The organism is Microbacterium oxydans (assembly GCF_900095745.1).
GTDB lineage: Bacteria > Actinomycetota > Actinomycetes > Actinomycetales > Microbacteriaceae > Microbacterium > Microbacterium oxydans_B.
Genome location: NZ_FMIR01000018.1, coordinates 452638 through 509306 on the forward strand (window position 1 = coordinate 452638; position 56669 = coordinate 509306).

Annotated in this window: 52 protein-coding genes and 2 tRNA genes (2 of these 54 only partly in view); 21 read left to right on the forward strand and 33 right to left on the reverse strand. The window is 68.9% G+C overall.

All coding sequences use genetic code 11. The features are described 5' to 3' along the window. The 4 genes in view from mmsA to BQ2383_RS14950 are tightly spaced (at most 37 nt apart) and all read left to right on the forward strand, a layout consistent with a single transcriptional unit that may run on beyond the window. A protein-coding gene (mmsA, locus tag BQ2383_RS14935) for a multiple monosaccharide ABC transporter ATP-binding protein (RefSeq protein WP_091035643.1) crosses the window boundary here: on the forward strand, positions 1–1209 show its 3' portion. It extends 333 nt beyond the left edge of the window; 1209 of the gene's 1542 nt are visible here — the last part of the coding sequence; its start codon lies beyond the left edge, outside the window; it ends in the stop codon at positions 1207–1209. Next, positions 1206–2384: a multiple monosaccharide ABC transporter permease gene (gene mmsB / locus BQ2383_RS14940; RefSeq protein ID WP_029263765.1), complete on the forward strand. Its 1179-nt coding sequence runs from the start codon at positions 1206–1208 to the stop codon at positions 2382–2384. The genes mmsA and mmsB overlap by 4 nt, the downstream gene beginning before the upstream one ends. A gap of 37 nt (positions 2385–2421) precedes the next feature. Next, entirely contained in the window at positions 2422–3600 is a 1179-nt protein-coding gene (locus BQ2383_RS14945) for an ROK family transcriptional regulator (protein WP_091035646.1), read from the forward strand. After that, the gene (locus BQ2383_RS14950) at positions 3597–4376 is read left to right on the forward strand and encodes an ATP-binding cassette domain-containing protein (protein WP_029263763.1); all 780 of its coding nucleotides are present in this window, start codon (positions 3597–3599) and stop codon (positions 4374–4376) included. The genes BQ2383_RS14945 and BQ2383_RS14950 overlap by 4 nt, the downstream gene beginning before the upstream one ends. A gap of 28 nt (positions 4377–4404) precedes the next feature. Here BQ2383_RS14950 and BQ2383_RS14955 read toward each other — a convergent pair whose 3' ends face one another. The 3 genes from BQ2383_RS14955 to BQ2383_RS14965 form a co-directional block, all read right to left on the reverse strand. Beyond that, the gene (locus BQ2383_RS14955) at positions 4405–5268 is read right to left on the reverse strand and encodes an AraC family transcriptional regulator (protein ID WP_091035649.1); all 864 of its coding nucleotides are present in this window, start codon (positions 5266–5268) and stop codon (positions 4405–4407) included. An 82-nt stretch (positions 5269–5350) separates the two neighbouring features. Beyond that, positions 5351–5485: a methionine/alanine import family NSS transporter small subunit gene (locus tag BQ2383_RS14960; RefSeq protein ID WP_081859865.1), complete on the reverse strand. Its 135-nt coding sequence runs from the start codon at positions 5483–5485 to the stop codon at positions 5351–5353. Next, positions 5482–7104, reverse strand: coding sequence for a sodium-dependent transporter (locus tag BQ2383_RS14965; RefSeq protein WP_091035651.1), 1623 nt, complete (start codon positions 7102–7104; stop codon positions 5482–5484). The genes BQ2383_RS14960 and BQ2383_RS14965 overlap by 4 nt, the downstream gene beginning before the upstream one ends. 155 nt (positions 7105–7259) lie before the next feature. Between BQ2383_RS14965 and BQ2383_RS14970 the strand changes: the two genes are divergently transcribed. Next, on the forward strand, positions 7260–7772 hold the full coding sequence (locus BQ2383_RS14970; RefSeq protein ID WP_091035654.1) for a hypothetical protein: 513 nt from the start codon (positions 7260–7262) through the stop codon (positions 7770–7772). Between the two features lie 25 nt (positions 7773–7797). On the opposite strand, the gene BQ2383_RS14975 is transcribed toward BQ2383_RS14970, so the two are convergent. Next, a complete protein-coding gene (locus BQ2383_RS14975) occupies positions 7798–8472 on the reverse strand; it encodes a haloacid dehalogenase type II (RefSeq protein WP_091035656.1) in 675 nt (224 codons plus the stop codon). A gap of 58 nt (positions 8473–8530) precedes the next feature. After that, positions 8531–8619, reverse strand: a tRNA-Ser gene (locus tag BQ2383_RS14980). Positions 8620–8805: 186 nt separating this feature from the next. Between BQ2383_RS14980 and BQ2383_RS14985 the strand changes: the two genes are divergently transcribed. From BQ2383_RS14985 to BQ2383_RS15005, 5 genes are all read left to right on the forward strand, one after another. Further along, complete coding sequence (locus BQ2383_RS14985; protein WP_091035658.1) at positions 8806–9516, forward strand: potassium channel family protein; 711 nt, start codon at positions 8806–8808, stop codon at positions 9514–9516. Between the two features lie 170 nt (positions 9517–9686). After that, a complete protein-coding gene (locus BQ2383_RS14990) occupies positions 9687–11156 on the forward strand; it encodes a DUF2252 domain-containing protein (protein WP_091035661.1) in 1470 nt (489 codons plus the stop codon). Beyond that, complete coding sequence (locus BQ2383_RS14995; RefSeq protein ID WP_091035663.1) at positions 11153–11878, forward strand: ion channel; 726 nt, start codon at positions 11153–11155, stop codon at positions 11876–11878. The genes BQ2383_RS14990 and BQ2383_RS14995 overlap by 4 nt, the downstream gene beginning before the upstream one ends. Then, positions 11875–13488, forward strand: a complete 1614-nt coding sequence (locus tag BQ2383_RS15000; protein WP_091035666.1) for an MFS transporter — start codon at positions 11875–11877, stop codon at positions 13486–13488. Before BQ2383_RS14995 ends, BQ2383_RS15000 begins: the two co-directional genes overlap by 4 nt. A 45-nt stretch (positions 13489–13533) precedes the next feature. Then, positions 13534–16128, forward strand: a complete 2595-nt coding sequence (locus tag BQ2383_RS15005) for an alpha-L-rhamnosidase (RefSeq protein WP_091035923.1) — start codon at positions 13534–13536, stop codon at positions 16126–16128. 21 nt (positions 16129–16149) lie between these two features. On the opposite strand, the gene BQ2383_RS15010 is transcribed toward BQ2383_RS15005, so the two are convergent. Beyond that, entirely contained in the window at positions 16150–17157 is a 1008-nt protein-coding gene (locus BQ2383_RS15010) for a LacI family DNA-binding transcriptional regulator (protein WP_208617676.1), read from the reverse strand. Positions 17158–17300: 143 nt separating this feature from the next. On the opposite strand from BQ2383_RS15010, the gene BQ2383_RS15015 reads away from it, so the two are divergent. The 6 genes from BQ2383_RS15015 to BQ2383_RS15040 all read left to right on the forward strand — a co-directional run bounded on the left by BQ2383_RS15015 (position 17301) and on the right by BQ2383_RS15040 (position 24747). Then, the gene (locus BQ2383_RS15015; protein ID WP_091035669.1) at positions 17301–17699 is read left to right on the forward strand and encodes an L-rhamnose mutarotase; all 399 of its coding nucleotides are present in this window, start codon (positions 17301–17303) and stop codon (positions 17697–17699) included. After that, positions 17696–18862 (forward strand): L-rhamnose isomerase, encoded by a 1167-nt coding sequence (rhaI, locus tag BQ2383_RS15020; protein ID WP_091035671.1) that lies wholly within the window; start codon positions 17696–17698, stop codon positions 18860–18862. Before BQ2383_RS15015 ends, rhaI begins: the two co-directional genes overlap by 4 nt. A 44-nt stretch (positions 18863–18906) precedes the next feature. Beyond that, entirely contained in the window at positions 18907–20316 is a 1410-nt protein-coding gene (locus tag BQ2383_RS15025; protein ID WP_091035674.1) for a hypothetical protein, read from the forward strand. Between the two features lie 34 nt (positions 20317–20350). Continuing rightward, positions 20351–21112, forward strand: coding sequence for a DeoR/GlpR family DNA-binding transcription regulator (locus BQ2383_RS15030; protein ID WP_091035676.1), 762 nt, complete (start codon positions 20351–20353; stop codon positions 21110–21112). Positions 21113–21206: 94 nt separating this feature from the next. After that, positions 21207–23243 (forward strand): bifunctional aldolase/short-chain dehydrogenase, encoded by a 2037-nt coding sequence (locus BQ2383_RS15035; protein ID WP_091035679.1) that lies wholly within the window; start codon positions 21207–21209, stop codon positions 23241–23243. 106 nt (positions 23244–23349) lie between these two features. Then, entirely contained in the window at positions 23350–24747 is a 1398-nt protein-coding gene (locus tag BQ2383_RS15040; RefSeq protein WP_091035682.1) for a rhamnulokinase, read from the forward strand. A gap of 219 nt (positions 24748–24966) precedes the next feature. Here BQ2383_RS15040 and rhaS read toward each other — a convergent pair whose 3' ends face one another. The 4 genes from rhaS to BQ2383_RS15060 are packed head-to-tail and all read right to left on the reverse strand — an operon-like array spanning position 24967 to position 29666. After that, on the reverse strand, positions 24967–26010 hold the full coding sequence (gene rhaS, locus BQ2383_RS15045; protein WP_091035684.1) for a rhamnose ABC transporter substrate-binding protein: 1044 nt from the start codon (positions 26008–26010) through the stop codon (positions 24967–24969). Positions 26011–26065: 55 nt separating this feature from the next. After that, positions 26066–27115, reverse strand: a complete 1050-nt coding sequence (locus BQ2383_RS15050) for an ABC transporter permease (protein ID WP_167381639.1) — start codon at positions 27113–27115, stop codon at positions 26066–26068. Continuing rightward, complete coding sequence (locus BQ2383_RS15055; protein ID WP_091035687.1) at positions 27112–28140, reverse strand: ABC transporter permease; 1029 nt, start codon at positions 28138–28140, stop codon at positions 27112–27114. The genes BQ2383_RS15050 and BQ2383_RS15055 overlap by 4 nt, the downstream gene beginning before the upstream one ends. Next, positions 28137–29666: a sugar ABC transporter ATP-binding protein gene (locus BQ2383_RS15060; RefSeq protein WP_091035689.1), complete on the reverse strand. Its 1530-nt coding sequence runs from the start codon at positions 29664–29666 to the stop codon at positions 28137–28139. The genes BQ2383_RS15055 and BQ2383_RS15060 overlap by 4 nt, the downstream gene beginning before the upstream one ends. 149 nt (positions 29667–29815) lie before the next feature. On the opposite strand from BQ2383_RS15060, the gene BQ2383_RS15065 reads away from it, so the two are divergent. Then, the gene (locus BQ2383_RS15065; RefSeq protein ID WP_091035692.1) at positions 29816–30823 is read left to right on the forward strand and encodes a LacI family DNA-binding transcriptional regulator; all 1008 of its coding nucleotides are present in this window, start codon (positions 29816–29818) and stop codon (positions 30821–30823) included. A gap of 5 nt (positions 30824–30828) precedes the next feature. Here the strand turns inward: BQ2383_RS15065 and BQ2383_RS15070 are convergent, their stop codons facing one another. The 9 genes from BQ2383_RS15070 to serS form a co-directional block, all read right to left on the reverse strand. Further along, a complete protein-coding gene (locus BQ2383_RS15070; protein WP_091035694.1) occupies positions 30829–31776 on the reverse strand; it encodes a carbohydrate ABC transporter permease in 948 nt (315 codons plus the stop codon). Continuing rightward, complete coding sequence (locus BQ2383_RS15075; protein ID WP_208617677.1) at positions 31773–32738, reverse strand: carbohydrate ABC transporter permease; 966 nt, start codon at positions 32736–32738, stop codon at positions 31773–31775. Before BQ2383_RS15075 ends, BQ2383_RS15070 begins: the two co-directional genes overlap by 4 nt. A gap of 6 nt (positions 32739–32744) precedes the next feature. After that, entirely contained in the window at positions 32745–34112 is a 1368-nt protein-coding gene (locus BQ2383_RS15080) for an ABC transporter substrate-binding protein (RefSeq protein WP_091035697.1), read from the reverse strand. 42 nt (positions 34113–34154) lie between these two features. Further along, positions 34155–35795, reverse strand: a complete 1641-nt coding sequence (locus tag BQ2383_RS15085) for a glycoside hydrolase family 13 protein (RefSeq protein ID WP_208617682.1) — start codon at positions 35793–35795, stop codon at positions 34155–34157. A 179-nt stretch (positions 35796–35974) separates the two neighbouring features. Beyond that, positions 35975–36979 carry a LacI family DNA-binding transcriptional regulator gene (locus BQ2383_RS15090; protein ID WP_091035703.1) on the reverse strand — a complete coding sequence of 335 codons (1005 nt, stop codon included), beginning with the start codon at positions 36977–36979 and terminating at the stop codon, positions 35975–35977. 63 nt (positions 36980–37042) lie between these two features. Beyond that, the gene (locus tag BQ2383_RS15095) at positions 37043–38278 is read right to left on the reverse strand and encodes an LCP family protein (RefSeq protein WP_091035706.1); all 1236 of its coding nucleotides are present in this window, start codon (positions 38276–38278) and stop codon (positions 37043–37045) included. Positions 38279–38328: 50 nt separating this feature from the next. Continuing rightward, positions 38329–38413 (reverse strand) — tRNA-Ser (locus tag BQ2383_RS15100). Between the two features lie 43 nt (positions 38414–38456). Then, positions 38457–39278: an HAD family hydrolase gene (locus BQ2383_RS15105; protein ID WP_091035708.1), complete on the reverse strand. Its 822-nt coding sequence runs from the start codon at positions 39276–39278 to the stop codon at positions 38457–38459. Beyond that, entirely contained in the window at positions 39275–40591 is a 1317-nt protein-coding gene (gene serS / locus BQ2383_RS15110) for a serine--tRNA ligase (RefSeq protein ID WP_091035711.1), read from the reverse strand. Before serS ends, BQ2383_RS15105 begins: the two co-directional genes overlap by 4 nt. Before the next feature lie 111 nt (positions 40592–40702). Here serS and BQ2383_RS15115 point away from each other — a divergent pair, with 111 nt between their 5' ends. Further along, positions 40703–41083, forward strand: coding sequence for a YybH family protein (locus BQ2383_RS15115; protein WP_091035714.1), 381 nt, complete (start codon positions 40703–40705; stop codon positions 41081–41083). 33 nt (positions 41084–41116) lie between these two features. Here BQ2383_RS15115 and BQ2383_RS15120 read toward each other — a convergent pair whose 3' ends face one another. Further along, entirely contained in the window at positions 41117–41647 is a 531-nt protein-coding gene (locus BQ2383_RS15120) for an RNA polymerase sigma factor (RefSeq protein WP_091035716.1), read from the reverse strand. An 84-nt stretch (positions 41648–41731) separates the two neighbouring features. On the opposite strand from BQ2383_RS15120, the gene BQ2383_RS15125 reads away from it, so the two are divergent. Then, positions 41732–42730 (forward strand): diacylglycerol/lipid kinase family protein, encoded by a 999-nt coding sequence (locus BQ2383_RS15125; RefSeq protein ID WP_091035719.1) that lies wholly within the window; start codon positions 41732–41734, stop codon positions 42728–42730. A gap of 108 nt (positions 42731–42838) precedes the next feature. On the opposite strand, the gene BQ2383_RS15130 is transcribed toward BQ2383_RS15125, so the two are convergent. The 3 genes from BQ2383_RS15130 to BQ2383_RS19405 all read right to left on the reverse strand — a co-directional run bounded on the left by BQ2383_RS15130 (position 42839) and on the right by BQ2383_RS19405 (position 45344). Further along, positions 42839–43567 (reverse strand): hypothetical protein, encoded by a 729-nt coding sequence (locus BQ2383_RS15130; RefSeq protein ID WP_091035721.1) that lies wholly within the window; start codon positions 43565–43567, stop codon positions 42839–42841. Positions 43568–43623: 56 nt separating this feature from the next. Beyond that, positions 43624–45084 (reverse strand): cardiolipin synthase, encoded by a 1461-nt coding sequence (gene cls / locus BQ2383_RS15135; protein ID WP_091035725.1) that lies wholly within the window; start codon positions 45082–45084, stop codon positions 43624–43626. Between the two features lie 86 nt (positions 45085–45170). Beyond that, on the reverse strand, positions 45171–45344 hold the full coding sequence (locus BQ2383_RS19405) for a hypothetical protein (RefSeq protein WP_167381640.1): 174 nt from the start codon (positions 45342–45344) through the stop codon (positions 45171–45173). Positions 45345–45456: 112 nt separating this feature from the next. Between BQ2383_RS19405 and BQ2383_RS15140 the strand changes: the two genes are divergently transcribed. Continuing rightward, complete coding sequence (locus BQ2383_RS15140) at positions 45457–46587, forward strand: DUF4192 family protein (protein WP_091035728.1); 1131 nt, start codon at positions 45457–45459, stop codon at positions 46585–46587. Positions 46588–46603: 16 nt separating this feature from the next. Here the strand turns inward: BQ2383_RS15140 and lysS are convergent, their stop codons facing one another. Continuing rightward, the gene (gene lysS, locus BQ2383_RS15145) at positions 46604–48136 is read right to left on the reverse strand and encodes a lysine--tRNA ligase (protein ID WP_091035731.1); all 1533 of its coding nucleotides are present in this window, start codon (positions 48134–48136) and stop codon (positions 46604–46606) included. A 79-nt stretch (positions 48137–48215) separates the two neighbouring features. Between lysS and BQ2383_RS15150 the strand changes: the two genes are divergently transcribed. Continuing rightward, positions 48216–50093 (forward strand): DUF2207 domain-containing protein, encoded by a 1878-nt coding sequence (locus BQ2383_RS15150; RefSeq protein WP_091035733.1) that lies wholly within the window; start codon positions 48216–48218, stop codon positions 50091–50093. 13 nt (positions 50094–50106) lie between these two features. Here BQ2383_RS15150 and BQ2383_RS15155 read toward each other — a convergent pair whose 3' ends face one another. The 9 genes in view from BQ2383_RS15155 to ftsH are tightly spaced (at most 43 nt apart) and all read right to left on the reverse strand, a layout consistent with a single transcriptional unit that may run on beyond the window. Continuing rightward, positions 50107–50799, reverse strand: coding sequence for a DUF2520 domain-containing protein (locus BQ2383_RS15155; RefSeq protein ID WP_091035736.1), 693 nt, complete (start codon positions 50797–50799; stop codon positions 50107–50109). Positions 50800–50801: 2 nt separating this feature from the next. Beyond that, entirely contained in the window at positions 50802–52823 is a 2022-nt protein-coding gene (locus BQ2383_RS15160) for a PH domain-containing protein (RefSeq protein WP_091035739.1), read from the reverse strand. Then, entirely contained in the window at positions 52820–53401 is a 582-nt protein-coding gene (locus BQ2383_RS15165; protein WP_091035741.1) for a PH domain-containing protein, read from the reverse strand. Before BQ2383_RS15165 ends, BQ2383_RS15160 begins: the two co-directional genes overlap by 4 nt. Continuing rightward, positions 53352–53834, reverse strand: a complete 483-nt coding sequence (locus tag BQ2383_RS15170; protein ID WP_091035744.1) for a DUF3180 domain-containing protein — start codon at positions 53832–53834, stop codon at positions 53352–53354. The genes BQ2383_RS15165 and BQ2383_RS15170 overlap by 50 nt, the downstream gene beginning before the upstream one ends. After that, positions 53831–54370 (reverse strand): 2-amino-4-hydroxy-6-hydroxymethyldihydropteridine diphosphokinase, encoded by a 540-nt coding sequence (gene folK / locus BQ2383_RS15175; protein ID WP_091035746.1) that lies wholly within the window; start codon positions 54368–54370, stop codon positions 53831–53833. The genes BQ2383_RS15170 and folK overlap by 4 nt, the downstream gene beginning before the upstream one ends. Continuing rightward, complete coding sequence (gene folB, locus BQ2383_RS15180) at positions 54367–54762, reverse strand: dihydroneopterin aldolase (protein ID WP_091035749.1); 396 nt, start codon at positions 54760–54762, stop codon at positions 54367–54369. The genes folK and folB overlap by 4 nt, the downstream gene beginning before the upstream one ends. Positions 54763–54805: 43 nt before the next feature. Continuing rightward, on the reverse strand, positions 54806–55615 hold the full coding sequence (gene folP, locus BQ2383_RS15185; RefSeq protein WP_091035751.1) for a dihydropteroate synthase: 810 nt from the start codon (positions 55613–55615) through the stop codon (positions 54806–54808). Beyond that, positions 55615–56220: a GTP cyclohydrolase I gene (folE, locus tag BQ2383_RS15190; protein ID WP_091035754.1), complete on the reverse strand. Its 606-nt coding sequence runs from the start codon at positions 56218–56220 to the stop codon at positions 55615–55617. The genes folP and folE overlap by 1 nt, the downstream gene beginning before the upstream one ends. A 1-nt stretch (position 56221) precedes the next feature. After that, positions 56222–56669, reverse strand: partial view of an ATP-dependent zinc metalloprotease FtsH gene (gene ftsH / locus BQ2383_RS15195; RefSeq protein ID WP_091035756.1) — the end only. The gene runs 1553 nt beyond the window's last position; only the last 448 of its 2001 coding nucleotides appear in the window; its start codon lies off the right edge, out of view; it ends in the stop codon at positions 56222–56224.

Consider the following 56669-nt stretch of genomic DNA (forward strand, 5'->3'; position numbering starts at 1 on the left):
GCGGGCGGACTCATCGACTGGGACCGCGCGAACTCCGAGGCCTCGCAGCTGCTCGCCCAGGTCGGCCTCGACGAGAACCCCGCCACGCCGGTCGGTCAGCTCGGCGTGGGCAAGCAGCAGCTCGTCGAGATCGCGAAGGCACTGTCGAAGAACGTGCGCCTGCTCATCCTCGACGAGCCGACCGCCGCGCTCAACGACACCGACTCGGCGCACCTGCTCGACCTGCTCCGGCGGCTGCGCGACGGCGGGATGACGTCGATCATCATCTCGCACAAGCTCAACGAGATCGACGCGATCGCCGACCGCACGACGATCCTCCGCGACGGCCGGTCCATCGAGACGCTCGACATGAGCGATCCGGCCTCGACGCAGGACCGGATCATCCGCGGCATGGTCGGGCGCGACCTCGCCCACCGCTTCCCGGAGCGGGTGCCGGAACTCGGCGAGGAGGTGCTGCGGATCGAGAACTGGACCGTGCATCACCCGACCCAGCCGGGACGGATCATGGTCGACGACGCCTCCCTCACGGTGCGCGCGGGAGAGGTCGTCGGCATCGCCGGGCTGATGGGCGCCGGACGCACGGAACTCGCCATGAGCGTCTTCGGCCGCACCTACGGGCGGAACGCGAAGGGACGAGTGCTCGTCCGCGGCAAAGAGGTCGACACGTCGACCACGAGCGCCGCCATCCGCTCCGGGATCGCCTACGCGACCGAGGATCGCAAGAAGTTCGGGCTGAACCTCATCGACGACATCCGCCACAACATCACCCTCGCGTCGCTGCGGATGATCAGCCCCGGCGGCTGGATCGACGCGAACCGGGAACTCCGGATCGCGGAGCAGTACCGCGCCGAGATGAATATCAAGACGCCCAGTGTGCTCCAGCTCGTGGGCAACCTCTCCGGCGGCAACCAGCAGAAGGTCGTGCTGAGCAAGTGGATCCAGACGGAGCCCGACGTGCTGATCCTCGATGAGCCCACGCGCGGCATCGACATCGGCGCCAAGTACGAGATCTACACGATCATCAACCGCCTGGTCGCGGCCGGGAAGGGCGTGCTCGTCATCTCGTCCGAGCTGCCCGAGCTGCTGGGCATCTGCGACCGCATCTACACCCTGGCCTTCGGCAGGATCACCGGCGAGCTGCCGGCCGCCGAGGCCACCCAGGAGAACCTCATGCAACTCATGACTGTCGAAAGGACGGCCGAACGATGACCGGCGTCACCAACCTGTTGAGCCTCGCCACGCGCAACCTGCGCCAGAGCGGCATCCTCGTCGCCTTCATCGCGATCGTGGCCTTCTTCGCCATCCTGAACCCGACGTTCCTCTCCCCGGGGAACCTCACGAACATCGTTTTGCAGTACTCCTACATCCTGATCCTCGCGATCGGCATGGTGATCGTCATCATCGCCGGTCACATCGACCTCTCGGTCGGCTCGGTCGTCGCCCTCACGGGTGCCACCGCCGCGGTCCTCGTGATCCGGATGCAGCTGCCCTGGTGGGTCGGCGTCATCGCCGCGCTGGTGGTCGGCCTCCTGGTCGGGGCATGGCAGGGCTTCTGGGTGGCGTTCGTCGGCATCCCGGCGTTCATCGTGACGCTCGCCGGCATGCTGCTCTTCCGCGGTCTGACCTTCATCGTGCTGGGCAACGTCTCGCTGTCGCCCTTCGGCGGCACCTATTACTCGATAGCCAACGGATTCTTCAACGGACTCTTCGGCGGCTACGGGGTCGACGTGTTCACCCTCGTGATCTTCGCCATCGGCGTGGGCGGCTATGCGGTGTGGCAGGTACGCAGCCGACGCTCGAAGGTCGCGCACCAGCAGTCGGTCGAGGCGCTGGGCTGGTTCATCCTGAAGATCGCCCTGATCGCCGCCGTCGTGATGTGGTTCGGCTACCAGCTGTCCACCAGCCGCGGTCTCCCCTTCGTGCTGATCCTCCTCGCCGTGCTGATCATCGCCTACTCGGTCATCACGCAGAAGAGCGTGTTCGGGCGTCACGTCTACGCGATCGGCGGCAACCTTCACGCCGCCCTGCTGAGCGGCGTCAACGTGCGCCGGGTCAACTTCTGGATCTTCGTGAACATGGGACTGCTCGCCGGTGTCGCCGGAGTCGTCTTCTCCTCACGCACGAACGGCGCACAGCCGGGAGCCGGGAACATGTTCGAGCTCGACGCGATCGCTGCCTGCTTCATCGGCGGCGCCGCCGTCACCGGTGGCGTGGGGCGCGTCGGCGGAGCGATCGTCGGCGGTCTGATCATGGCGGTGATGAGCAACGGCATGCAGCTCATGGGACTCGACCAGGCGACGCAGCAGGTCGTGAAGGGCCTGGTGCTCCTGATCGCCGTCGCGTTCGACGTCTGGAACAAGCGTCGGGCGGGTGCCGCACGCTGACCCCGGCCGTGCCGATCCCACGCGATATGCTCCCGCTATGAGCAGATGGTCGAGCGGTTCCCAATCGGGATTGCGCGAGGCCAACACGGCCAAGATCGTCGACGCGGTCAAGCGCTTCGGCGGGCTCACCCAGGTCGAGCTCGCCGAAGCGACCACCCTGTCGACGGCGACGGTGTCGGCGATCGTGAAGGAGCTCTCGCTCTCGGGCCTGGTGGAGACCCACCCCACCTCGCGGAGTGGCCGTCGCGCACAGCTCGTCACCATCGCCCGGCGTGCCGGGCTGGTGGCCGCCGTGCACATCGGAAGCCGCAGCATGCGGGTGCGTCTCAACGACGTCGGGCAGTCGGTTCTCGCCGACCGGTCGATGCCGCTGCCCGCCGACCACGCCGAGGACACGGTGCTCGATCGCATCACGCTCCTCATCATCGAGATGCTCGACATGATCGCGGCGCAAGCCGATGAGCTGATCGGCCTCTGCATCGCGATTCCGGCGCCCATCGACCCCGACACCGGTCTGGTCGCCTATCCCGGCGTCATGCGGCGGTGGGAATCGCAGCCCATCGCCGCGGTCGTCGAGCAGCGCCTCGGATGCCCGGTGCTGGTGGAGAAGGACGCCAACCTCGCCGCGCTCGCCGAGGCGACGCTCGGCACGGCTCGGGACGTCTCGGACAGTCTGTTCGTCAACGCCTCGTACACGACGAGCGCCGGCGTGATCATCGATTCGAAGCTCTACCGCGGACGCGGCGGCACGGCGGGTGAGATCGGGCACGTGCAGGTCGACCCCGCCGGGTCCATCTGCCCCTGCGGGCAGCGCGGCTGCCTCGAGACCGTCGTCGGAGCTGAGGCGGTCACGGCACCGCTGCGGGCCGCCTACGGCCAGGTCACCTTCAAGGACGTCATCGCCCGCGCCGCCGCCGGCGACCCTGGCTGCGCGCGAGTCGTGTCCGATGCGGGTACGACGCTCGGCCGCGTGGTCGCGGGTGTCTGTCAGACGCTCGACCCCGAGATCATCACGATCGGCGGTGAGCTGACCGACGCCGGCCCGGTCTTCCTGCTGCCGTTCGCCGCGGCGCTGCGCGAGCATGCGCCACAGCGGCGCGCTCCTCGCCGCGAACCGATCCCCGCGTCGTTCGGCAAGGACACGGTGCTCGTCGGCGCGACCATCCACATCCTGCAGTCGACCGACCCCTCCCAGCTTCTCGAGGGACGCCCATGACTCTCTCGGCGTCGCAGGCGGAGCCGCTGCTCACCCTGCGCGGCATCACGAAGCGCTTCGGTGCCGTCGAAGCGCTCACCGACGTCGACTTCACGGTGAACGCCCGCGAAGTGGTCGGTCTCGTGGGCGACAACGCCGCGGGCAAGTCGACGCTGGCCAAGGTCATCGCCGGCGCGCTCACACCGACCTCCGGCGAGATCCGCATCAACGGCGAGCGCGTCGACATCTCCTCCCCCGCCGAGGCGAATCGACTCGGCATCGCGACGGTCTTCCAGGACCTCGCCGTCTGCGAGAACCTCGACGTCACGGCCAACGTCTTCCTCGGACGCGAGCTGCGCACCTCCAAGGGCATGCTGCGCGAAGGCGAGATGGAGAATGCGACCCGGCAGGCGCTGACCGATCTGGCGGCCAACATCCCGTCGACCCGCACGCCGCTCAACTCCCTGTCCGGCGGCCAGCGACAGGCCGTGGCGATCGCGCGCACCCTCATCAGCCAGCCCCGGCTGGTCGTGCTCGATGAGCCGACCGCCTCGCTCAGCGTCGCGCAGACCGCCGACGTGCTCACCCACATCGAGCAGCTGCGGGAGCTCGGTCTGGGCGTCGTGTTCATCAGTCACAACATCGCCGACGTGCAGGCGGTGTCCGACCGTGTCGAGGTGCTGCGGCACGGCCGCAACAACGGCAGCTTCTCCAGCCAGGATGCCGCCTACTCCGACCTCATCGCCGCGATCATCGGCACCTATCGCCCGCCGAGGAAGGGCGATGCCCCGCGCTGATCGGTGTCCAACGCGGGGCATCGGGTGTTCAGCCCTGTTCGATCGGCAACCAGAGCTCGCACGACGCGAAGTCGCCGGTGAATTCGAGGTACCGCACGATCGAGGGGCCGGGCCGCAGCCGCCACGGGTTCGACGGGAACCACTCGGTCGCCGTGGCCGCCCACAGGTTCTGCAGCGTCGCCGGGAACGCACCCCGCGCGGCGAAGACCGCCCAGGACCCTTCGTCGAGGCGCAGGGAATCGAGGTCGTCGGGCACCGCGGTGGTGGCCTGCAGGGCGACGCCGTGCAGATATGTGAGCAGCGTGCCCTCCGGTGCGTCGGGCTCGACATCGGCGGTGATCGCGAGGATCCCCGCGGGGTCCGCGTCGGCGAGCGCCTTGAGGCGCGCGTGCTCCTCGGGCGCGATCGCGGCGATGTGCGCCTGGATGTGCGGGTTGACGCCCTCGTGGATCAGCGGGACCTCGGCGGCGTGACCGGCGAGGACGAACGCGGGACGGTGGGTGATGGTGACGTCCATCGGGATGCTCCCTTCGACGCTCAGGCGGAACCGGAGCGTGGGTTGTGTGCGGAGAGGACCCCCGTCTCGGCGCGCGTCGGCCGGGCCGATGCCGTGCACCGCACGGAAGGCACGGCCGAAAGCCTCGACCGAGCCGTACCCGTGGCGCACGGCCACGTCGAGCAGGCTCGGGGCACCGGCCGCGAGTTCCGCGCCGGCAAGCGTCATGCGACGCCTCCGCACATACTCCGAGAGCGGCATGCCAGCCAGCGCCGAGAACATCCGACGCAGGTGGTACTCGGTCGTGCCGTGCTCACGTGCGAACCCGGCGACGTCGATCTCGTCGGAGCGAGTGGCTTCGACGCGGTCGACCAGGGCGTTGAGCGTTCCGATCATGAGGTCCTCCTTTCCCCACCATCGTCGCCGCGCCAGCGCCGCCGGCACCCGACTTCTCCGGTCGGATGCGATCGGCTCCCCGTCAGAGTTCGACGGGCGGCGCCGGCTCGTTCTCGGCGGCCTCGGGATGACGGGCGAGATTCACGATCGCGGCGACGAGGCCGCCCCAGATCGTGACCATGGCGATGATCATCATGACGATCGCTGTCGTGGTCATGCGCGTTCTCCCTTCTCCGGCGTCGCGACGATCGGAACAGCCGACGTCTCCGCATCCGGCTCGTACTGCTCCTCGACCAGGAACTCGTCGTACTCCGGGTCGTCCTTCGCGTGCGAGCGTCCGCTCCACGGCAGCGCCGACAGCAGCAGCGCCAACACGACCAGGGCGATCACCATGCCCCAGCCGAAGATCGCGAGGAACCACCCCGGGTACCCGCTGTACGGCTCGTTGATCTTCGCCATGAGCTCGCTGACGAGCAGGTAACCGAGCACGAGCGGCGCGAGCACGCCGACGAGCAGCTTCCAGAGCAGTCCGACCCGGAAGCTGGAGCGGCGGTTGAGGTGCTCGACGAACACCGGGAGCTTGTGCAGCAGCCACGCCACGATGATCACCGCCACCAGCGCGACGGCCATGATGCCGAACGCATTGACGAAGGCATCCGCCGTATCGAGCACGGAGAGCGCCGTGGTGGTCGAGAACAGCGCCATCGAGACGATCGCGAGCGGGATGGCCACCGTGAGCGTCGTGCGCACGCGCGCCCAGCCCAGCTTGTCCTGCAGCGCGGCGACGATCACTTCGAGGATCGAGATGAGTGAGGTGACCCCCGCGAACACGAGCGCGCCGAAGAACAGCACACCGATGATCGAGCCCCCGGTGGCCTGAGAGACGATCGTCGGAAAGGCGATGAACGCCAGCCCGATGCCCGAGGACGCGACGCCGGCGACCTCGGTCCCCTGTGCCTGCGCCATGAACCCGAGTGCGGCGAAGACGCCGATACCGGCGAGGATCTCGAAGCCGGAGTTGGCGAAAGCCACGACCAGCCCGGATCCGGTGAGGTCGGTCTTGCGCTTCAGATAGGAGGAATAGGTCACCATGATGCCGAAGGCGACCGACAGCGAGAAGAAGATGTGCCCATAGGCGGAGGCCCAGACGCCCGGGTCGGCGAGCGCCTCCCAGTTCGGGGTGAAGAACGCGTTCAGACCTTCCATCGCACCGGGGAGGAAGAGCGACTGCACCACGAGGATCGCGAACATCACGGTGAGCAACGGCATCAGGATCATGTTCGCGCGGCCGATGCCGCGCTTCACGCCGAGCGCCATGATCACGATCACGATCAGCCAGACCACGACCAGGGGGATGCCGACCTGCGGCACGAACTCGGTCGAGACGCCGACCTCCGCGACGTCCGCCGACCGCAGGAAGTCGATGAAGAAGAAGTCGTTCTCGTTGCCCGGCCCCCAGGTGAGCTGGGCCGAGAACCACGTGTACATGGCCGCCCAGGCGATGATCACCGCGTAGTACACCGCGATCACGACGCAGATGAGGACCTGCCACCAGCCGAGAGGCTCGGCCGCCCTGTGCATGCGGCGGAACGCCAGCGGCGCCGACCCGCGGAACCGATGCCCGATCGCGTAGTCGAAGAACAGCAGCGGGATGCCGGCGGTCAGCAGCGCGCACAGATAGGGGATGAGGAAGGCCCCACCGCCGCCCTCATAGGCGACATAGGGGAACCGCCAGATGTTCCCGAGGCCGACCGCAGATCCGATCGCCGACAGGATGAACACGTTCCGCGATCCGAAAGCCTCGCGTTTATGGGTCTGCGTCGATGCGGTGGCCATGCCGGTGAGACTACCGGAGGGCCACGACGAACGCAGCGCACCTCGTCGGCGTCGCCCGCACCCCTGGTGCCCCTTCACATTCGGCGTTCAGAATTTGTGAACCGCGATCACATACTCTCGAACGGTCGGGGGATCTCTGGGGAGAGCGAATAGCCATGAACGTGAACGACCTGCTCATCGGCGTACCCGGCGCGCTTCCGCCACTCCCGGACGGGGAGAATCCGTTCCTGACGGATGATGCGCTGGTGGGCTCCCAGATCACACGGATCCTCGTCGATGTGCTCGGCGGAACCGTCGGTGTGCTCCTGGAGCTGGGACAGTCGACACGTCTGCGTGGCACCACCGCACTGCTGCGGGTGACCGGCGTGGTGCAGCAGAACTGGCGCAGCACGCCGACGGCGAACGAGTTCACCGCCTGGTCGATCTCCGGGCTGACCGTGCACCAGCGCGAGAACGAGTTCCAGGTCGTGATCGACTGCTTCCCGGTCGGAGCCCTGCTGGTGGTGGGCGCTGCGGCCGACTTCACCCTTCTCCACGCAGTGGCGCCCGATGTCGCACCACCGGATGACCATTTCGACCCGCGCGCGCTGATCCGCTTCGGCATCGCGGACGAGTCGACGGAGGTCGAGCCCATCGGCAGCGCGCGCTCGGCGGGCGGCTGCTGCTGAGAGAAGAGGATCGATGCGCCGCACTCTAGATGAGCGCGGCGGCTAACTGGTGCAGTCCGTCGAACCGACCGTCGAACCCGTCTGACGGAGTCGGCGGGTCCCCCACCGGGCGTCGCACGTATGCGGTGCGCATTCCCACCGCCTGCGCGCCCCGCAGATCCCAGGCACGGGCCGCGACCATCAGCGCTCGCGACGGATCACCGCCCGCCGCTTCCACCGCCAGAGCGTAGACCTCGGGGGCAGGCTTGTAGGCGCGGACAGCGTCCGCCGACAGCGCCAGATCCCATTCGAGGCCGGCGTGCGCTCCCAGCCGATGCAGCGTCTTCGTCGTCGCGTTCGACAGCCCGAGCACGCGGAACCTCTGCGCGAGTCGCGCGACACCGTCGGCGGAGTCGTCCCAGGGTGGAAGCCGCTCAGCCGCAGCTGCCAGGCGGCCGATGCGAGCCTGGTCGTCGAGACCCGCCGCTTCAGCCACCTGCAGCGCTGCCTCGCGATCGAGAGTCTCGGTGTCGGCGTAGTCGCGTTCGCCCCGCCCGATGCGAGCCTGTTCGCGTTCGATGTGACCCTGCCAGATGCCGAGCAGCGCCTCGGAGTCGGAAGGTGGACCCGCCGCTTCGACGATGGCGGTGCGAAGGCCGCGGGGTTCGTCGACGAGGGTGCCGAGCACGTCGAAGACGACAGTCGTGATGTCGCGGAACATGCTCTCGAGTCTGCCGTGAACGACAGACGACCGGGGCCGCAAGCGAAGAAAGAAAGTGCGGAGACGAGGGGATTTGAACCCCTGGTCCCCGTGAGGGGACTCCACCTTAGCAGGGTGGTGCACTCGGCCGGACTATGCGACGTCTCCGTGGATCCGACCCGAAGATCGGATGCACTCAGCCATCATAACGGGTTCGGCGGGCAGTCTCGAACCGGGGCCGCGACTCCCGTTCCCCCCGACGCGCACTCGCCCTGAGAGGGGATGCGCTCCGGCGCTGGGATACTGGCCGCACATCGTGGACGACGGCGTCCACCGCACCGAAGTGGAGTCGCCATGCCCCTGACAGAAGCGGTGGACGAACAGCACGAACGAGGTCGGGTCGGCCGACGGTGGGATGACCGCGCTCTCGGGTACGGGATCGTCCTCGTCCTGCTCATCGTGTCGTACGGCCTGTGCGCGATACAGCCCAGCACCGACCCGAGTCCGTGGGCCTTCCTCCCCATGCTTGCGACGGTCGCCATGGTCTTTCATGTGACCCGGGCCCGACGCATGGTGCAGCGGGTGTCCTGGGTCGTTCTCTCCGTCGCCGGGATCACCGCCGTCGTCGCCGATCTGTTCGGACTCGACGGACCGCTGCTCGCCATCCCGCTCTCGGCCGCGTCGATGATCGCTCTGCTCGTCGCCCCCTGGGTCGTCATCGCCCACCAGGTGACCCGACGCGGCCTCAACCTGGAGGCGCTGCTGGCGGCGATCACCGCCTACATCCTCGTCGGCATGTTCTTCGCCTTCGTGTACAACCTGATGTCGCAGATCTCGGCAGACCCGTTGTTCGGCGAGGCAAGCCTCGACTCGCTCGGCAATCAGCTGTTCTTCTCCTTCACGGCGCTCACGACGACCGGCTACGGAAATCTCGTGCCGGTCGGTACCGGCGGCCAGGCGGTGGCCATCGCCGAGGGCATCACCGGTCAACTGTTCCTGATCACGGCGGTCGCGCGGATCATGCGGGGCGCGAGCGCGAAGCGCGCCACCACCAGCGACGCCTGAGGGGCGAGGCAGTCCGCCCCACGCCCTCGCCCGAAAAGGGTGACGTGCACCACGTCGAGCCCGTCGTGCACTGCCACGATGAGCGATGCGACGCCGCCCGTACCCGACCCCGGGGATCCGCCCCGGTCACCCGGATCCCGCGCCGTCATCAGACGGGTGCGAGGTGCGACATGGCCAGTGACCGAAACGCCGACGGGCGCGACGACTTCGCGGCGCCGGATGCGGTGGCGCCGGAGTTCGTCGTCCGACGAAACCGCGGCCGCGACGCGCGCACCCGCGCACCCCGCTCGCAGCAGGGGCCGTGGCTTCCGGGCGCGGACCGCCCCGACCCGGTCGCGCTGCTCGAGGGGCAGGCCACGACCCGCGATCTCGACATCGTGCCCCTGCGATACGAGCGGATGTCCGCCTCGCCGTTCGCCTTCTTCCGGGGCTCCGCACTGCTGATGGCGTCGGACCTCGCCACCGCGGCGCATACCGGCATCACGGTGCAGCTGTGCGGCGACGCCCACCTGTCGAACTTCGGCCTGTTCGGCACGCCGGAGCGTCGGCTGCTCTTCGACATGAACGACTTCGACGAGACGTTCCCCGGGCCGTTCGAGTGGGACCTGAAGCGGCTGGCGACGAGCTTCGCGGTGGCCGGACGCCATCGCGGATTCACGGCGGCCGAGATCGAGGCGTGCGTCCGCGCCTCGGTCATCGGGTATCGGAAGACCATGCGGCGAGCGGCCGACGCCCCGGTGCTCGACGCCTGGTACGAACGGTTCGATGCCGACAGCGCACGCAGACGCATCCGTGCCGAACGAGACCGGCGACGCGTAGACGACGAGACGGTCGCGCGGCTTGACGCGGCCGTGAAGAAGGCGCGCAAGCGCCACCGGATGCGCTCGTTCGCGAAACTGGTGCAGGTCGTGGACGGCCAGCTGAGGATCATCCCGAACCCGCCGCTGGTGACGCCGGTCGAAGATCTCCTTCCCGGAGCCGTTCAGGATCTCGACGAGGTCGGCATCATGCGCGATCTCCTCGCGGCGTATCAGGACACGCTGCCGGGCGACCGGCATCCGATCTCCGAGTACCGCTACCGACACATGGCCAGGACGGTCGGCGGGATCGGCAGCGTCGGCACGCGCGCCTGGATCATCCTCCTCAGCGGCAGAGACGACAGAGATCCCCTGCTGCTGCAGGCGAAGACCGCACAGCCGTCGGTGCTCGAACGGTTCCTCGGCCCGGGCACCCACGACAGTGAGGGAGAACGGGTCGTGCGCGGGCAACGGCTCATGCAGGCAGCCAGCGACCTCTTCCTCGGCTGGCAGCGGGTGACCGGCACCGACGGCGTGACGCGCGACTTCTATGTGCGCCAGCTCCACGACTGGAAGGGCGGGATCGATCCGGAGACGATGACCCCGAGAGGGGCTGCGCTCTACGCGCGCATCTGCGGCGAGACCCTCGCACGCGGGCACGCGAGGAGCGGAGACCGCCTCGAGGTCGCCGGCTACCTCGGCCGGGGCCGGGCGTTCGAAGAGGCGATCTGCTCCTTCGCCGACGCCTACGCCGATCAGAACGAGGAGGACTACGCGACCTTCCTCGCTGCCCGCGCCTCCGGGCGACTGCCGACGATGGGCACCGGGGAGCCGGGACGGTGAGCGCCTCCGCACGGACAGCGAGGTCCCGCGTCGAGCAACGGCGCCCCGATCTGCTCTTCAGCGGGGCATCCGGGTATGCGGTCGTCGCCGCCCTGGTCGTCGTGTCGTATGCGCTGTGCGCCGCGCAGCGTGGCGCCAACCCGAGCCCGTGGGCCTTCCTGGTGACCCTCATGACGGTCGCCGTGGTCTTCCGGGTCACCGCCGCGCCCCGCATGGTGCAGCACGTTGCGTGGGTGATCCTGTCGGCCGCCGGGGTGGCCACGATCGTGGCGACACTCCTCGGCGCGAGCGGCCACATCCTCGACATCGCGTTCTCCGCCGCGACGATGATCGCGCTGCTCGCATCCCCCGTCGCGATCATCGGGGACCAGGTGAAGCGCCGCGGGCTCAATGCCGAGGCACTGCTGGCGGCCGTCACCGCTTATGTGCTGGTCGGCCTGTTCTTCACCTTCGTCTTCAATCTGCTCTCCCTCGTCTCCTCCGCGCCGATGTTCGGCGGCCCCGACGACGACTCCCTCGCCAACCAGCTCTTCTTCTCCTTCACGACGCTCACGACCACCGGCTACGGCAACCTCATTCCCGCGAATGCGGCGTCTCAGGCGGTCGCCGTCGCCGAAGCGATCACCGGTCAGCTGTTCCTCATCACAGCCGTCGCGCGCATCATGCGCGGCGCCGGCACGATCGCCGCCGCCCCCGCTGCACCGTCGAAGGAGTCGTCATGAAGAGATGGGGCGTCATCGCCGTCCTCGGATCCGCCCAGTTCGTGATGGTCCTCGACGGCACCGTGATGAACGTCTCGATCTCGACCGTGGTCACCGACCTCGACACCACCGTCGCGGCGATGCAGGGCGCCATCACCTTCTACACGCTCACGATGGCCGCATTCATGCTGCTGGGCGCGAAGCTCGGCGACGTGTGGGGGCGCCGCAGGGCGTTCGTGATCGGGTCGTGCGTATACGCCGCCGGCTCGCTGATCACGGCACTCAGTCCGAACGTGCAGTTCCTGTTCCTCGGCTGGTCGATCATCGAAGGACTCGGTGCCGTGCTCGTCATCCCGGCGATCGCGGCGCTCGTCGCGGACAACTATGTCGGTCGCGAGCGGATCACCGCCTTCGCGATCATCGGCGCCGTCTCCGGCGCGGCCGTCGCTGCCGGGCCGCTGATCGGCGGATTCGTGACGACGTACCTCGACTGGCGCTATGTCTTCGTCGCCGAGGTCTTCATCATGATCGGCGTGGTGCTGTGCGCGCGGATCGTCACGGATCCGACGCCGAGGCAGAGTGTGCGCATCGACATCCTCAGCGTCGCGCTCTCTTCGCTCGGACTCGTGGCCGTGGTGTTCGGCATGCTGCAGAGCAAGACGTGGGGGTGGGTCCTTCCCCTGAATCCGCCCGTCGTCGGCGGTGTCGTCATCGCGCCGCTGGGCATCTCCCCCGCCGCATGGCTGATCGTGCTCGGGGTCGTCCTGCTCGCGCTGTTCCTCTCCCGGCAGCGGCGCCTCGAACGCAGCGGCCGCGCGCCGCTCGTGCATGTCGGGATGTTCGCGATCCGCTCCCTCCGCAGCGGGCTGTCGGTGCTCGGCGCGCAGTACGCGGTGACGGCCGGCCTGTTCTTCATGGTGCCGGTGTACCTGCAGATGACGCTCGGTCTCGACGCTCTGGAGACCGGCATCCGGATCTTCCCGCTGTCGATCGCCCTCGTGCTGTTCTCCATCGTCGGCACCCGGCTCTCGCGCATGCTGTCTCCGCGCACGATCGTGCGGATCGGTCAACTGGTGCTCGTCGTCAGCGCGCTCATCCTGCTCGGTTCCGCCACCAGCGATCTGCGCAGCGGATTCTTCGCCACCGGGATGTTCCTCGCCGGCGCGGCGCTCGGTCTGCTCGCCTCGCAGCTCGGCAACGTGAACATGTCGAGTGTGACCGAGAAGGAGACGAGCGAGGTCGGCGGCCTGCAGGGAGTGTTCCAGAACCTCGGCTCGTCGCTGGGAACGGCGCTCATCGGCTCGATCCTCATCGGGGCGCTGTCGACGTCGTTCGCCTCGGGGGTGGCGGCGAGCGACCTGCCCGACGCCACGAAGACGACCGTGGCAGCCGCGACGGAGCACGGCGTGACGATCGTGCCCGCCGCGGACGTCGCCGCCATCGCCGAAAAAGCCGGCCTGAGCGACGCGGATGCCGACACCCTCGCGACGGTCTACCGCGACTCTCAGCTGTCGTCGCTGCGCATCGCCTTCTTCGGGCTGATCCTGATCAGCCTCTTCTCGCTGCTCTTCTCGAAGGGGATACCGAGCGCGAAGGACGTGCATCGACCCCGGCGGGAGACGACGGTCTGAGGCCTGAGCGGGCGCGAGGAGGGGCCATCCGCAAGGATGAACACCATGACGACCGTCTCCGCGCCGCGCATCGAACACCACCGGGAGCCACTCGGCACCGGCGAATCCCGCCCGCGACTGAGCTGGACGCTCAGCGACGCTCCCCGGGCTTGGAGCCAGCAGGCGTACGCGATCACCGTGGTCGGCCCCGCGGGAGAGGAAACCGTCGAGGTCGCCTCCGCCGAGCAGGTGCTGGTGCCCTGGCCGAGCCGCGCGCTCGATTCTCGGGATCGCGTCGCCGTGCGCGTCGCGGTGCAGGGTGCCGATGGCAACTGGTCTGACCCGAGCCCGGAGACGTGGCTGGAGACGGGCCTGCTGCACCCGGAGGACTGGTCCGCGAGGCCGGTCGGGCTGGAGCTCGACGAGAACCCGGAGAGCGATGCCCGTCGGGCGACTCTCGTGCGGCGGGGATTCCTCATCGACGGCGAGATCGCCCGCGCGCGGCTGTACGCCACCGCGCACGGCCTCTACGACGCCGAGATCAACGGCATCCGCGTCGGCTCCGACACCCTCTCACCGGGCTGGACGGTCTATCGCGAGCGACTCCGCTACTACACGTACGACGTGACGGACCTGCTGCGCGACGGCGAGAACGCGCTCGGAGCCTGGCTCGGCGACGGCTGGTACCGAGGTCGACTCGGTTGGCGGGGCGGTCGCCGCAACATCTTCGGCGGGGACCTGTCGTTCCTCGGCCAGCTGGAGATCACCTACACCGACGGAACACGTCAGACCCTCGCGACGGACGACACCTGGAAGGGCGCGCCCTCCCCGATCCTCCGTTCCGGCATCTACGACGGGGAGGACCACGACGGGCGGCAGGAGGTGCCGGGCTGGTCGACCGCCGCATTCGACGACAGCGGCTGGATGCCGGTCACCGTGCGCGCTCGCGACCCGCGCACCCTCGTGGTGCCGACCGGACCGCCCGTCCGAGTGACCGAAGACGTCGCGCCCATCGCCGTGCTCACCTCACCGCGAGGCGCGCGCATCCTCGACTTCGGTCAGAACCTGGTCGGACGGGTGCGCATCCGCGTCACGGGACCACGGGGCTCGACCGTCACACTCCGCACGGCCGAGGTGCTGCAGGAAGGCGAGATCTACACGCGTCCCCTGCGCAGCGCCCGAGCCACCGACCACTACACGCTGACCGGGCGCCCCGACGGCGAGGAGTGGGAGCCGCGGTTCACGTTCCACGGCTTCCGCTACGTCGAGGTCGACGGATGGCCGGGCGACCTCGATGCGGACGCCGCCGCCGGCGCGCTCACCGCGCGCGTGCTGCACACCGACCTCGAGCGCACCGGCTGGTTCGCCTGCTCGGACCCGCTGGTCGAGCAGCTGCACCGCAACGTCGTCTGGGGCATGCGGGGCAACTTCGTCGACATCCCGACCGACTGTCCGCAGCGCGACGAGCGCGTCGGGTGGACGGGCGATATCCAGGTGTTCGGCCCGACCGCGTCGACGCTGTTCAACGTCTCGGGAATGCTCTCCGGCTGGCTGCGCGACGTGGAGGCGGACCAGCTGCCCGACGGGACGGTCCCCTGGTTCGTCCCCGTCATCCCGACCCACAAGGTGTGGGATCCGATCCGGCCCGGCGCCGCGTGGGGTGACGTCGCGACCCTGCTGCCCTGGACTCTCTTCCAGCGCTTCGGCGACGTCGGTGTTCTGGCTGCCCAGTTCGAGAGCGCCCGGCGATGGGTCGACAAGATCGAATCGGTCGCCGGCCCCGACCGGCTGTGGAACGAGGGCTTCCAGTTGGGCGATTGGCTCGACCCCGCAGCTCCTCCGCAGGACCCGGGCAATGGGCGAACCGACCGCTATCTGGTCGCGACCGCCTACTTCGCGCGATCGGCGCGCGCCGTCGCCGACATGGCTCGCGTGCTCGACCGCTCAGCGGATGCGGACCGGTACGCCGCTCTCGCCGCGGAGGTCGCAGCAGCCTTCCGTGCCGCATACGTGAAGCCCGACGGCACGATGCCCTCGGATGCGCAGACCGCCTACGCGCTCGCCATCGCGTTCGACCTGCTCCCTGACCCTGCCCAGCGCGCGAAAGCGGGTGATCGTCTCGCCGAACTCGTCCATGCCGACGGCAACCGCATCGCGACGGGCTTCGTGGGCACTCCCCTCGTGTGCGACGCCCTCACCCTCACCGGCCACGTCGATACCGCATACGACCTGCTGCTCGAGAAGGACTGCCCGTCATGGCTGTATCAGGTCGTGCACGGCGCGACGACGATCTGGGAGCGGTGGGATGCACTGCTTCCGGACGGTTCGGTCAACCCCGGGACCATGACCTCGTTCAACCACTACGCGCTGGGAGCGGTCGCCGACTGGCTGCACCGCAGTGTCGCCGGGCTCGCCCCCGCCGAGCCCGGCTACCGACGCATCTGGTTCGCGCCCCTGCCAGGGGGCGGGCTGACCCATGCGTCGGCGACACAGCTCACCCCGTACGGCAAGGCGTCGATCTCGTGGCGCGTCGAGCAGGACGAACTTCAGGTCGACCTCGTCGTGCCCGTCGGTGCGACCGCCGAGCTCGACCTTCTGGGCTCGGACGTCGAGGAACTCGGGCACGGCTCCCATACGCGCTCGGTGCCGTTGTCGGGGTGACTGCCGGCCGTGAGCCGAAGGTCAGCCGTCAGTCGACTGCCGCACGACCAGCTCGGGGCGGAACCGCACCCGGCGCTCATACTCGCCGTCGGGATCACTGATCGACCGCAGCAGCAGCTCGACCGCGGTGCGTCCGATGAGCTGGGCGGGCTGGCGCACCGACGTCAACGGCACGACGGCGGCGGTCGCGAAGTCGATGTCGTCGTAGCCGACCAGCGCGATGTCCTCCGGCACCCGGATCGTGCGCAAGAGGGTCAGCGCCTGCAGCATCCCCACCGCGAGCAGGTCATTCGCCGCGAAGACCGCATCCGGACGCTCTCCCACGGCACGCGCGGCGATCTCCTCGCCGGCAGCGCGTCCGTGCAGCACCGTGAGCGCCGGCATCCGGATCACCTCGAGCGTCGCATCGGAGACCTCGGCGACCGCTCGGCGAGCGCCTTCGAGGCGCTGGGCGACCTGGGTGATCCCCTCGGGGCCACCCACGAAAGCGAGACGACGCCGTCCGATCTGCAGGAGATGCCGGGCAGCGAGGAATCCCCCCTCGACGTCGTCGACCGACACCGAGCAGAACGCCGACCCCGGCACCTCACGGTCGACCAAGACCACCGGGATGCCCGACGCCTGCACGCGCAGCAGCTTGTCGCTGTCTTCGGATGCGGGGGTTATCAGCACACCGTTCACCCGCTGCTCGCGGAAGAGGTCGAGGTAGCTGTCCTCCCGCGAGGGGTTCTCGTCGCTGTTGCCGAGCAGTACGGCGAGGGCGTCGTCGTCGGCGCGCGCTTCGGCGCCACGGGCGACGTCGGCGAAGAACGGGTTGCCCGCGTCCGGCACGATCAGCCCGATGCTGCGGCTGCGACCGGCGCGCAGCTGGCGGGCTGCATCGTTGCGCACGAAACCGAGCTCGGCGATCACCGCCTGCACCCGCTCGACCGTCGTCGCCGCGACTTTGTCCGGTTGGTTCAGGACGTTCGACACCGTTCCGACGGACACACCTGCCGCCGCTGCGACGTCGCGCACACTCACTGCCACTGCTGCTCCTCGTCGCTTCGGATGCTGTCCGCAGTGTACGGCAATCGATCGTCGAGGCTCCGGCTTGACGGGCAGCCGGAGCCCTGCGTAGCATGAGTATTGAAACGATTCAGACCTTCCCGTCACCACGGCAGAGGAGCCCCATGACGCGCGTCGCCTTCCAGCTGCAGATCCGTGCCGAGCTGCTCGACGAGTACCTCGCTCGGCATTCTCCGGTGTGGCCGGAGATGCTGGCCGAGATCGCCGCCGCCGGGCGCCGCAACTACACACTGTTCCTCGGCTGTCACGGCACCCTCATCGGCTACTACGAAACCGATGACGATGCCGCCGCCCAGGCGTACCTCGCCGCCTCTCCGGTCGCCGCGCGCTGGGAGGCCGAGATGAGCCGGTTCTTCCAGGGCCTCGACGGTCGGCCCGACCAGGCCGCCACCGCACTCACCGAGGTGTTCCACCTCGAAGACCAGCTCGCCACCGCCGGCGGGCACGCAGCATCCGACGACGACTCCACCCCCGCCACCGACTCAGAAAGCAGTGCATCGTGAGCATCCTCTCCCCCGACCACCTCGCAACCCTCGAGAAGCAGGGCATCGAACTGCCCAGCTGGGCGTTCGGCAACTCGGGCACCCGGTTCAAGGTGTTCGGCACCCCCGGCACCCCGCGGGATCCGTTCGAGAAGATCGCCGATGCGGCGCAGGTACAGAAGTACACCGCCCTCGCCCCCTCGGTCGCGCTGCACATCCCGTGGGACCTCGTCGACTCGTACGACGATCTGCGTAAGCACGCCGAAGACCTGGGCGTCACGCTCGGCACCATCAACTCCAACACCTTCCAGGACGACGAGTACAAGTTCGGCGCCCTCACGCACGAAGACGCAGGCGTCCGCCAGAAGGCCATCGACCACCACCTCGCCTGCATCGACGTGATGGACGCCACCGGCAGCCGCGACCTCAAGATCTGGCTGGCCGAGGGCTCGAACTACCCGGGCCAGGCTGACCTCCGCGGCCGGCAGGACCGCCTGCAGGAGTCGCTGCAGAAGATCTATGCGCGTCTCGGCGAAGACCAGCGCCTGGTGCTCGAGTACAAGTTCTTCGAGCCGGCTTTCTACCACACCGATGTTCCCGACTGGGGCACGTCCTACGCGCAGGTCAGCGCCCTCGGCGACAAGGCCATGGTCTGCCTCGACACGGGTCACCACGCGCCCGGGACGAACATCGAGTTCATCGTGATGCAGCTGCTGCGCCTCGGCAAGCTCGGCTCGTTCGACTTCAACTCGCGCTTCTACGCCGACGACGACCTGATCGTCGGCGCGGCCGATCCGTTCCAGCTGTTCCGCATCCTGTTCGAGGTCATCCGCGGTGGCGGCCTCAACAACCCCGATGTGGCATTCATGCTCGACCAGTGCCACAACGTCGAGGACAAGATCCCCGGCCAGATCCGCTCCGTGCTCAATGTGCAGGAGATGACCGCCCGCGCGCTGCTCGTCGACCACGATGCGCTCACCGCCGCGCAGAAGTCGGGCGACGTGCTCGCCGCGAACGCCGTCTTCATGGATGCGTTCTACACCGACGTGCGCCCGGCCCTGGCCGAGTGGCGCGAGTCGCGCGGTCTGGCCGCCGACCCGATGGCCGCCTACGCTGCGTCCGGCTACCAGCAGAAGATCGCCGCCGACCGCGTCGGCGGCGTGCAGGCCGGCTGGGGCGCCTGACCACACCCGTCGACAGCGGGGAATGCACGGCGTATCTTCGGAGCATGCCGGCCCTTCGCAGGTCACGCGCCCGTCGGTCGCTCCCCTTCCTGGGAGCGACCGCGGCGCTCGGCGTGATCATCGCGTCGGGCGCCTCGACTGCCACTGCCGCACCGGGGTCGCCGGGAGTCATGGGAGCGCCGACCGTAGTGCTGTATGAGGGCTTCGAGGGCCCCGTGCCTCCGGCGACACCGGAGTTCGTGCAGACGATCGCGGACTATGACGACGGCATCGCCCCGCCGGTGCCGGGATACGTCGGCCGCAACGGGGAGCTGTACCGGGCCGACCCGGCCTGGAACGGCCAATTCTGCAACGGGCTCATCGTCGCCGGTGATGACGTCTCGACCCTTCCCACGGCCTCCCAGGCGGCGGACTGCCAGCAGAGCGGGTGGAACCAGTCGCGCGGTCTCGCCGAGACGCTGGGTGCGTGGGCATCCGATCCGGAGTACCCGTATCCCGCAGTGCCCCGCCCCGAACCCGGAGCGAACCACGCGGTGAGTTCCTACACGCAGGGCGACTCGCCGGCCGGAGTGATGGCCGCGACCGTGGTGCCGGTGACCGTCGGGCACTACTACACGGCGACCATCGATGTGGCCCAGGCGAACTGCTGGACCACGAACCCCGTCAACCTGGCACTGAGCCTGGACGACGGCGCGTCCGCTCCGGTCGACGCCTTTCCCGGCCCGATCGCCGCGTGCGATCTGCCCGTCCATCAGATCAACGGGAACAACGTGGGGACCTTCAGCGGACTCACCTCGCTGCTGGCGCGGTCGACGAGCATGGAGGTGGCGCTGCTCAACACCCTGGGTGGAGGCGGTGGCGATGACAACGCCTTCGACAACCTCGCCCTCATCGACACGACTCCGCAGCTCGATGCGGTGATCGCGGCGCCCCCGAGCGGCGACGCCTACGCCGCCGACCAGCCGGCCCGCCTGCTGCTCACCGTCACCAATACGCATCTCGCAGGATCGCCCATCGTGCCCAGCGGGGCGAAACCGGAATGGAGCTTCGACCTCGCCCTGCCCGCTGGTCTCGTTCCCGCGGACGACCCCGCCATCGAGACGGATTGCCCGAACGGCGCGCTCGACGTGACGTCGGCGAGCATCGTCGGTCGCGGCAGCCTCGGACCGACGGACGTCTCGTGCTCGCTCGCGCTGGACCTCGTGTCGTCCGGGGGCGAGTACGTCCTCGATCCGGTCGCATACGAACTCACCGGGCTGCTCGCGCCCGCAGCGACATCGGTGGGCTTCGCCGCCGCACCGGCCACGCCCGATCCTTCGCCGACGGGCGGCCCCGTCCTGGCGGACAGCGGGTCCGAGCCCCTTCCGGCGCTCCTGTCCGGCATGCTCGCGGTGGCGCTCGGAGCTGCACTGATCCACCTGTCCGTCGCGGCTCGTCGACGTCGCACCCGATAGCGTCGGCCTCGCGCGCACCGGATAGATTCCTCCCATGGCTCTTTCCGGCAATCTCGAGGCGCAGCGCCGCCGAGACGAACTCGTCGAACTCGCGAACAGCCCTCAGGGCGTCATGATCGAGGCCGCTGCCGAGCTCTTCTCCGTGTCGTCGATGACGATCCGGCGCGACCTCCTCGAGCTGGAGGCCGAGGGGCGCGTGCGGCGCGTGCGCGGCGGGGCGACCGCGGCTCCGCGAGCTCGCCCGTTCGATGCGCGGCGGGCCATCCGCGCGAGCGCGAAGCGGGCGATCGCCGAGAAGGCGCTCCGGCTCGTTCCCGCTCAGGGCAGCATCGCGCTCGACGCCTCCTCGACGGTCAACATGCTCGCCTCGATCGTCGGCCCGAGAGCCGGACTCACGGCGTACACGAACTCGTTCGAGTCGTTCCAGCTCCTGCAACCACTCGACGGCGTGACGGCGGTGATCTCCGGCGGGACCGCCGAGCCGACCACGGGCAGCCTCGTCGGACCGATCGCGCGCCGGAGCATGCGATCGGTGTACTTCGACATCTTCTTCTCGTCGGCAGATGCACTCGACAGCACCGACGGCACCTCGGAGGTGTCGGTCGACGAGGCGGAGTTGAAGCAGGCGATGGCCGCGAACGCCGGCACCACGGTGGTGTGCCTCGACTCCAGCAAGCTCGAGCGCCGTTCCGTCGCCCGCACACTGGAACGCGAGGAGATCTCGGTGCTCATCACGGAACTCGACCCGGGAGACGAGCGCCTCAACGCCTTCCGGCAGACCGCCGACATCCTCTGACCACTTCGCACTGACGTGGTTTCATGTTATCTTTCACAAGAAGTAACAGCATGAGTGCACATGGTCGTGTGCATCGCCCCTGTCTTGGAGAGTCATGACGAACCCCACTGCCGCCGCCCTGATCGCTCGGTCGAACCGCCTCGGCGCCGACCCCAAGAACACGAACTACGCCGGCGGGAACACCTCCGCCAAGGGCACCGAGACCGACCCCGTGACGGGGCAGCCCGTCGAGCTCATGTGGGTGAAGGGCTCGGGTGGCGACCTCGGCACCCTGAAGGAGAGCGGCCTCGCTGTGCTGCGCCTCGACCGCATGCGCGCTCTGGTCGACGTGTACCCCGGCATCGACCGGGAAGACGAGATGGTCGCCGCGTTCGACTACTGCCTGCACGGCAAGGGCGGCGCCGCCCCCTCGATCGACACCGCGATGCACGGGCTCGTCGACGCCGCGCACGTCGACCACCTGCACCCCGACTCCGGCATCGCGATCGCGACGGCCACCGACGGAGAGGCGCTGACCGCGACCATCTTCGGCGACAAGGTCGTGTGGGTTCCGTGGCGTCGCCCCGGCTTCCAGCTCGGACTCGACATCGCCGCGATCAAGAAGCAGAACCCGCAGGCGATCGGCACCATCCTCGGCGGCCACGGCATCACGGCCTGGGGCGACACCTCGGAAGAGGCCGAGGCCAACTCGCTGTGGATCATCGACACCGCGGCCGCATACATCGCCGAGCACGGCAAGGCTCAGCCGTTCGGCGGCGTCCGCTCCGGTTTCGAGGCTCTGGCCGCGACCGAGCGCCGCGAGCGCGCAGCGGCCCTCGCCGGCACCGTCCGCGGCATCGCATCGACCGACAAGCCGATGGTCGGACACTTCACCGACGCCGACGTGGTCCTCGACTTCCTGGCATCCGAGAAGGCGCCCGAACTCGCCGCTCTCGGCACCAGCTGCCCCGATCACTTCCTGCGCACCAAGGTCAAGCCGCTGATCCTCGACCTGCCGGCCACGGCCTCCGCCGAGGAGCAGATCGCCCGTCTGCACGAGCTGCACGAGCAGTACCGCGCCGACTACCAGGCCTACTACGACGCGCACGCCACCGCCGAGTCGCCCGCGATCCGCGGAGCCGATCCGCTCATCGTTCTGATCCCCGGCGTGGGCATGTTCTCGTACGGCGCCAACAAGCAGACCGCCCGGGTCGCCGGCGAGTTCTACGTCAACGCGATCAACGTGATGCGCGGCGCCGAGGCGCTGTCGACCTACGCGCCGATCTCGGATGCCGAGAAGTTCCGCATCGAGTACTGGGCACTGGAAGAGGCCAAGCTGCAGCGCCTGCCGAAGCCGAAGACACACCAGGGCCGCATCGCGTTCGTCACCGGCGCCGCCTCCGGCATCGGCAAGGCCATCGCCACCCGTCTCGCCGCCGAGGGCGCCTGCGTCGTGATCGCCGACCTCGACCTCGAGAAGGCCCAGGCCGCCGCCGCGGAACTCGGGAACACGGATGTCGCGATCGGCGTCGCCGCGAACGTCGCGGATGCCGATGCCGTGCAGGCCGCGCTGAACGAGGCGGTGCTCGCATTCGGCGGCGTCGACCTCGTCGTGAACAACGCCGGGCTCTCGCTCTCGAAGCCGCTGCTGGAAACCACCGAGAAGGACTGGGATCTGCAGCACGACGTCATGGCCAAGGGCTCGTTCCTCGTGTCGAAGGCCGCCGCGCGCGTGCTCATCGATCAGAAGCTCGGCGGCGACATCATCTACATCTCGTCGAAGAACTCGGTCTTCGCCGGTCCGAACAACATCGCCTACTCCGCGACCAAGGCCGACCAGGCCCACCAGGTGCGCCTGCTCGCGGTCGAGCTCGGCGAGTTCGGCATCCGCGTGAACGGCATCAACCCCGACGGCGTCGTGCGCGGCTCCGGCATCTTCGCCTCGGGCTGGGGCGCGAACCGCGCAGCGACCTACGGTGTCGCGGAAGAGGACCTCGGCCAGTACTACGCCAACCGCACGATCCTCAAGCGCGAGGTCGTCCCCGAGAACGTCGCCGACGCGGTCTACGTCCTGACGGGCCCCGAGCTCAGCCGCACCACGGGCTTGCACATCCCCGTCGACTCCGGCGTCGCCGCGGCGTTCCTGCGATGACTCCCGTCCGTCGAGTGCACGGCTTCGCGCCGAGTGCACGCGTTGTTCACGTCGACCGGCCGTGCACTCGGGCGGATGCCGTGCACTCGACGAACGGAGAACCCCGATGAGCGTCCGCGCGGTCGCGGCGGTCGACCTCGGCGCGACCAGCGGGCGCGTGATGATCGGGCGGATCGGCGACGGGAAACTCGACCTCGAGCTCGTGTCGCGGTTCCCGAACGGACCGGTCGAGCGCGCAGACGGACTGCACTGGAACTTCGGCGCCCTGTACGAGCACGTCGTGGCGGGACTCGCCGAGGCCGTGCGCCGTGAGCCGCGCATCGAGAGCATCGGCATCGACTCGTGGGCCGTCGACTACGGTCTGCTGAAAGACGGCGAGCTGCTCGCAGAGCCGTTCCACTACCGCGATGGGCGCTCTGCGCGTGGCGTCGACGAAGTGCACGCGATCGCGCCGTTCGCCGAGCTGTATCAGCGCAACGGCCTGCAATTCCTGCCCTTCAACACGCTGTACCAGTACCGCGTCGACGAACGCCTCGCCGACGCCGATACTGCGCTCCTGATCCCCGACCTCATCGCCTTCCTGCTCACCGGTGTCGCGGTGGCCGAGCGCACGAACGCCTCGACCACCGGTCTGCTGGGCGTCGAATCCGGCGACTGGGACGACGAGCTGGCCGGTCGCCTCGGCATCCCGTCGCGCATCCTGCCGCCGCTCGTCGATCCCGGCACGACCATCGGCCGCCTTCGGCCCGAGCTCGTGGCGACCATCGGCATCGACCTGCCCGTGATCGCGGTCGGCTCGCACGACACCGCATCGGCCGTCGTCGCCGCTCCCCTGTCGACACCGCACTCCGCGTACATCTCCTGCGGAACGTGGGGCCTGGTCGGCGTGGAGCTCACGGAGCCGGTGCTGACGGATGCCGCTCGCACCGCGAACTTCACCCACGAACTCGGCGTGGACGGTCGCTATCGGTTCCTGCACAACGTCACGGGGCTCTGGCTCCTCAGCGAGACCGTGCGCGCCTGGGAGGCCGAAGACGGTTCACGCATCGATCTGCCGGAGCTGCTCGCCGCGGCATCCGAGGTCGCCGACGAGGTGCCGGTGTTCGATGCGAACGACTCGTCGTTGAGTGCGCCCGGCGACATGCCAGGGCGGATCGCGGCAGTCCTCGGCGACCATGCCCCGAGCTCACGACCGGCGTTCACCCGTTCGATCGTGGAGTCGATCGCCGCGGCCTTCGCGGACGCCGTGCAGACGGCCGCGGACCTCTCGGGCCGCGAACTCGACAGCATCCATCTCGTGGGCGGCGGATCGCTCAACCGACTCCTGTGCCAGGCCACGGCCGACCGCACGGGGTTGCCGGTGCTCGCGGGTCCGGTCGAGGCGACGGCTCTCGGCAACGTGCTCGTCCAGGCCCGGGCCCTCGGCGCCGCACCCGCGTCGCTCGAGGAGCTGCGCGCCGTGGTCGCCGCGACGCACGCTCCGACGCGCTTCGACCCGCGCTGACCCGCGCCGACCCGCGCTCGCGCTCCGCGGGGTCCACGCCTCGGGCGGAGTTCTCGCCGTCGGGCGGACGATCGCGGGGCTGACCTCCGCCCATCGCCGAGAAGTCCGCCCGACGCCGAGGCGTACGCGAAGAGACCCCGGGGCGTACGCGAAGAGGACCCGAGCCGCACGTGAAGAGGGCGCCGGAGCCGAAGCCCCGACGCCCTCTCGCGAGGCGACTCAGAAGTCGAAGTCGCCGATGTTGTCCGCGTTGAACACGAACGGGTCTCCCAGCAGGACCACGCCGTCGGCGCCGACCTCGTACTCGCCGAGGTCACCGGCCTCGAAGGTGTCGCCCTCCTTGCCGGTGATGTCGCCCTCGACCAGTGCCTTGGCCGCGAAGGCCGATAGGTAGCCGAGGTCGGCCGGGTTCCACAGCGCGAACGAGGTGACGGTGCCATCCTCCACGTACTCGCGCATCTGGTTCGGCGTGCCGAGCCCGGTCAGCGCGACCTTGCCCTTGTAGTCCGACGTGGAGAGGTAGCGCGCCGCTGCCGCGATACCGACCGTGGTCGGCGAGACGATGCCCTTCAGCTCGGGGTGGCTCTGCAGCAGGGCCGCCGTCTTGTCGAACGACGTCTGGTCTTCGTCGTCGCCGTAGACGGTCTCGACGATCGTGATGTCGGGGTAGTCGCTCGCGACGTACTCCTTCATCAGCTCGATCCAGGCGTTCTGGTTCGTGGCGTTGGCCGATGCCGACAGCACGGCGATCTCGCCCGCTCCGCCGATCTGCTCGGCGATCTGATCGATCTGCACCTTGGCGATTCCCTCGGAGTCGGCCTGGTTGATGAACAGGTCGCGGCACTCGGGGTTGGTGTCGGAGTCGAAGGTGACGACCTTCACTCCGGCGTCCCGTGCCTCGTTGAGCGCGTCACAGATGGCCTTCGGGTCGTTCGCCGAGACGACGAGCGCGCCGACCGCCTGCTGCGTGGCGGTGTTGATGTAGCTCACCTGGGCGTCGGGCGTGGCCTCGGCCGGGCCGACCTCGGCAAACGTGCCGCCGAACTCCTCGACGGCCTTCTTGCCACCCTCGCTGGAGGTGTCGAAGTACGGGTTTCCGAGGTTCTTGGGCAGGAACGTGATCGACAGGTTGTCGGATCCGCCGCCCTCGCCGGAGCCTGCGTCGCCCGACCCGCTGCCGGTGTCGGCGCAGCCGGTCAGCACGAGCGCTGCGGCGACGGCCACGGCGGCGAACGCCGAGACCCTCTTGCGTGCAAACGTCATTGTTCTTCCTTTCGTGATGATCGCCGTGGGCGGATGCCGACGACGAGAGGCTGCCTCATGGTGCGGGAGAGGCTGCGACGCGGAGCGGTGGCCCAGCCTTGGCACGGACGCGCTGCGCCCAGGCGAGGACGCTGGCTGCGACGACCGAGAAGATCAGCAGGCCACCGGTGATGATGTTGATGACGTCGGAGGTGACGCCGGCGAGGCGGAGACCGCTGCCGAGCACCCCGATCAGGAGCACCGCGGCGACGACGCCGTGCAGGTGCCCCCGCCCGCCGAACACCGACACCCCACCGAGGACCACGGCCGCGATGACCTGGAGCTCGAGCCCCGTAGCGTTGTCGCCGCGGGCGCTGCCGAAGCGCAGCGTGTAGAAGATGCCGGCGAACGCCGCGACCACCCCCGACAGCATGAAGAGGATGAACTTCGTCCGCTCGACGTGCACACCCGAGAACCGGGCCGCGTCCTTCGAGAGTCCGATCGCGTAGATGCCCCGGCCGAACGGGGTGAAGTGCAGCATCACGGCGAAGATCGCGAGCAGGATCAGGAACGGGATCACGATGTACGGGATGGTGGTGCCGGCGATCTTCGCCTTCGCCAGTGCCGTCCACATCTCCGGGAAGTCGGTCACGGCGGTGGTCCCGAGCAGGCCGACGGCGAGTCCGCGGAACAGCGCCAGCGTGCCGATCGTGACGGCGAGCGATGGCAGCCCGACGACCGTGACGAGAAAGCCGTTGAACGCTCCGCCGATGACACCGACCGCGAGAGCGGCCAGGGCGGCGACCTCGAACGGTGCGCCCGACTCGGTGAGCACACCCGTGACGACGCTGGCGAGGCCCACCATCGAACCGACCGAGAGGTCGATCTCGCCGGTGATCATGACGAGGGTCATCGGCAGGGCGATCAGCAGGATCGGGGCGACGTCGAGCAGCAGGTAGTTGACGGTGATGGGCTGCGCGAACCCGCGGATCGACACGACGGACACGAGCACGACCAGCACGAGCAGACCGATCGTCGCGAACTCGCGGTTGATGAGGATGCGTCGCCACAGGGGCCGGTCGTAGTCCCGGATCACCCGGACCCCGGAGGTGGTGGTCGTGGTCATGATTCGTCCCTTGCCTCGATGAGCTGCCGTTTCTGTCGTACGGCGAGCAGCCGGTCGAGCACGATCGCTCCGATGATGAGCACGCCCACCACGGCGCGCTGCCAGAAGTCGGGGATGCCGAGGATGGGCAGCGCCCGGTTGATGGTCATCAGCAGCATCGCGCCGATGGCCGCACCCCACACGGAGCCGACGCCGCCGGTGATCGCGATGCCGCCGATGACGGCCGCACCCACAGCATCCAGCTCCCAGCCTGAGCCGACCTGCGAGCTCACCGATCCGTACCGCGTCACATAGAACACACCCGCGAGTCCGGCCAGAGCTCCCGAGAGCACGAACGCGCTGAGCACCCGTCGGGTGGTCTTGAGGCCGTAGAGTTCGGCGGCTCCCGGGTCGGATCCGATCGCGTAGTACTCGCGGCCGCCGCGGGTGTTGCGCATGTACCAGGCGGCGAGCGCCAGCACGATGATCGCGACGATGGAGAGCACCGGGATCGTGAGGATCTGCTGGGTTCCCAGGCGCAGGAAGTCCTTCGGGAGATCGGAGGGGTGCACCTGGTCACTGCCGGTCCAGAGCACGTTGATGCCGCGGTAGGCATACAGCGTGCCCAGCGTGATCACCATCGCCGGCACCTTGGCGAAAGCCACCAGCGCGCCGTTCACCAGCCCCAGGAGAGCGCCGAAGATCACGGCGGCGATGACGACGATCGGGATCGGGATGCCGGGCACGTCGATGAAGAGCCGTCCGGTCAGGAAGGCGGTGAGCCCCATGACCGAGCCGACCGAGAGATCGACGTTGCGGGTGATGATGACGATCGCCTGTCCGACGGCCACGAGCACGAGGATCGACGGCGTCAGCAGCAGGTCGCGCCACCCGTCGGCGCTGAACAGGAAGTTCGGGTTCTTCACGGTGGCCGCGACGACCACCAGGACGAGGGCGGCGAAGATGCCGAGTTCGCGCGCGCGTCCGATGCCGCCGGGCTTCTTCGCGAACGCGGGTGCCGGTGCGGCCAGTGCCGTGGTGCTCATGCGTGCTGCTCCGATGCGTGCGTGGCGGCGAACATGACGTTCTCGCTGGTGGCGTCCTCACGGTCGAGCTCGGCGGTGATCCGGCCCTCACGCATGACGAGCACGCGGTCGGCCATTCCGAGCACCTCGGGGAGCTCGGACGAGATCATCAGGATCCCCATCCCCTCACCCGCCAGCTGCGAGAGCAGCCGGTGCACCTCGGACTTGGTGCCGACGTCGATCCCTCGGGTCGGCTCGTCGATGATGAGCACTCGCGGGTCGGTAGCCAGCCACTTGGCCAGCACGACCTTCTGCTGGTTGCCGCCGGAGAGGGTGGCGGCCACGGTGTCGAGCGCGTGCGTCTTGACCTCGAGGCGAGACGCCCAGATCTTCGCCGCACGGTTCTCCATGCCGGTGGTGATCAGGCCCCACTTGGCGAGATTGCGACGGATGGCGAGGGTGATGTTGCCGCCGACGCTCGCATCGATCACGAGGCCCTGCTTGCGCCGGTCCTCCGGCACGAGGGCGAGGCCGTGGCGCATGGCGGCGGTGGGGTTGCGGCGCGGCACACCGGCGCCGAGCATCCGCACTTCGCCCTCGCGGTAGCCGTCTACACCGAACACGGCGCGGGCGACCTCGCTGCGGCCGGCGCCGACGAGTCCGGCGAGCGCGACGATCTCGCCCGCGCGCACCGTGAAGGAGATGTCGTGGAAGACGCCGGGGCTGGTGAGCCCGCGCACCTCGAGGAGCGGTTCGCCGATCTCGGCCGCCTGCTTCGGGAAGAGTTCGGTGACGTCGCGTCCGACCATCTGCCGCACGAGGTCGTCGACCGTGGTCTCGGCGATGGGCGTCGTGTCGATGTAGGCACCATCGCGCATGACGGTGACCGTGTCGCACAGGTCGAACACCTCGTCGAAGCGGTGCGAGATGAACAGGATCGCGCGGCCCTCGTCGCGCAGGCTCCGCGCGACCGCGAACAGCCGATCGACCTCGACGCCGCTGAGCGCCGCGGTCGGCTCGTCCATGATCAGCACACTGGCGTCGAGCGAGATGGCCTTCGCGATCTCGATGATCTGCTGGTCGGCGATCGAGAGGCCCTCAGTGATGCGGTCAGGATCGAGCGCGACGCCGAGGCGACGGAAGATCTGGTCGACCTCGGTGCGCATGGCCTTGCGGTCGATTCGACCGAGAGCACCCGTCGGCTGGCGACCCATGAAGATGTTCTCGGTGACCGAGAGGTCGGGGAAGAGCGTCGGCTCCTGGTAGATCACCGCGATGCCCGCGGCCTTCGACTGGGCGGTGCTCGTGAAGTCGACGTCTTCGCCGTGCAGACGGAAGTCGCCCGAGTCACGGCGGTAGAGCCCGGCCATGATCTTCACGAGCGTCGACTTGCCGGCGCCGTTCTCGCCGATGAGGGCGTGGATGGACCGCGACTGCAGCGTGAGGCTTCCGGAGCGCAGCGCGATGACGGGCCCGAAGGACTTCACGACACGGTGCAGCTCGAGCGCGGTGGGGGGAGCACTGCGGGCGGGTGCTTCGTCGACCACGGGCTTTCCTCTCCGTTGAGGGGGATGATTGTGCGGAATGAATCTACCTGAATCGATTCAGGCGGGTTTCAGGCTAGTGTATGTGATGCGAGCCTCAGGTCAAGCCCCGATGCTCGAACCGTGATCCGCCCGACGACGAGAGGAGAGCCGTGCCGGTCAGCATCCGTGATGTCGCCCTCCGCGCCGGGGTGTCCGTCGGCACCGTCTCGAACGTCCTCAACCGCCCGGAAGAGGTCTCCAGCGATTCGGTGGCGCGCGTGAGTCGGGCCATCGAGGAACTCGGGTACGTGCGCAACGACGCCGCCCGCAAACTGCGCGCCGGCATCAGCACGACCGTCGGCTTCGTGGTCCTCGACGGGCAGAACCCGTTCTACAGCGACGTGGTGCGCGGCGCCGAAGATGAGGCGTCCAGTCACGGGATCGCGATCCTCTACGGCAACACCGACGACGACCCCTCCCGTGAGAAGGTCTACCTCGACCTCTTCCGCGAGCAGCAGGTGCGTGGCCTCCTGATCGCCCCGTACGGCGATGTCATGACGCAGCTGCGCCGATTCCGGGCCAGCGGGATCGCCACCGTGCTCGTCGACAGGTTCAGCGCCGACAGTGGATTCTCCTCGGTCTCCGTCGACAGCGTCGCGGGCGGACGTCTCGCGGTGGAGCACCTCATCGAGGTGGGACGGCGCCGCATAGCCTTCGTCGGCGGCCCGTTCGACATGCGTCAGGTCACCGACCGACTCGCCGGGGCGCGCGCCGCCGCCGAGAACGCCTCCGTGCACGTCGACCTCGAAGTCGTCCCCACCTCGGCCATGACGGTGGAGGAGGGAGCCGCCGCCGGCGCGAAGCTGCTCACCCGCCCGCGCCGCGAATGGCCGGATGCGCTGTTCGCCGCGAACGACCTGCTGGCGCTCGGTCTGCTGCAGTCGCTCGTCGCCGGCGGACGAGTGCTCGTCCCGGACGAGATCGCGCTGATCGGTTTCGACGACATCCCGTTCGCCGCGGCCGCCGCGGTGCCGCTCTCATCGATCCGACAGCCCAGTCGGATGATCGGCCGCACGGCCCTGCGCATCGTGCTCGAAGAGGCCTCCGACCCGGAGAGCATCCCCCGGCAGACCGTGTTCCCGCCGGAACTGATCGTGCGGCGCTCGACCACCGGCTGAGCCGACTAGCCCTTCACCGCACCCCCGAGTCCAGCCGAGCGCAGGAACACCGACTGGAAGATCAGGAACATCGCGATCGGGATCAGCGTCGCGATCGCGAGGGCCGCGAGGAACACGTCGAGCTCGGTCTGCGACTGCACGGCGGGCAGCCGCACCGACAGCGGCTGCACCGACGGGTCGGGCAGCACGAGCATGGGCCAGAGGTAGTCCTTCCACGCGGCGATGATCGCGAACACCGAGACCACGCCGAGGATCGGCTTCGACATCGGCAGCACGATCGACCAGAACAGTCGGAAGGGCCCGGCACCGTCGGTGCGCGCGGCCTCGAAGACCTCACGAGGCAGACTGTCGAAGAACCGCTTGACCAGCAGGATGTTGAACGCATTCGCCCCCATCGGCAGCCACACGGCGAGGTAGTTGTTGAGCAGGCTCACATCCCCCAGCAGCGGCGGATGCACGATCGTCAGGTACAGCGGCACGAGCAGCACGATGCCGGGGATGAACAGCGTCGCCAGCACCAGCGCGTTCAGGATCGGCGCGTACTTCGGCTGCAACACCGAGAGCGCATAGCCCGCGGTCGTCGCGATGAACAGCTGCACGAACCAGGCGCCGAGCGCGATGATCACCGTGTTGAAGAAGTACTGGTCGATGTGGATGTCGTTCCACGCGGTCGACAGGTTCTCCCAGTCCATGCCGTTCGGCCACAGCGCGAACGGCTGCTGCAGGGTGTCCTGCGTCGGCGTGATGGCCGACTTCGCGAGCCACAGGATCGGGCCGAGGCCGGCGACGACCAGCCCGACGGTGAGGAACACATGCGTGATCGACATCCCGACGCGGATGCCGGGGCGCCGGCGCTCGGAGTCGGAGATGACCGTGCGATCTCCGACGCGGTCGGCGGCCTTCTCTGCCGCCTTCTCCGCGGCACGGGTCGACAGGCGGGTGGTGAGGCTCACGTCGTGCTCCAACGGTCGGTCAGCTTGAAGTACAGCCAGGAAAGGAGGGCGAGGACGATGGCGAGCAGCACCGAGACGGCCGTCGCCTCTCCGTAGTCGCCGCCCAGGCTGTTGCGGAAGGCCTTGTCGTAGATGTACAGCAGCACGGTCTTGGTCGCTCCAGCCGGACCGCCGCCGGTGAAGAGGAACGGTTCGAGGAAGACCTGCGCGGTGGCGATCACCTGCAGGATCAGCATGATGAAGAGGATGCCGCGCAGCTGCGGCAGCGTGACGTGCCAGATCTTCTTCCCGATGCCGGCGCCGTCGACCTCGGCCGCGTCATACAGCTCGGGCGGCACGCCCAGCAGCGCAGCCAGGTAGATGATGATCGAACCTCCGGCTCCCGCCCACGTCGCCTCGAGCACGAGCGAGGGCATGGCCTGCACGGCGTCCTGGATCCACGGTTGCGGGGGAATGCCGACGAAGCCGAGAACCGTGTTGAACACACCGGACGGGTCGGCGCTGTAGAAGAACTTCCACAGCAGCACCGCCACCACGGGCGGGATCACGACGGGGAGATACGCGAGCGCCGAGTAGATGCCCTTGCCGCGGCGTACCTCGCTCATCAGCACGGCCATGAGCAGCGGCAACGGGAAGCCGAACAGCAGAGCGAGCACCGCGAACCACAGGGTGTTGATCACGGCGCGGCCGAGTTCGGGGTCGCCGATCACGGCGAGGTAGTTGTCGAATCCGACCCACTCGGACACGATCAGGTTGGTCTTCTGCAGGCTCATGATCACCGACTGCACGATCGGCGACCACGAGAAGAACACGAACACGAACAGCATGGGGAGCACGAACAGGAGGTTCGCGAGCCCGCCGCCGCGGAACCACGTGAGCGGTGAGCGGCGGCGGGAACGGCGCACAGCGGGCGGCGGAGAGTCCTCCGCCGCCGCCCGCTGCTCGGGGATCGTCATCGTCATGGAGCGTTACTCGTCAAGCTTCGCCTGTGCATCGGTCTGCACCTGGGCGAGCAGCGCGTCGATGTCGGCGTTCTGGTCGGTCAGAACGGTCTGCACCGCGGTGTCGAGGAGCGCGTAGACCTCCTGCGTCTTCACCTTCGGCTCACCGACCGGCGTCTGGTCCCAGATGCGGTCGCTGAACGGCGCCATCTGGTCGACCGGCACGTTGATGTAGTCGGCGATCCACTCCTGCGACTCGTCGTACAGCTCGCGGCTGAGCACGGGAAGCAGCGGGGTGCCCACGGCCTGACCGGACTCGTTCAGGGTCTTCGCGTCGAGCACTGCGGCATCCTTGTCCATGAGCTTCTGCATGTAGTACCAGTCGATCCAGGTCACCGCTGCGGCCTTCGTCGTGTCGTCGACCGTAGGGCTGATCACGGCGATGTCGCCGCCGCCGAGAGTGCCGGGGTCATCGCCCTCCATCGGCACGACCGTCATGCCGTAGATGTCCGAGTCCATGCCGAAGTCCCGCACCAGCGCGGTGTAGATGTCCGAGCCCGAGGTGTACATCCCGATGTTGCCGGCCGCGAACTCCTGGTTGATGGTTCCCCAGTCGAGATCGACCTTGGAACCGAAGTCGTTGTCCTCCCACTTCACGTCGTGCAGGAACTGCAGCGCGGCCTTGGTGGCGTCGTTGTCGATCGTCGACTCCGCCGTGCCGTCGCCGTTGTCGGTCTGCGTGCGGCCGCCGCGCGCCACCGTCTGCGAGGTGAGCTGCCAGCCGCCGGTGTTGTTGATCGCCATCTGCGCGTAGCCGGCCTTGCCCGTGGCATCCGTGATCTTCTTGGCCGCTTCGCGGATCTCGTCCCACGTCTCCGGCGGGCTGTCGGGGTCGAGTCCGGCCTGTTCGAACAGGTCGCGGTTGTAGTGCAGTGCGGCCGCGTACGCCTGGCGCGGGAAGCCGTAGATCTTGCCGTCGTCTCCTGTGACACCGTCAAGGATGATCGGGTTGAACTTGTCGGTGTAGCCGAGCTCCTCGATCGCGTCGGTGACGTCCGTCAGCTGCCCGTTCTCGAGCAGGGTCTTGGAGTCGGTGAACGGCACGGTGAAGACATCGGGCAGGCTTCCGCCGGCGAGCTGCACGGCGAAGGTCGGGCCCTCCCACTCGTACTCGACACCCACGATGTCGATGTCGGGGTGCTCCTTCTCGAATTGCTTCTCCTGTTCGGCGAACGCCTCATAGGCGGCCGCATCGGCTCCCGGAGGGAACGTCGCGACCCGCAGCTCGGTCTTGCCGTCGGCGCTGTCATTGCCGCTCGACGTGCAGCCGGCGAGGGCTCCGACCGTCGTGAGCACGGCAACGCCGGCGACGAGGGCTTTCATCGGTGACTTCATTGTCTGTGTCCTTCCAGGTGGTGCTGATCGGGTGGTGCAGGGCTAGTCGGTCGCTTGCGACGAGACCGCCGCCGGGCGGAGCGCAAGCCAGGCGGTGGAATCCGGGGGCAGCGCACCGTCGAGCGGGGCGCTGGCGAGAAGCACCTCGTGGTGCGCGGGGAGGGGCACCGGCACGGCGCCGAGGTTGGTGATGCTGACGGTGCCGTCGCCCCGGCGGAACGCGAGGACGTCCGCTCCGAGCTCCAACCACTCCAGATCGCTGCCGGTGAAGTCGGCGATCTGCGTGCGCAGGGCGATGGCCGCGCGGTACAGGTTCAGAGTCGAGGAGGGATCGGCATCCTGCGCTTCGACCGTGAGCGTCGCCCAGTCGTCCGGCTGCGGAAGCCACGGGGTGCCGCCGAAGCCGTAGGGGGTCGCCGTCCCCGCCCAGGGCAGGGGAACGCGGCATCCGTCGCGTCCCGGATCGACACCCCCGGAACGGAAGTGCATGGGGTCCTCGATCGCGTCGAGCGGCAGCTCCACCTCGGGCAGCCCGAGCTCGTCGCCCTGGTAGATGTAGAGGCTGCCGGGGAGGGCGGCGACGAGCAGCGAGGCCGCGCGGGCCCGTCGCGCGCCTCGAACCGCGTCCGTCGGGGTGCCGAACCTCTTGCGCTCGAACGCGAACGACGAATCGGCCTGCCCGTACCGCGTGACCGGCCGGGTGACGTCATGGTTCGAGAGCACCCAGGTCGCGGGCGCGCCGACGGGCGCGTGCTCGGCGAGGGTGCGTGTGATGGAGTCACGCATCGCCTGGGCGCTCCACGGCTGCGTCATGAAGCCGAAGTTGAAAGCGGTGTGCATCTCGCCAGGGCGCAGGTAGCGGGCGAAGCGCTCCGCGTCGTCGAGCCAGACCTCTCCGACGAGCACGCGCTCGCCGTCGTATTCGTCGGCGACGGCACGCCAGTCGCGGTAGATGTCGTGCAGTTCGTCGCGGTCGATGTGCGGATGCCCCGAGGCCGGTGCGGTGCCGGCGGGGAGGTCCGGCAGCGCCGGATCCTTGACCGGGAGGGCGGCCGAGTCGATGCGCACCCCGGCGACTCCGCGGTCGAACCAGAAGCGCAGGACGTCTTCGTGGTCGCGCCGGACATCGGGGTGGTTCCAGTTGAGATCAGGCTGCTGGGGTGTGAACAGGTGCAGGTACCACTCCCCTGCAGTGCCGTCGGGGTTCCGCGTGCGCGTCCACGTCTCGCCTTGAAAGCTCGACACCCAGTTCGTTGGCATCTCGTCGCCGTCCGCGCCTCGACCGGGATGGAACCAGAAGCGCTCGCGCTCCGGGCTCCCCGGCTGCGACGCCAGCGCCTGCTGGAACCATGCGTGCCGGTCGGAGATGTGGTTCGGCACGATGTCGACGATGGTGCGGATGCCGTACTCGAGCGCCTCGGCGATCAACTGCTCCGCCTCCTCGAGCGTGCCGAAGCGCGGGTCGATGAGCCGGTAGTCCTGCACGTCGTAGCCGCCGTCGGCGAGCGGGCTCTGGTACCACGGCGTGAACCAGAGGGCGTCGACACCGAGGCTCTTCAGGTAGGGCAGCCGTGAGCGCACGCCGGCGAGATCGCCGATCCCATCGCCGTTGCCGTCCGCGAAGCTGCGCACGTACACCTGGTAGATCACCGCCGTGCGCCACCATCCCTCGCCCGAGGGCATGGTCAGAGTGCGTGCGGGTGCGGCCGTGCGCAGAACGTCGGTGTCCACGGAACTCCTCGTCGTCGGTGGCGATGAGTCGAATGTAGCTTTTCCTAACGTTCCACGCAAGAACTAAACAGATTGTTGGCATTTTGCAATGACTTGCGGGCGCACGGAAGACGGCGTCTTCCGGATGCCGGTCAGGCCAGCGGCCCCGTCGAGGCGCGCAGCACCAGCTCGGGCTCGAACAGCAGCTCGTCGCTCGGCTGGGAGGTGCCGGCGATCTGCGCGAGCAGCAGCGCGATGATCGCGCGCCCCATCGACTCGATCGGCTGCCGCACCGTGGTCAGCGGCGGTTCGGTGCAGCTCATCAGCGCCGAGTCGTCGAACCCGACGATGCTCACCTCTCCCGGCACCGACAGCCCCGCGCGACGTGCGGCACGCACCGCCCCGAGTGCCATCGGATCGCTTGCGCACACGATGGCCGTGGCGCCGGCGGCGAAGAGTCGCGCCGCACCGGCCTGCCCCGATTCGAGCGAGTACATGCCGCGCACGACGAGGTCATCCGAGAGCGGTGCTCCGAGCTTCTCGAGCAGGCGGCGCGCGGACTCGAGCTTGCGCTGGGAAGGCACGTGATCCTGCGGCCCCAGCAGCAGCCCGATGCGGCGATGCCCCAGTTGGTGCACGTGCAGGACCGCCTGCTCGGCCGCAGCCGCATCGTCGGTCGAGACGGTCGCGAACTGCAGTTCGGGGACGCGGGCGTTGACGAGCACGGTCGGCAGATTCACCTGTCGCAGCCGCTCGTAATGCTGGTGGGCGGCATCCGCCTGCGTGTAGTTGCCGCCGAGGAAGATCACCCCGGACACCTGCTGCGCGAGGAGCAGGTCGACGTAGTCCGATTCGGTCACCCCGCCGGCGTTCTGCGTGCACAGCAGCGGGGTGTACCCGTTCTGCGTGAGTGCGCCGCCGACGATCTCGGCGAACGCGGGGAAGATCGGGTTCTGCAGCTCGGGCAGCACCAGGCCGACCAGGCGCGCGCGCTCGCCGCGCAGCTTCGTCGGGCGCTCATAGCCGAGCACGTCGAGGGCGGTCAGCACCGCCTGCCGAGTGGCATCCGAGACGCCCGGCTTGTCGTTGAGCACACGACTGACCGTGGCTTCACTCACTCCGACCTTGCGCGCCACCTCGGCGAGTCGCTTCGACATGGGGTCAGTTTACGTAAGTTCTTGCAAGAACGCGCAAACGGGTTGCGCGGATGCAGTCGCGACTCAGCGGACGTTGCCGTTGGAGCAGGTCTCCTGAGCAGCAGAGTTGCCCTTGATCGAGTCCGGCAGCGCCACGACGTTGTCCGGCGTCGCGGAGGGGTCCGGCGTCGCCTCTTCGACCGGCGCCGTCGGCTCCTGCACGACGACACCGTCGTTGCTGTTGTTCTCGTGGGTGATCTGCAGCTGCGCGTTGGCCTCGAGCGCATCCCAGAGCGCCGCGGCCGCTTCCTCGTTGGGGACGACCTTGTTCGGGTCGGCGTAGTCGGCACCGGTCGGATACTGCACGAACACGATGTCCTCGAACGGGACCGACTTGACCGCGAGGGCGATCTGGACGAGCGTCATCGGGTTGTTCGCCAGCGACGTGCTGGCCTCGAGGTTACTCAGGGCCGTGTTGGCCAGCTTGAGCATGACCGGAACGTTGCCGAGCACCTCCCCGCTGATCATCTTGCGGGCGAGGCTCGACATGTACTGCTGCTGGTTGCCGATACGGCCCAGGTCGCTGCCGTCGCCGACACCGTGACGGGTGCGAAGGAACTGCAGCGCCTGCAGGCCCTCGACGGTGTGGGTTCCCGCGGCCATGTCGAGGCCCGTGTAGCGGTCCTTGATCGGGTTCGCCAGGCACACGTCGACGCCGCCGATGGCGTTGGTGATCTCGATCACGCCACCGAAGGTGACGGATGCCGCGAACTGGACCTCTTGGTCGGTGAGTTGCGAAATCGTCTGGACGACGCAGTTCAGGCCGCCGTCCGTGTAGGCCGTGTTGAGAGGCTGCTTGCTCATCGCCGAGTGCACGTTGCCGTCTTCGTCCGTGCACTCCGGGATGGGCAGCATCAGGTCGCGCGGGAAGCTGACGACGGTGATCCGGCGGGGCTCCTGCGACACGTGCACCAGAAGGTTCACGTCGTTGAGTGTGCCCTCGGCGTCGCCCCCGGTGCACCGTTCACCGAAGAGGTCCTTGTACTTCTCCTCGCAGGTGTCGACACCGGTGAGGACCAGGTTGAAGCCGCTCTCGTACTCGCCGATGTCCGGCGGGATGACTTCCTGTCCGTCCAGGTCGACGGCGTTGGCCGCGACGGTGCTCGAGAAGTCGTACGCGATGTACATCGCCACGCCGAACCCGCTGACGAGCACCACGGCCAGACCGATCGCGATGAACCTCAGCAGCTGGCCGAGCGTGCTCGGCGTCGCGAGTTGACCATGTCGTGCGATGGTGCGGCGGCGGGTGTTCTCGCTCACACGGGCCCTTTCGGATTCAGCGCCGGTGCGGGGTCACCGTGCTCACTATGCGGAGGGTGTGGGATTCGAACCCACGAGACATCTCTGCCCACTGGTTTTCAAGACCAGCTCCATCGGCCGCTCGGACAACCCTCCTCGACAGACGTATCTGTCGACAAGGCGTGAGTCTAGCCGAGTTCTATTCTCCCGCGCTGACCTGGGCGGGCGCTGGAAGCGTGTCGAGCGCCTGCGCCAGCCCGCCGTCCTCGACGTCGGCGGTGACCTCGCTCGCGGCTTCCTTCACCACGTCCGGAGCCTGCCCCATCGCCACGGCCCGTCCCTCGAGGGAGCGCGCCCACCCGAACATGCCGATGTCGTTGCGCCCGTCGCCGGCGACCAGGATGCGTCCACTGTCGAGCCCGAGCTCGGTGCGCACCTGCTCCAAGGCGGTGCCCTTGTCGACGCCCTGCGGGGCGATGTCCAGCCACGCAGTCCACCCGATCGCGTAGGAGACCTCGTTGAGGCCGGCATCCGCCACCAGGCGGTGGAAGTCGTCTTCGTCGTGACCGGGCGAGACGACCACGATGCGGGAGACCGGCAGCGCGGCGAGTTCGTCGAAGTCGACCTGTCGTCCGCCGTCGAGCGTCCAGTCGTCGAGCTGCTCGGTGAACAGCCGCTGCCCGGAGGCGAGCTCGACCATGTACCGGGCGTCGGGAAGACGGTCGCGCAGTAGCCCGAGGACGGGAGTGGGGTCGAAGGTCTCGACGTTCCAGCGCTCCCAGTCGTCGCCGTCGCGGCGCATCGTCACGGCGCCGTTGGAGCACACGACGTAGTCGGCGGTCAGACCGAGCTCCTCGACGTAGCGGCGCGTGGCCATCCAGCTGCGCCCGGTCGCGATGGTCACCACGTGCCCGGCATCGCGCACGCGCGCGATGGCCTCGGGCACACCGGGACTCATGGTCTCGTCCTGCAGCAGGATGGTGCCGTCGACGTCGAGGCCGACCAGCCAGTGCCCCGTCATCGAGCAGCCCGCCCGTCGCCGAGGGGCAGGATCACTTCGAGGCCGCCGAGGTACGGACGCAGCACCTCGGGCACACGCACCGATCCGTCGGCCTGCTGGTGCGTCTCGAGCAGAGCGACGATCCAACGCGTGGTGGCGAGCGTACCGTTCAGGGTGGCGACGTGCTGCGTCTTCGCGGAGCCCTGCGCGGCAGCATCCGTCGCATCGACGGCCGGGCGGTGCCTGACGTCGAGTCGGCGCGCCTGGAAGGTCGTGCAGTTCGACGTCGACGTGAGCTCGCGGAACGCTCCCTGCGTCGGCACCCACGCCTCGATGTCGTACTTGCGTGCTGCGCTCGAGCCGAGGTCGCCCGCAGCGACATCGATCACACGGTAGGAGAGCCCGAGGGAGGTGAGCATCTCCTCCTGCAGCGCGACGAGGCGCAGGTGCTCCGCCTCGGCCTCCTCTGCGGTCGTGTAGACGAACATCTCGAGCTTGTTGAACTGATGCACCCGGATGATGCCGCGGGTGTCCTTGCCGTGCGAACCCGCTTCGCGGCGGTAGCAGGTCGACCAGCCCGCGTAGCGGAGTGCTCCGTCGGCGAGGTCGACGATCTCATCCTTGTGGTACCCGGCGAGCGCGACCTCGCTGGTGCCGACGAGGTACAGGTCGTCGTCCTTGTCGAGGTGGTAGACCTCGTCGGCGTGCTCGCCGAGGAACCCGGTGCCCTGCATGATCTCGGGGCGCACGAGGGTCGGCGTGATCAGAGGCACGAACCCGTTCTGCAGGGCCTTGTCGAGCGCGAGGTTCATGAGGGCGATCTCGAGGCGGGCCCCGATGCCGCGCAGGAAGTAGAAGCGCGCACCGGAGACCTTCGCTCCGCGCTCCATGTCGATCGCGCCGAGGAGCTCACCGAGCTCGAGGTGGTCGCGCGGCTCGAAGTCGAATGCGGGCACCTCGCCCACCCGACGCAGTTCGACGAAGTCGGCCTCGCCGCCGGCGGGGACGCCGTCGACGACGACGTTCTCGATCCGGGCGAGGGCTGCGGATGCCGCCTCCGCCGCCTCGTTCGCCGCATGCTGCGCCTGCTTCACGCGCTCGGCGAGGTCCTTCGCCTGCGCGACGAGGGCGGCCTTCTCGTCCTTGGGAGCCTTCGCGACCTGCTTGCCGAACGCGTTCTGCTCGGCGCGCAGCTCCTCGAAAGCGGAGAGTGCGGCCCGGCGCGATCGATCGGCCTCGAGTGCGACGTCGACGGTGCTCTGGTCGTTTCCACGGGCAGCCTGTGAACGGCGGACGATCTCCGGGTTTTCGCGGAGGAGTGCGAGGTCGATCATCTCCCAAGTCTACGGTGCCGTGCCGACGGCGAATCCGGATGTCACACGCTCGCGGTTGCGTCGTCTTCCTCTGCAGAGGTCGGCAATCGGTCGACCCAGGAAAGGAACCCCATGACCATCCCCGTGACCTCCCTCGACCAGCTGAACCTGGCGTTCGCCGACCGGTTCAACGCCCGCGACCTCGACGGCCTGATGGCCTTGAACACGTCGGACGTCGTCTTCGTCCCGGCGCCGGGAACGGCCGTCACGGGCACGGCCGCCGTGCGCGGCGCGCTCGAGCAGTTCCTCGGGCTGAACCTGCCCATCTCGATGCGCGTCCGTCACGTCTTCGAGAGTGCCGGCACCGGACTCGCGATCGCGGACTGGACCATCACCGGCACCGGCCCCGACGGCTCCGAGATCGCCCTCGCGGGCACCACGGCCGACGTCGCGGTGCACGACGAGGTGCACGGCTGGCGGTACGCCGTCGACAACCCCTTCGGCACGGTCTGAACCTCTCGGGGAGGTCCGACGATCGGGCCTCCCTCAGCCGTCACCCATGCCCGTCGCGCGGCAGGCCCGCAGCGCCTTGCGCGCCCGGGAGATCCGCTGCCGCGCGGCTGCCGGCTCGATCCCGAGGCGCGTCGCCACCTCATCGGTGGAGAGACCGTCGACCACCGTCAGCAGCAGCGGTTCCCGGATGGTCTCCGGCAGCGAATGCAGAGCCTCGAGCGCGCCGTCGAGGAACACACGGATCTCCACCGCGGCATCCACACCCGTCTGGTCCCCGGCGGTGTCGCCGTCGAGAATCGCCTCCGGTCGGCGCGCACGCTGCCGGGCCAGGTCGATGGCGACGTTCCGCGCGATGGCGTCGAGCCAGGAGCACACGCGGCCGGGCTGCGGCGTCTCCAGATGTGCGACCGAGCGCCAGGCGCGCAGGAGGGATGTCTGCGCAGCATCTTCGGCGTCCGCGGCCGGCACCCCCAACGAGATGCTGCGCCGGCGGAGTCGGTCGGGTTCGGCCGTGATCAGCCGGGAGAGCACCGCGCGGGTCGCGTCGTCGGAGTCATCGTGCATCCGAATGCTCCTCTTCCTTGGCGACCGGAATAGCGCGGTCCGTTTGTGAGGACACTCGGGTGTGTCCCGGTTTAGAGTAGCGCCATGACCTCTAGCGCCCCGGTTCTGCGACAGGCGGCGCTCATCTACAACCCGATCAAGGTCGACGGCAAGCATCTGCGTGCGACGGTGCGCGATCTGTCGCGTGAGGCCGGATGGGATCACCCGGCCTTCTATCCGACGACGATCGAGGATGCCGGGCAGGGCGCGACCGCACAGGCGCTCGCACGCAACGTCGATGTCGTACTGGTCGCCGGCGGCGACGGCACCGTGCGCGCGGTCTCGGAGGCGATCGCCAATTCCGGAGTTCCCCTGGCGATCCTGCCGAGCGGCACGGGGAACTTGCTCGCACGCAATCTCGGCCTGCCGCTCGCCGACCCGGGTGAGATGATCCGAGCGGCGCTCGGCGACTTCCGCCATCCGATCGACATCGGTCGGGCGCGACTGACCCGCGAGAACGGCGACGAGGAGGAGCACGCGTTCGTGGTTCTGGCCGGCATGGGACTGGATGCCGACATGATCGCGAACACCCGCTCTGATCTGAAGAAGTCCGTGGGATGGATCGCCTACGTCGACGGTGCAGCCCGCTCCCTCCCCCGCGCGAAGCCGTTCCGCGCCGTGTACCAGGTCGATGAGGGGCGACTGCATTCGCACCGTGCGTACAGTCTGCTCTTCGCGAACTGCGGCACCCTTCCCGCCGGCATCGCCCTCATCCCGGACGCATCGATCACGGATGCAGCCCTCGACATCGCCGTCATCCAACCCACCGGAGTGCTCGGCTGGTTCGCCGTGTGGCGCAAGATCTGGTGGGACAACTCCGTGCTGCGGCGCTTCCGTGCGGGGCGCCGTGTGCTCGAACGCCGCGGCAAGAACGCGTCGGTGCACTTCTTCCACGGGGCCGCGGCCGAGGCCGCCGCTCCGACCCCGATTCCGATCGAGCTCGACGGCGACGAGTTCGGCGTCGCCGTGCGCATCACGTGCTGGGCCGACCCCGGCGCGCTGCTGCTCGCGCTGCCGCCCGGCCACCCGGTTCACCTGCTCTGACGCGGGTGGCGCCCGTCAGCGCTTACGTCGCTTGTTCACTATCACCACGCTGATCACGGCCAAGAAGATGAGCGTGGCCCAGAAGATCACCACGGTTACCCGCAGGGGTCAGCGGACCTCGACCGTGCCGTCGAGTCCACCGCCGACCAGCGTCAGCGTGAAAGTGCCGTCGTCCTCGACCGTGTCCTCCCCGAACGCGAGCAAGGTCGCGCGGGGTGCCATGTCCATCGTGCAGACCTGATTCTCGTCGGTCACGAAGTACGCGGTTCCGGTGTTTCCCGCACCCTCGAGAGACTCGACCTGCGGCAGGCAGCTCGAAGATCCCCAGGTGAGCAGCACGAGGCCGTCGTCGTCGAGCCAAGCAGCGGAGGGCTGGAACTCGGTCGTGGTTCCCGGGGTGCCGGTGGCGGCCGGGTCACCGTCGATGTCGACGTCGTCGGTGAGGTCGCCATAGGTCACGTTCAGGGTGATGTCCGACTTCGGGTCGACGCCCTCCGGCAGCGCGCCGAGGCTCGCCCGCGGAGCGAGATCCTTCGTGCACGGCTTCGGCGATTCGCCCTCGGGGTCGACGAGCGTCACGGTGACGGTCTGCCCCTCGGCCGTCACCTGATCGACCTGCGGCACGCACGTCGACGAGCCCACCGTGATCACGGCGAACATGCGGCCGTCGTCGAGCAGCGCGCCCTCGAAGTCGTTCTGGTCGTCCACGTCTCCCGCGCCGGGGGCCGGCGAACTCGACGGGGCGTCGGAGCCGGGGCCGGCGGTGCATCCCGCGACGAGGAGTGCTGCGGCGACGAGGCCGACGACAGAGGCGAGGGGACGAAGCGCAGAGGTCATGCTCACAGGGTAGCCCGAGGGCAGATCGCCCGGAAAGCCCGGATGGACCGCGACGACTACTGCAGGGCGGAGGTCAGGCGCGCGAGGTTGTCGAGCACGGTCGAGCGCAGCGGCTGCTGCATCCACTCCTCGAGCGTCAGCTCACGGCTGAGGGAACGGTACTTGTCCTCGACCTCGCGCATCTCTGTGACGAACTCCTCGCCGCGCACCAGCATCGAGACCTCGAGGTTCAGACCGAACGAGCGCATGTCCATGTTGCTGGACCCGATGACGGCGACCTCGTCGTCGATCGTGAGCGTCTTGGTGTGCAGGATGTACGGCTTGCGGTACATCCAGACGCGGACGCCGGCCTTGAGCAGCACCTCGTAGTAGCTGCGCTGGGCGTGGTAGACCATCGCCTGGTCGCCCTCTTCCGAGACGAAGAGCTCGACGTGGACCCCACGATCGACCGCCGCGGTCACGGCGAGCAGCAGCGCCTCGTCGGGGACGAAGTAGGGGCTGACGATCATGATCTTCTTCTTCGCGGCGTACAGCAGGCCGAGGAAGAGACGCAGATTGTTCTCGACCTCGAACCCGGGGCCGGACGGCACGACCTGGCAGTCGAGGTCGCCGGAGCCGATGTTCGCATGGGCGATGTCGATTCCCTCGAGCACCGTGTCGGTCTCGCTGTACCAATCGGCGACGAAGATCGCGTTCACGCTCAGCACCACCGGGCCGTCGAGGCGGACCATGAGATCGACCCAGTGCAGCCCGCGCTTGATGTTCTTCGGCAGGTTGTATGTCGAATCCGTGATGTTCTGCGATCCGAGGAACGCGATGTTGCCGTCGACGACGAGGAGCTTGCGGTGGTTGCGCAGATCGGGGCGCTGCATCTTGCCCTTGAGCGGTTGCACCGGCAGCATCAGGTGCCAGTCCGCACCCATCGCGTTGAGTCGGGCGATGGTCTGCCGGTACCGGGGCTTGCCCTGGTTGGCCCAGTGATCGAGAAGCACGCGCACCTCGATGCCGCGGGCGCACACCTCTTCGAGAGCTCGGAAGAAGTTGTCGGTCGCCGTGTCCGACTGGAGGATGTAGAACTCGACATGCACGTAGTCCTGTGCAGTGCGGATGGCCTCGGCCATCTCGTCGAGCGACTCCTGGTAGTCGGAGATCAGGTGCGCACCGTTGTCACCCGAGAGCGGCAGCGCTCCGAGCTTCTGATTCATCTGGACGATCGGCCCGAACCACGCGGGGGCGTTCGGGCGCAGAGTGCCGAAGTGCAGGTGCTCGCTCGTCTCGGCGATGTACTCGTTGATCTGGTCCTGCTTGCGTCGACGCGCGCGCGGCAGGCGCGGGTTTCCGATCAGCAGGAAGAGGAAGACTCCGACGAACGGGATGAAGAACACCGCGAGGAGCCAAGCCATCGCGGCGGTCGGACGCCGATTGCGCGGGATGACGATGATCGCCGTGACGCGGATCGCGATGTCGAGCACCAGCAGGAAGGCGGCGATCCACCAGCCCCAGGTCTCCGCGGTCATCGTGCACCTTCCCCACCGCGGTGACGATCACCTCGGGAGCGCGCCGAAGCCGGGGCGCTGGCTTCACAGTAGCGGATGGCTGGGACTCAGACGCGCGGCGGAAGGCCCCGTGCCGCGCGCTCTTCCGCCTCGATCTGCGCGTGGACCTTGCGCTCCGTGCGGTCGAAGCGGAGGATGCCGCGGAGCACGAAGACGAACACGACGCTCACCCCGATGGTCGGCAGAAGCGACCATGCCGCAGCGAGCCAGAAGTTGTCCATCACCCCATGGTACGCGAGCCACTCCTCGTGCACACCGCCGCGCGTTCAGCTTCCGCGTCCACAATCCGGCTTTCCCGCCCCCGAGGGATCTCCGCTCCGAGACACTCTCGGCATGACAACACTGCTTCGCGCCACCGATTCCGCCGCATTCCTCGGCATCGTCCCCGCTCTCGCGGGTTTCACTCCTCGCCGGAGCGTCGTGCTGCTGCCCTTCCACGGCACGCGCACCGATGGGGCCATGCGACTCGATCTCCCCTCGGACGGGACCGACCTCGAGACGTACGCCGACGCCGCGGTCGGTCTCGTCGCCCGCGTTCAGGGGACGGATGCCATCGCCGTCGTCGTGTACACGGACGAATGCTCGCACGCCACCCGCGACGGGCTCGTCCTCCCCCATGCCGTGGCCGTCGACGAACTGCTCGGCTGCGCGGAGGATGCGGGGCTGCGCATCGTCGATGCGCTCTGTGTGACGCCCTCCGGGTGGTCGAGCTATGCGGAGAGCGACCCCGCCCTCCACCCGCTGGCAGAGATCCGCCACCCATCCGAGGGCACCGCTGCACCTGACATCTGCGAAGACCAGGCGGCCGGGGCTCGACTCCCCGCGGTCGATCTCGCCGAGAAGGAGCGGGTGGGCAGAGCGGCACTCGAACTCGCGGCGCTGCTCGACGAAGAGGGAGAGGGAGAGGGGAAGGGACGGTTGACCGGGCGGGAGAATCCGCAGCTGATCGCTGCGCTCGTGATGCTCGAAGACGTGCCTGCGTTCTTCGAATCGGTGCTCGCAGCCCCCGATGCTCTTCCGCCATATGCGACCGCGACGCTGCTGTGGTGTCTGGAGCGTCCGCTGCTCCGAGACGTGGCGATCGCGCAGTGGGCGAGCGACCTCGCGGGAGGCATCCGCGCACTCGACGCGCAGACCGCCTTCGCGAAGTCCGGTGAGATGGTCCCCGACGAGCTCGGGCGGCTGTTCCTGGGCCAGGGCCCCGCCCCGGACCTCGATCGACTCCGCCTCGCACTGTCCGTCGTGCGCGAGGCGGCCGCGCGGGCACCCCGCGATGCACGACCGGCACCGCTCACCGCGGCGGCATGGCTGTCGTGGGCGTTGGGAAGAGCCACCCACGCCGCCCGCTATCTGGAGCTGGTCCGCGAGATCGACCCGCGGTACTCCCTGGCCGCCCTGTTGGAGACCATGATCGCCGGCGCGATGCTTCCGGAGTGGGCGTTCCATCGCAGCACGGCGGCATGACCGCCGGCTGCAGGGACTACTTGACGAGCGGGAAGAGGATCGTCTCGCGGATGCCGAGGCCGGTGATCGCCATCAGCAGACGGTCGATCCCCATGCCCATTCCCCCGGACGGCGGCATGCCGTGCTCGAGCGCCCGCAGGAACTCTTCGTCGACCGGCATCGCCTCCACGTCGCCTCGCGCGGCGAGCTTCGCCTGCTCTTCGAACCGCTCACGCTGGATCACGGGGTCGACGAGCTCGGAGTATCCGGTCGCCAGCTCGAAGCCCCGGATGTACAGGTCCCACTTCTCGACGACGCCGGCGATCGAGCGGTGCTCGCGCACGAGGGGCGACGTGTCGACGGGGAAGTCCATCACGAAGGTCGGGCGAACCAGGTCGCCCTTCACGAAGTGCTCCCACAGCTCTTCGACGAGCTTGCCGTGGGTGGCCTGCGGAGGAAGATCGACGTCGTTCGCCTCGGCGAAGGCGATGAGGTCCGCGACCGAGTCCTGCGGTGTGACCGTGCGACCGGATGCAGCAGAGAGCGACTCGTACATCGAGATGCGGTCCCACTCCCCGCCGAGGTCGTAGTCGGTGCCGTCGGCCCAGGTCACGGTCGTGGAGCCGGCGACCGCGATCGCCGCCTTCTGCACGAGCTCCTGTGTGAGCGCGGCCATCTGGTTGTAGTCGCCGTACGCCTGGTAGGCCTCGAGCATCGCGAACTCGGGGCTGTGCGTGGAGTCGGCTCCCTCATTGCGGAAGTTTCGGTTGATCTCGTACACGCGCTCGATGCCGCCGACGACCGCACGCTTCAGGTAGAGCTCGGGCGCGATGCGCAGGTACAGCTCGGTGTCGAACGCATTCGAGTGCGTGATGAACGGACGAGCGGAGGCGCCACCGTGCTGCACCTGCAGCATCGGGGTCTCGACCTCGAGGTAGTCGTGGCTCGTGAACGTCGCGCGCAGGCTCGCGTTCACGGCGGCACGGGCACGCACGGTCGTTCGTGCCTGCTCGCGGACGATGAGGTCGAGGTAGCGGCTGCGCACGCGGCCTTCCTCGCTGAGCTCGGAGTACGCGTTCGGGAGCGGGAGGATCGCCTTGGAGGCGATCGCCCAGCCATCGGCCATGACCGACAGCTCTCCGCGGCGGCTGGAGATGACTTCACCGTGAACGAAGACGTGGTCGCCCAGGTCGACGTATTCCTTCCAGTCCGCGAGCGACTCCTCGCCGACGTTCGCGAGAGAGATCATCGCCTGGATGCGAGAGCCGTCACCGGCCTGCAGGGTGGCGAAGCAGAGCTTTCCCGTGTTCCGGCTGAAGACGACGCGGCCCGCGATGCCGACGATGACACCCGTCTCGGCGCCCGCCTCGAGCTCGCCGTACTCGGCGCGCAGCGCGGGAATCGTGTGCGTGACCGGCACTGCGACGGGGAAAGCTCCCCCACCGGCATCCGCACGCTTCTCGATCAGGCGCTCACGCTTGGCGAGGCGCACGGCCTTCTGCTCGTGGACGTCCTCTTCGGGAGAAGAGTCGGTCGAGGCCGATTCGGGCGCGGCAGACGCGTCAGTCATGTGGGGGCTCCTTGGAAGTCCTTCCCAGTTTACCGAGGCGACGTGCCGGCTCACGGCGCATGCTGGGTAGCCTCGAAGAATGGCCCATCCACGGATCCTCCGCGCGTTCGCCGCCCTCGCCGTCGCCTTCGCCACCACCGCCGTCGCACCGCCCGCGGCAGCCGCTGCCGATGTCGGACCCGGACTCGCACCGCAGGTGCGCGCGGACACGGAACCGGGCGGCGTCGACGACTTCTCGTATGCGTCATGGGATGCCGTGTACGAGGTCGGGCTCGACGACGAAGGCAGGGCGCGGACGCATGTGACCGAGACGCTGGTCGCCCGCTTCCCCGAGACCGACCAGAACCACGGCATCGTCCGCGGCCTGCTGACGTCTTACGAGGGGGCGAGCACCGAGACGCAGGTCCTCTCCGTGACCGATGAGGATGGCCAGGAGGTGCCGCACGAGACCGACGAAGAAGATGGGCTGCTGTACGTTCTCACCGGCGACGACGACACCTACGTGCACGGGCTCACCACCTACGTGATCGAGTACGAGATGCGCGACACGGTCATCGCGACGAAGCCGGCCGCGGGGGCGTCGACACCGTCGGTGGACGAGTTCTACTGGAACCTCCTCCCGCTCGACAGCACGCAGTCCATCGAGCGCTTCCGCGCCGAGATCGTCCTCGATCCCGAGCTGACGGCCGCGCTCACGGGATCCACGCGCTGCTACGAGGGGGCGACGGGGTCGACCGACGAGTGCGATCTACAGGGTCCGACCACCGACGGTGATGCAGCGACGTTCCATGTCGAATCCGGAGAGCGACCAGCCGGCGACGGGGTCACCGTGGCCATCGGTTTCGAGTCGGGCACGGTCGCACAGCCCCTCGCGCGCACACCCGACCCGGTCGGCGACGTCGCTCCGTTCGTCGCGGCCGCGGGAGCTGCAGGCCTGACGGTCGGCAGCTGGTTCGCCGTCTGGGCGTTCCGCCGCCGACGTCGAGTGGCCACCGGCATCGTCGTGGCGCAGTACGACGTGCCGGACTCCCTGCCCCCGCTCATCGCGGCGACGGTCATCACCGGCGCGAAGGACGTGATCCCCGCCGAGATCGTGCACCTCGCCGTGCGCGGAAGCCTGCGCATCGAAGAAGGCGTGGAGGCCGAAGAGTCACGCTTGCGCCGCATCCCGGGGGCGGAAGCACCGGACGAGCTGGATGCCGAGGCGCTGGACGCACTGTTCCTCGACGCCGACGCCGACGGGGTGGTCGATCTGCCCGCCGCCGATGAGGCATTCGCCGCCCGCATGACCGCGCTTCAGCAGAGCGGGACGACCGCAGCGGCATCCCGTGGCTTCACCGAGAGGGTGCGAAGTCGTGGCGCCGTGATCGTGCAGTGGTGCGCGATCGGTGTCGCGCTGATCGGACTGGGCCTGGGAATCTGGGCAGCCACCAGCGGCCGCCTCTCGGCGATCCCCGCCCTCGTCGTCATGTCGTTCGTCGCGTTCCTCGTGTTCCTGTCGAGCGTGTACGCGTTCTCGAAGCACACGGTCCTCACGGCAGAAGGAGCGCGCACCTCCGAGTACCTGCAAGGGGTGAAGGAGTTCATCCGGGTCGCAGACGCCGACCGTCTGCAGATGCTGCAGTCCTACAGCGGCGCCGAGCGCCGTCAAGACGGCACGGCCGATGTCATCCACGTGTACGAGCGGCTCCTCCCCTACGCGATCCTCTTCGGCATGGAGGACGAATGGGGCGACGTGCTCGAGCGTGCATACGCGCAGGAGCAGCACGGCGCTTCCTGGATCGGCGACCCGACCTCGTTCGCCCTGCGCATGCAGCTGGCGTCGTTCATGGCGTCGTCGCAATCGGCAGCGACGTATTCCGCACCATCAGCCGGCGGCTCGTCGAGTGCCGGCGGGTCGTTCGGCGGCGGGTTCTCCGGTGGTGGCGGAGGCGGAGGGTTCTCGGGCGGACGATGAGCCGCCGCTACCGTCAGATCAACGGAGGAGCGTCGGATGCTTCGCGCAGCGCACGCTCCACCGTCGACTGCACCAGCGCCGACAGGTAGCCGCCCGGATTCTCCACGCCGAGCTCGCGCAACTGGGCCGTCGACTGGCCGATGATCGATCGCGAGAACTCGGTGGCCGTCGCGATCGCATCGGCATAGGCCGGTCGGTCTGCCTCCGCGATCACGACCGGCTCGCATCCGATCTCCACCGCGAGCGCCTGGGCGATCGGCAGCACTGCGGCCGGAGCCGTCACCGCGGCGAACCCCGCCTGCAGTTGACGCAGGTCGATCGAGGTCCCGGTGAACGTGATGGCGGGGTGCACGGCGAGCGGGATCGCGCCGCGCTCGGCGGCCGGCCGCAGCACGTCGATGCCGTACGCGGGATCGGTGTGCAGCACGAGCTGCCCGATCTGCCAGCCCCCGACCTCGGCTATGCCGGCGACCAATGACGGCAGCTGCTCGGAGGGAACCGCGATGACCACGAGCTCGGCTCGACGCACGACCTCCAGCGCGTCGAGCACGGGCACATCCGGCAGCACGGCAGAGGCGCGCTCGTCATCGGAGCCGCTCGTGATCCCGATCACCGCGTGCCCCGCTCCGCCGAGCGCCGCACCGATCACCGGACCGACACGTCCCGCGCCGATGATGCCGACGCCGAGACGCCCGTCCCGCGCCACCGTCACTCCTCCGGCTGATCCGACGGTGCGGGCGGCGGCGTCCTCCGCCGCCGCAACTGCGGTTCGGCGGGAGGCGCGGCCGGCGCAGCGGGAGGTGCCGGCGGCGCGGCAGCAGGGGCGGGCGGTACCGCAGGTGCGGCCGGCGGCGCGGCAGCCGGAGCTGCCGGGGCGGGCGGTGCCGCAGCAGGCGGCGTGAATGCCGGCGGCGCGTACGATGCCGGCGGGGCGAACGGCGCCGGTCGCGCCCCCGGCGCCGGGGGCGCGAGGTTCGGCACGAATGGCGGCGGCGGAGTCACGGACGGCGGACCTGCGTACGCGGGCGGCCCCACGGGCTGCGCCTCGGATGCGGCGGCCGCATGCTCGCTCCAGCGGTGGGTCGTGTCGCGCGATGCGGCCTCGGCGGCCGCCCGGCTGACGTCGTCGAGCAGCGCCAGGGCATCGGCGCGCTCGAGGCCGGAGAGGTAGCCGGTGATGGGTCCCGGAACCGAATGCACCTGTGCGCCCGAGACCCGCTGCGACCGGTCGATCGGCCCCTGACTGAGCGAGACGCCCTGCAGGCGCGCGAGCGGGAACACGGCGAGCTTGCGCCAGACGATGCCCCGACGCAGCAGCAGGCCGAACTCCTCGACGAGGTAGCCGTGGCGCTTCCACGAGAACGGACGCCGCCACCACGCGCGCCGCGGCATCGTGCGGTACGTGTCGCCTTCGATCGGGCCGACGACACCCTGCTCCCAGAGGGAGTGGATGCTCTCGGCGGGAACATCGGGCAGCACCAGCGCGAGCACGCGCTCGACGTCGGCGCGCTTGCCGACCGGCAGCACCACGTTGAACTGCTGTCCACTGCCGGAGGACTGCTGAGCGGCGCTCTTGCCGCTCATCCGGTTGATCTTGATCGTCCACCAGCCGAACGGGCGCCACAGCAGCGACTGCGTCACCTCGACGGCGAAGATGCGCCCCGGCGGGAGCGTCTCGGTCACGGTCGTGAGGAGCCCGTACGTGATGCGCACGCCGTCGGGGGTGGGGGCGATCGAGTAGCGCAACGACTTCGAGATCTGCGCCCAGGTGATACCGACCACGGCGATCACCAGCGGTACTCCCATGCCGAAGCCCAGGCCGAGCAGCACGACGCCGCCGTCGGTGTCGCCATCGATCAGCAGGCCGATCAGCGCGCTGCCGAACGCGATCGCGAAGATCGCGCCGAAGAACACCACCCACAGCAGGCCCGAGATCAACTGCGATCCGACGAGGCGTCCGGTCGGGATCTTGACGACACTCTCGGGGACGACGTCGGCGAGGTCGACACCCGCGAGGAGGTCGTTGACTCCGGAATTCACCGATCCGACCAGCTGCGCGCGCGCGGATCCCGGCGCGGTCGCAGCCGGGGCCGGGGCGGAACCCGGGTTCAGCGCCGCGTTGCGGGCCGCCCTGGCGCCCGATGCCAGGCGCAGGATGTCCGACCTCACGGACTCGGCGCGCGATGTCGCGAGATACTCGAGCTCGACGTTCGCATCGTTTCCGGCGCCCACGACCTCCAGCTTCGCGAGTCCGATGATGCGCGCCGGGAAGGGACGGGTCAGGTTGACACCCTGCACGCGATCGAGCGGAGCCCGTCGGTGCGAGCGGAAGATGAACCCCTTGCGCACCTCGACGTGGTCGCCGGTGATCCGGAACTGATGGAAGCGCCAGACGAACCAGAAGATCAGCACGAGAACGATGACGAGCCCGAGCACGCTGAGCAGCGCGACGAGGATCAGGTTGTTGGAGAGCACCCAGTCGACGGGATCGCCGCCGGAGTAGTCGCCGACGTGCGCCTCCTCCGGCGCGAAGAGTGCGACGGCCCACGTGATGAGACGATCGCGCATGTTCGTGATCACGATGCCGGCGACGATGATCAGCACCAGCCCGCCCTTGAAGAGCGGCGTGAGCGGATGCATGCGGTGCCACTCGCCGTTGGCGAGGGTGGTCGACGAGTCGCCGACGGCCGCCGCCGCGCTCGGGGACGGAGGGAGCTGCGGCTCGCTCACAGGCCGGTCCGGCGGGTCTCGGCGACGTGGATGAGGGTGTCGCGCAGCGCCTCCGCAGCCTCCTGAGTGAGACCGGGGATCTGCACGCCGGTCGTCGCGGCGGCCGTCACCATCTTGAGCTGCGCGATGCCGAAGCCGCGGTCGAGCGGGCCCTGGGTGATGTCCACCAGCTGCATGCGGCCGTAGGGCACAGCGATCATGCGCTGCCAGAGGATGCCCTTGCGGAAGACGATGTCGTCGGCGCGCAGCATGTACCCGATCGCCTTCGCCTGGCGCGGAAGGATGATGAGCGCGATCACCGTGATGAGGAGGACGATGCCGGCGGGGATCCACACCCACTGCTGGTGCAGCACGAGGCTGAGCACGAGCGCCGCGGCGGCGACGATCACGAGGAAGATCACGTTCTGCACGATCTGCGAGACCACGTAGCGCGGCGAGATCTGGTGCCACGCGCCGTCGAGCTCCAGGCGGGCCTCGTTCCGAGCCGTCCGCAGCTCGGAGTACGTGCCCTGGTCGAGGGCGGCGAGGTCAGTGCCCTCCGCCGGGTTCAGGGGCGCGGTCTCTGGGTTCTGAGTCATCAGGATCCTTCGGCAGGGTGCAGAACTGTTCGGCGACGAGCGCGGCGATCGTGAGGACGATCGCACTACCGACGAGGGCCAGCATGGCCACAGTCGACCCTACCTGTGGATCGACCGGCCGTGAGAGGAGGAAGACCAGCAGCCCCGCTCCGAAGCCCGCCATGATGGCGCCGAGCAGGCTGGAGGCACGGGCGAGCGTCGCCGCTCTCAGCGCGCGGAACGGGTCTATGCGCACACCCGAGCGCACGCTGCGACGCACCGGCCAGGCGACGCCCAGCGAGGCCGCGGCGATCAGCAGGAGCAGCACCGGGAGCAGCAGCGACGGCGTGAAAGTGACGCGGCCGGACGCCGTGAGCAGATGATCGAGCAGGAACCCGCCGCCGGCCGCGAGCAGCGCGAGGAGGAGCAGGAGCCCCGCAGACGTGCGCCTCATCCTTCACCCCGACCGTGCAGCTCGGCCGCGAGGTCGGCCACGCGTCCTCGTCCGAGAAGCACCGCATCCGGGTCCACGTCGAGCCAGGGGTCGAGCACGAACAGCCGTTCCGCGGCGCGCGGGTGCGGCAGCTGCAGACGCGGCTCGTCCGAGACGACGTCACCGTAGGCGATGAGGTCGAGGTCGAGCGTGCGGTCGCCCCACCGCTCGCGGCGCTCCCGACCGTTCTCGTCCTCGATGGCGTGCAGCATCCCGAGGAGGATCTCCGGGGCGAGACGCGTGGTGACCAGGGCGACCGCGTTCACGTACCCCGGCGCCTCAGGATCCGGTCCGTCGAGGCGGAGTGCGACGGTCTCGAACAGGTCGGAGAGCCGCACGTCGCTCACGAGCGGCAGCCGCGCGATCCGCTGGGCCGCCGCACGGATCGTCTCATGCCGATCTCCGAGATTCGCGCCGAGAGCGACGACCGCCACGGTCTCCGGGCGGGCAGGGCGGGGGCCGGGCCGCTCGGGCGCCTTCGCGAGGTCCCGGCTCATATCGTGATGTCCTCGAGCGCCTGCGGCGGGCGGCTGCGGTTCACGGTGACCGCCACGTCGGCGAAGTTCAGTGCGATCGGAGCGTGCGGCTTGTGCACGGTCACCGTCACGTTCTGCACTCGCTCGTCTTCGAGGGCCACCGAGGCGATGCGCTCCGCGAGCGTCTCGATCAGGTTCACCGGTTCGCCCGCGACGACCGCCGCCACTTTCTCGGCGAGGTCCCCGTAGTGCACAGTGTCGGCCACCTCGTCGGAGGCCGCGGCCTGCTCGAGCGACAACCGCAGGCGTAGGTCGACGGTGAACTCCTGGCCGTCTTCACGCTCGTGCGGGTAGACGCCGTGGTGTCCGAAGACGGTCAGACCGGAGAGAACGATCTCATCGAGGAAATCCATACCTCTAGCGTACGGGGGCCCACCCCCTCGGCCGGGTGGGAGTTCAGCCTGCCCAGGCGTGGGCGATCGCGAGTGCATCGCGGGTGCCGGCCACATCGTGCACGCGCACGGCCCACACCCCGGCGCGGGCAGCCAGAGCACTCGTGACGGCCGTCGCGAGATCGCGGCGGGATTCGGAGACCTCGTCTTCCGCCCCGGCCTCCCGACGCAGCGCCTCCGCCAGGAAGCGTTTGCGCGAGGTGCCGATGAGCACTCGAGGCCCCAGAGCAATGATCTCGTCGAGTCCGCGCAGCACGTCCCAGTTCTGCGGGCCGGCTTTCGCGAACCCGATACCCGGGTCGAGGATCAGCCGAGACGGCGCGATTCCGGATGCCGCGGCCTCGCCCATGCGCTCCTGCAGCTCTCCCGCCACCTCGCGCGCGACGCGACGGTACTCGGCGTTCGCATACATGTCGGAGGAGAATCCACGCCAGTGGCCGATCGCGTAGTCGGCCCCGGATTCCGCGACGGCTGCCCGCATCTCGGGGTCCGCGAGCCCTCCGGAGACGTCGTTCACGATGCGCGCGCCCGCCCGCACTGCCGCCGCCGCGGTGGCCGCATTGAGTGTGTCGATGCTGACGGGCACGCCCGCCGCCGCCAGCTGTTCGATCACCGGGATCACTCGCTGCTGCTCGATGTCGGTGCCGACGCGTTCGGCGCCGGGCCTGGTCGACTCGCCGCCGACGTCGAGCACCGCTGCGCCTTCGGCGCGCAGTCGCAGACCGTGGGCGACCGCCCGATCGACGTCGAGGTAGCGACCGCCATCGCTGAACGAGTCGGGGGTCACGTTGACGATGCCCCAGATCGTCGTCATCAGCGCGCTGCTCCGGAACCCGCCGATGCGCCGATCAGCGTGATCAACTCGGCCCTGGCGACGGCATCCGTGTACTCCCCGCGGGCCGCGATCGTGAGGGTGGACGCCTCGCTCTGCCGTCCGCCACGCATCGTGACGCAGCCGTGGGAGGCATCGAGCACGACGAGGACTCCCCGGGTGTCGAGGTGCTCCGCGATCGTGTCGGCGATCTGCTCGCCGAGACGCTCCTGCACCTGTGGACGGGCGGCGAGGATCTCGACCACGCGCACGAGCGCCCCGAGGCCGACGACCTGCTCGCCCGGGAGATAGGCGATGTGGGCGTGCCCGGCGAAGGGCAGCAGGTGGTGCTCGCAGACGGAGCGGAAGCGGATGTCGCGCAGCAACACGGCCCCGGACGGCAGGGTGTCCGGTGCGGGTCCGCGCGAGACGCTGATGGTGCGTGCCAGCGGCTCGGCGGCATCCACTCCGACTCCCGCGAAGAACTCGAAGTACAGCTCGGCCATACGTGACGGTGTCTGCTTCAGCCCCGGTCGATCAGGATCTTCGCCGATGGCCTCGAGCAGCTCACGGGTGAGTCGCTCGACACGGTGCCTGTCGACGGTCACGTCACGCCGTCGCGGGTCGCGGGTTCCCGGCTCCCGCCGAACCCTGCTGCGCACGGGGTGCGGTGGTGGGTGCCTCGACGGATGCCGCGAGCGAGACGTCCTTCTTGGGCACCTCGATCGGGGGCCGCTCCGACACCGGACGGTCTTCACTCGACAGCCACAGCGGACGCTCCGGAAGCTTCTTCACCTCGGTGAAGATCTCGGCGATCTGGTTGTGGTCGAGGGTCTCCTCCTCGAGGAGCGCCAGGGCGAGCTTGTCGAGGATGTCGCGGTTCGCGCTGATGACCTCGTAGGCCTCGTTGTGCGCCTGCTCGATGAGCGCGCGCACTTCGGCATCCACCCGCTCGGCGACCCGCTCGGAGTACTCACGCCCGCGGCCCATGTCACGACCGGCAAAGGGTTCGCCGCCCTCGCTGCCGAGCTTGACCGGACCCACCTGCGTGGTCATG

Excerpts from the sequence above, each read along its gene's own strand:
- BQ2383_RS15125 (WP_091035719.1), top strand. The coding sequence starts at position 41,732 with ATGACCTCTAGCGCCCCGGTTCTGCGACAGGCGGCGCTCATCTACAAC.
- folP (WP_091035751.1), bottom strand. The coding sequence starts at position 55,615 with ATGACGACGATCTGGGGCATCGTCAACGTGACCCCCGACTCGTTCAGC.
- BQ2383_RS14945 (WP_091035646.1), top strand. The coding sequence starts at position 2,422 with ATGAGCAGATGGTCGAGCGGTTCCCAATCGGGATTGCGCGAGGCCAAC.
- BQ2383_RS15115 (WP_091035714.1), top strand. The coding sequence starts at position 40,703 with ATGACCATCCCCGTGACCTCCCTCGACCAGCTGAACCTGGCGTTCGCC.
- BQ2383_RS15105 (WP_091035708.1), bottom strand. The coding sequence starts at position 39,278 with ATGACGGGGCACTGGCTGGTCGGCCTCGACGTCGACGGCACCATCCTG.
- BQ2383_RS15080 (WP_091035697.1), bottom strand. The coding sequence starts at position 34,112 with ATGAAGTCACCGATGAAAGCCCTCGTCGCCGGCGTTGCCGTGCTCACG.
- folB (WP_091035749.1), bottom strand. The coding sequence starts at position 54,762 with ATGGATTTCCTCGATGAGATCGTTCTCTCCGGTCTGACCGTCTTCGGA.
- BQ2383_RS15130 (WP_091035721.1), bottom strand. The coding sequence starts at position 43,567 with ATGACCTCTGCGCTTCGTCCCCTCGCCTCTGTCGTCGGCCTCGTCGCC.
- lysS (WP_091035731.1), bottom strand. The coding sequence starts at position 48,136 with ATGACTGACGCGTCTGCCGCGCCCGAATCGGCCTCGACCGACTCTTCT.
- BQ2383_RS15075 (WP_208617677.1), bottom strand. The coding sequence starts at position 32,738 with ATGACGATGACGATCCCCGAGCAGCGGGCGGCGGCGGAGGACTCTCCG.
- BQ2383_RS15040 (WP_091035682.1), top strand. The coding sequence starts at position 23,350 with ATGAGCGTCCGCGCGGTCGCGGCGGTCGACCTCGGCGCGACCAGCGGG.
- serS (WP_091035711.1), bottom strand. The coding sequence starts at position 40,591 with ATGATCGACCTCGCACTCCTCCGCGAAAACCCGGAGATCGTCCGCCGT.
- folK (WP_091035746.1), bottom strand. The coding sequence starts at position 54,370 with ATGAGCCGGGACCTCGCGAAGGCGCCCGAGCGGCCCGGCCCCCGCCCT.
- BQ2383_RS15085 (WP_208617682.1), bottom strand. The coding sequence starts at position 35,795 with ATGCCCTCGGGCGAGGGATGGTGGCGCACGGCGGTGATCTACCAGGTG.
- BQ2383_RS15015 (WP_091035669.1), top strand. The coding sequence starts at position 17,301 with ATGACGCGCGTCGCCTTCCAGCTGCAGATCCGTGCCGAGCTGCTCGAC.
- BQ2383_RS14990 (WP_091035661.1), top strand. The coding sequence starts at position 9,687 with ATGGCCAGTGACCGAAACGCCGACGGGCGCGACGACTTCGCGGCGCCG.
- BQ2383_RS14985 (WP_091035658.1), top strand. The coding sequence starts at position 8,806 with ATGCCCCTGACAGAAGCGGTGGACGAACAGCACGAACGAGGTCGGGTC.
- BQ2383_RS14970 (WP_091035654.1), top strand. The coding sequence starts at position 7,260 with ATGAACGTGAACGACCTGCTCATCGGCGTACCCGGCGCGCTTCCGCCA.
- BQ2383_RS15165 (WP_091035741.1), bottom strand. The coding sequence starts at position 53,401 with ATGACTCAGAACCCAGAGACCGCGCCCCTGAACCCGGCGGAGGGCACT.
- BQ2383_RS15025 (WP_091035674.1), top strand. The coding sequence starts at position 18,907 with ATGCCGGCCCTTCGCAGGTCACGCGCCCGTCGGTCGCTCCCCTTCCTG.
- BQ2383_RS15030 (WP_091035676.1), top strand. The coding sequence starts at position 20,351 with ATGGCTCTTTCCGGCAATCTCGAGGCGCAGCGCCGCCGAGACGAACTC.
- cls (WP_091035725.1), bottom strand. The coding sequence starts at position 45,084 with ATGACCGCGGAGACCTGGGGCTGGTGGATCGCCGCCTTCCTGCTGGTG.
- BQ2383_RS15050 (WP_167381639.1), bottom strand. The coding sequence starts at position 27,115 with ATGACCACGACCACCACCTCCGGGGTCCGGGTGATCCGGGACTACGAC.
- BQ2383_RS15150 (WP_091035733.1), top strand. The coding sequence starts at position 48,216 with ATGGCCCATCCACGGATCCTCCGCGCGTTCGCCGCCCTCGCCGTCGCC.
- BQ2383_RS14950 (WP_029263763.1), top strand. The coding sequence starts at position 3,597 with ATGACTCTCTCGGCGTCGCAGGCGGAGCCGCTGCTCACCCTGCGCGGC.
- BQ2383_RS14955 (WP_091035649.1), bottom strand. The coding sequence starts at position 5,268 with ATGATCGGAACGCTCAACGCCCTGGTCGACCGCGTCGAAGCCACTCGC.
- BQ2383_RS15035 (WP_091035679.1), top strand. The coding sequence starts at position 21,207 with ATGACGAACCCCACTGCCGCCGCCCTGATCGCTCGGTCGAACCGCCTC.
- mmsB (WP_029263765.1), top strand. The coding sequence starts at position 1,206 with ATGACCGGCGTCACCAACCTGTTGAGCCTCGCCACGCGCAACCTGCGC.
- BQ2383_RS19405 (WP_167381640.1), bottom strand. The coding sequence starts at position 45,344 with ATGGACAACTTCTGGCTCGCTGCGGCATGGTCGCTTCTGCCGACCATC.
- BQ2383_RS15140 (WP_091035728.1), top strand. The coding sequence starts at position 45,457 with ATGACAACACTGCTTCGCGCCACCGATTCCGCCGCATTCCTCGGCATC.
- BQ2383_RS15055 (WP_091035687.1), bottom strand. The coding sequence starts at position 28,140 with ATGAGCACCACGGCACTGGCCGCACCGGCACCCGCGTTCGCGAAGAAG.
- BQ2383_RS15090 (WP_091035703.1), bottom strand. The coding sequence starts at position 36,979 with ATGTCGAAGCGACTCGCCGAGGTGGCGCGCAAGGTCGGAGTGAGTGAA.
- rhaS (WP_091035684.1), bottom strand. The coding sequence starts at position 26,010 with ATGACGTTTGCACGCAAGAGGGTCTCGGCGTTCGCCGCCGTGGCCGTC.
- BQ2383_RS14975 (WP_091035656.1), bottom strand. The coding sequence starts at position 8,472 with ATGTTCCGCGACATCACGACTGTCGTCTTCGACGTGCTCGGCACCCTC.
- BQ2383_RS15170 (WP_091035744.1), bottom strand. The coding sequence starts at position 53,834 with ATGAGGCGCACGTCTGCGGGGCTCCTGCTCCTCCTCGCGCTGCTCGCG.
- BQ2383_RS15000 (WP_091035666.1), top strand. The coding sequence starts at position 11,875 with ATGAAGAGATGGGGCGTCATCGCCGTCCTCGGATCCGCCCAGTTCGTG.
- BQ2383_RS15005 (WP_091035923.1), top strand. The coding sequence starts at position 13,534 with ATGACGACCGTCTCCGCGCCGCGCATCGAACACCACCGGGAGCCACTC.
- BQ2383_RS15120 (WP_091035716.1), bottom strand. The coding sequence starts at position 41,647 with ATGCACGATGACTCCGACGACGCGACCCGCGCGGTGCTCTCCCGGCTG.
- BQ2383_RS14960 (WP_081859865.1), bottom strand. The coding sequence starts at position 5,485 with ATGACCACGACAGCGATCGTCATGATGATCATCGCCATGGTCACGATC.
- BQ2383_RS14965 (WP_091035651.1), bottom strand. The coding sequence starts at position 7,104 with ATGGCCACCGCATCGACGCAGACCCATAAACGCGAGGCTTTCGGATCG.